This window comes from Bradyrhizobium sp. STM 3562 (assembly GCF_045571435.1).
GTDB lineage: Bacteria > Pseudomonadota > Alphaproteobacteria > Rhizobiales > Xanthobacteraceae > Bradyrhizobium.
On the sequence record NZ_CP120694.1, the window covers coordinates 4,856,620 to 4,913,814 of the forward strand.

The following is a 57,195-nucleotide window of genomic DNA, read 5'->3' on the forward strand; positions in this document are numbered from 1 at the left end:
AAGGACCGCGCCTTCCTGAAGGCCGGCGGCGTGTTCGACGACGACTTCATCGACGCCTATATCGAGCTGAAGATGACCGAGGTCGAGCGCTTCGAGATGACGCCGCACCCGGTCGAGTTCGACATGTATTATTCGGGCTGATCGACCCTACGCTTCAGTCGAAAAATGAAAGGCGCTCCCTCGCGGGGCGCCTTTTGCTTTCGCGGATGCCGCGGCGGCTCAACCTACGGCGCAATGAGATTAGGTTTAGTTGGTCGTCGCGGCGGTTCACCTCTCCCCATCCGGGTGATGGGCCGCAGCTCTCAACCGAGACCGTAAACCCTCACCCGGATCGCATCCATCGATGCGATCCGACCTCTCCCTCCGGGAGAGGTGAACCGAGTCCGCGGTTGATACCGATCCAACCGCAACTCATCGCACCTTTGGTCTCATCCTGCTCCATTTTGCACTCAGGTATGAGCGGCGACCTTCGCGCGCGCGGCGAGCGCTTGCCCGAACGCCTGGAACAGCTTCCGATTGATTGGATTGCGCTGCGGATCATATTCGGCGTGCCATTGCACACCGAGCGCGAAGGCGGGTGCATCGGCAATCCGGATCGCCTCGATCGTGCCATCCTCGGCGATGCCCTCCACCACGACGCGCTTGCCCGGCTCCAGAATGCCCTGCCCGTGCAGCGAATTGACGCGGATTTTCTCGCACCCTAGGATCTTTTCGAAGGCGCCGCCCGGCACGAGCGTTACCTCATGACGATCGGCGAAGATAACCTTGGGATCGGGATGGATTTCACCGTTCTCGAGCCGAGGCATGCGGTGGTTTATCCGGCCGGGCAATTCCCTGATCTCCGGATGCAAGGAGCCGCCGAAGGCGACGTTCATCTCCTGTAGGCCACGGCAGATACCGAACAGGGGAATCCCCCTGGTAACGCAGGCTTCCGCCACCGCCAGCGCCACCTCGTCGCGCAGGATGTCATAGGGCTCGTGCTTGGCGTGCGGTTCGGTATTGAAGCGGGTCGGATGAACATTGGCACGGGCGCCGGTCAGCACGATGCCGTCGACGAGGTCCAGCAAGGCTCCGATGTCAGTAATCTCCGGGCAGCCGGCGAACATCAGCGGCAAGGCGCCCGCCACCTCGGCTACGGCGCGAAGGTTGCGTTCGCCCACAGCCTGCACTGCAAACCTGTTCTCGATGCGGTGGGCGTTTCCGATTACGCCGACAACCGGCTTCCTCCTCATACCTCGTTCCGTTCTCCCGGCTGGCGAATGAGTGATCATGCCCGCCGGCCTGCGCCGGATCAACATCTCTGCCTGCGGAGCGGTGATGCGAATTTTGGATAAAAGCGCTGCCGCGTCCAACCGGCGCGCCCGCCCCGGCTTGATCCCGGCCAGGTTTGGCGAAAGAGTGCTTTTTGCAGTAGCGAGGATGCGGGGAGCAACGTGTCGGTATCCAATGACGAGCGCCTGCAGGCGCGCAAGGATCTAGCCTGGTCCATCACGATCGGCGGTATCGGCACGGTGCTGTTTGCCGCAGTGGTGGCATTCACCTGGTATTTCGCGGCCACGCTGTTCCTGATCTTCACAGGCACCCTGCTGGCCGTGGCGCTCAACGCGCTGACCACCAAGCTCGGCGAGTTCATCCGCCTGCCGCATGCGCTGCGGCTGGCCATCGTCTGCGTCGTGCTGGCGGTTCTGTTCGCCGGCGTGGTTTTCCTGGGCGGCGCCACCATCGCCCAACAGGCCACGGCGCTGAGCGATACCATCAAGTCACAGCTCGTGAACGTCAAAAGCTTCCTCGACCGGCATGGCATCGACACCAGCTATTTCGAACTTGGCGGCACCGGCGCGGGCGAAGCCGCAGGCGCGGGCGCAACTGCGCCGGCAACCTCCGGTCCCCGGCTGCCGAGCGCCGGCGCGCTTGCCTCCAGCGGCGGGGCCATCGTGAGCCAGACGTTCAAACTGCTGCTCGGCACCGTCAGCGCCGTCGGCAACTTCTTCATCGTCTTGTTTCTCGGACTTGCGTTTGCGGCGCAGCCCGGCATCTATCGCAGCGGGCTCTTGTTCATGGCGCCCGCGAAACAGCGCGCCCGCGCCACCGTAATCGTCGACCGCATCGGCGATACGCTGGAGCGTTGGCTGATCGCGCAGATCATCACGATGTTCGCGGTCTTCCTGGTCACCTGGATCGGGCTTGCCATCATCGGGATCCAGGGCGCGTTCATCCTGGGCATCCAGGCCGGCCTGCTGGCCTTCATCCCGACGGTCGGCGCCTTGATCGGCGGGCTGATCGTGGTGCTCGCCAGTCTCGCCTCGGGATGGATCGCGGCCTTGAGCGCCGCCATCCTGTTCCTCGGCGTGCACGCGATGGAAAGCTACATACTGACGCCACTGATCCAGCGTCAGGCGCTCGACATCCCGCCTGCCACGCTGTTCGCATTCCAGATCCTGCTTGGCGTGGTGTTCGGGATCTGGGGGCTGGCCTTGGCGCTGCCCTTGATCGCCGTCGCCAAGGTCATGATCAACTATTTCAAGTCGGACGAAGCCGCGGTCGAGCCGGCAGCCTGACGCGGGTTTCAGACCGCCGACGTCAGCACCGTCTCGGTATGCTCGACCTCGGGCGGGGCGGCAAAATACTGGCCGACCAGGCCGCGCCATTCGGTAAAATTCTCCGAGCCGCGGAAATCGACCGTATGGCTTTCCAGCGTTTCCCATTTGACCATCAAACGATAGCGCTGGGGTTTCTCGATCGATTTGTGCAGCTCGAACCCGTGAAAGCCCTTGGAGCGGCCGAAGGCGGCGCGCGCCTTGGCAACGGCGGCCTCGAAATCCTTCTCGCTGCCGGGCTTGACGTCGATTTGCGCAATTTCAGTGATCATGGGCGTTTGGCCTCCGGTTCTGGAGCACGATCAGAAAAGTAGGTACCGGTTTTCTGAACAGATCATGCTCAAATCGAAACACAAGAGCGCGATCACGTCTGGAAGAAAAGTCATCGCGCTGGGTGCGCGTATCTAGCTTACGAGGCGGAAAAGAAAAAGGGCACCCGAAAGGCGCCCTGCCCCACGCGCACTGCAGCGCTCGATGGACCGGCGCCGCTAGAAACATGATCCGGAAAGGTGTGAAGCGGTTTTCCGAAAAGATCATGCTCAAACAAGAATCTAAAGCGCGATAGCGATTCGACCTAATCCCATCGCGCTTTAGGCCACAGCCGGCCGCGACTTCGGCGGCGGAAGGCCCGCCGTCTTGCGCCGCCAATTCTCCAGCGACAGCGGCAACTCCTCCGCGGTTTCCACCCGGTTGCGACCGCTGCGCTTCGCCTGGTAGAGCGCGGTGTCGGCCGCAGCGAGCAGCACTTCGAGTTCGGTGCCCGCCGGCCCGCCGGCGACGCCGATGCTGACGGTGGTATCGACCGGGCCTTCCTCGACCACGATACCCGAGGTTTCGAACGCCTCGCGCACCCGCTCAGCCACGAGCACCGCCTCTTCCAGCGAGCACGGCAACAGCGCCGCGAATTCCTCGCCGCCGATCCGGCCCGACAAGTCGCTGATGCGCAGATTGTTCACCACGATCGTCGCGAACAGTTTGAGAATTTCGTCGCCGGCGGGGTGGCCGAAGCGGTCGTTGATGCCTTTGAAATGATCGATGTCGAAGATCAACGCGGTCACCGGACGGCCGGCTTCGGCTTCGCGCTCGATCACGCGCGCGCAGGCTTCGGCAAAACCGCGGCGGTTGAGCATGCCCGTCAGCGGGTCCATTGAGGCCGCGTTCTTATGTGCGGTGACCGTGCGTTCCGAGACCAGCATGAAGATGACGAACACCGTGCCGACCGCGTAGAGCACGAGTTCGATGGAAAAGACGGTGACCCAGATGCTCGAGGAAAACTGCTCGTCGGAGGACCGCAGCATGTCCCCGAGCACGATCGGCAGCATCAGCACGAAACCGTGCAGCACCGGCATCGCGACCGCCGGCCAACGCCGCTGCAAGGCCTTGCGCCGCTCCGACCACAATTCGGTGGCAGTCAAGGCCGCGTAGATCGCGACAATGGCCGCGCCGATGGTCATCCGCAAGGCGGCCGCATGCGGATCGAGGCTCGTCACCGCCGCGATCCAGCCAACCGCGCCGAGCAGCAGCCCCGGCACATTGGGCTTGCGACCGTGGAATACACGCGCGGCGTTCCAGACCATGCCGCAGGCGATGAATCCGACCGCATTCACCGCGAGCGAGAGCATATCGCCGAGGGCGTTGCCGGCTATCGTCCACAACGCCACGGATGCTGCGCCGAGCAGATAGGCGATCCCCCACCATTTCAACGCGGGATTCCGTTCCTGCCGGCCGAAGAACAGCAGCATGGCGCCGAGCAGCGCGGCGACCAGCGTGGCCATCAGATATAGCGTGATGCTGTCGAGCGACATCGCTCACTCCGAATGTTAGGCAGCGCATCCGGTTGGCCCCGGAAAAAGCGTTGCTCGCCCATTGCGGAGGACAAGCTAGAAGCGGCGCGTTCGAAATCGGTTTGCGTTCACACGCAAGTTTTCAGGAAAAACCGCGACAAGTTCGGCTCAATAAAGCAGCAAAAAGGCGCCCCGCGCTGCAAAACATGCGCCGCAAAAAACAGAGTGCGATCAGGTTTCTGATCGCACTCTGTTAGCCTTTGGGAATGCCGCATTCGCGGCAAATGCGAGCGAAGCGATTAGCGCTTCGAGAACTGGAACGACTTGCGCGCCTTGGCGCGGCCGTACTTCTTGCGCTCGACCACGCGCGAGTCGCGGGTCAGGAAGCCGCCCTTCTTCAACACGCTGCGCAGGTCCGGCTCGAAATTGGTCAGCGCCTTGGAGATGCCGTGACGCACCGCGCCGGCCTGGCCCGAAAGGCCGCCGCCGGCGACCGTGCAGATCACGTCGTACTGGCCATTGCGGGCGGCAGCGACCAGCGGCTGCTGGATCATCATGCGCAGCACCGGGCGTGCGAAATAGGACTCGACCTCGCGGGAATTGACCATGATCTTGCCGGCGCCGGGCTTGATCCAGACGCGAGCGACCGCGTCCTTGCGCTTGCCGGTGGCATAGGCGCGACCGAGCTTGTCGACCTTCTTCTCGTATTTCGGCGCTTCGGGAGCGGCCGGCTTCAACTGCGACAGTTGATCGAGGGACTGAATGCTCTCGGCCATCTTATGCGGCCCTCATGTTCTTGCGGTTCATCTTGGCGATATCGATCTTCTCCGGCTGCTGCGCCTCGTGCGGATGCTCCGCGCCCGGATAGACACGCAGATTGCCCATCTGCACGCGGCCAAGCGGCCCGCGCGGGATCATGCGCTCGATCGCCTTCTCCACCACGCGCTCGGGGAAGCGGCCCTCGAGGATCTGGCGGGCGGTACGTTCCTTGACGTGACCGACATAGCCCGTGTGCTTGTGGTAGACCTTCTGCTCGCGCTTGCGGCCCGTCAGCACCGCGTGCGCGGCGTTGATGATGATGACGTTGTCGCCGCAATCGACATGGGGCGTGTAGGTCGGGAGATGTTTGCCGCGCAGCCGCATGGCGACCAGCGAAGCGAGCCGGCCGACCACGATGCCCTTGGCATCGATCAGCACCCACTTCTTCGTCACCTCGGCAGGCTTTGCCGAATAGGTTTTCATCTGATGCAATCCGTGAAAGGGAAACGGCCGCACGAAAACGCGCGGCCGAACTGGGCGGATTTCTAGAGACTGAACCGGCGCGCGTCAACGCCCCCGATCAAAATTTAGATGAGCAAAAACAATCGCTTACAATTAAGGTGCGATATTACCATCAAATTCTCTATTTGTTTGGAATGGAATAGGTCGCGGTGACATGGGCGATCGGGTCGGAAGCGGCTCCCGATGTCAGGCTGACCTCCCCGACCGCCAGCCGCTTGCCAAGCTTGAGCAGCCGCGCGGCGGCCAGCACATCCTCGCCCTGCGCGCCCTTGCGCAGGAAATTGATGTTGAGGTTGGTCGTGACGGCAAGCCCTACGGGTCCGATCGCCGACAACACCACCACATACATCGCGCAGTCGGCCAGCGCCATCAATGTCGGCCCCGAGATCGTCCCGCCTGGGCGCAACATCTTCTCGCTATAGCGCTGGCGCAAGAGACAGGACTCGCCGTCGGCGTGTTCGATGGTGATGTCGCCCCCGGTGCTGAACGCCTGCGGAAACTCCTCGTGCAGGAATCTCTCCAGTTCCGGCACGCTCATTTTGGCAATCGCCATGTGCTTTCCTGCCCTCGATTTGGGCTGTCTGTTACATTAGATTGCAGATATCACCCAAATGGATTTTCAGATGCCCGAGCCAGCCCGCGCCCCAACACAAGATACCGAGATTCTGCTGCGCGAGACGATCGGTCCCATTGCCCTGCTCACGCTCAATCGCCCCGCTGCGCGCAACAGCCTGTCGGAAGCGATGATTGCGGAACTTCATGCCGCACTGAACCAGATCGGCGAAGACCGGAGCATCCGCGCGGTGGTGATCGCGGCAAACGGTCCGGCTTTTTCGGCCGGACACGATCTGAAGGAGTTGACCGCCCGCCGCAAAGACGCCGATCGCGGCCGCGCCTATTTCGCGCAAGTGATGAATGCCTGCAGTGCGATGATGCAGGCGATCGTGCATCTGCCGAAGCCTGTGGTTGCCGCGGTGCAAGGCATCGCGACCGCGGCGGGCTGCCAATTGGTCGCGAGCTGCGACCTCGCGGTCGCATCAGAAGCTGCGAGCTTCGCAACGCCCGGCGTCGATATCGGCCTGTTCTGCTCGACGCCGATGGTGGCGCTCTCGCGCAACGTGCCGCGCAAGCAGGCCATGGAGATGCTGCTCACCGGCGACCCCATTTCGGCCGCCACCGCCAAAGAGATTGGCCTGATCAACCGGGTGGTTCGTACTGGCAGCGAGCGCGAAGCCGCAATAGCGCTGGCGCAAAAGGTCGCGCTCAAATCCGCCCATACGATCAAGCTCGGCAAGACGGCTTTTTACCGCCAGGCGGAAATGAACCTTGCCGACGCCTACCGCTACGCGGCCGAGGTGATGACCGAGAACATGATGGCGCGCGACGCCGAAGAAGGCATTGGTGCCTTCATCGAGAAGCGGGAGCCGAAATGGCAGGACCGCTAATCGTGGTCTCCGTCATTCCGGGGCGGTCCGTCAGGACCGAACCCGGAATCTCGAGATTCCGGGTTCGATGCTTTCGCATCGCCCCGGAATGACGGCAGAGACGCTTGGCCCAAAATACGAACAACTCAAATGAACCACGACACCTACTCCGACGATTACATCAGAAGCATCCTCAACAGCGTCAAGACGATCGCGATGATCGGCGCTTCGCCGATCGACGTGCGGCCGAGCTATTTTGCGTTCAAATATCTGGTGCAGCGCGGCTACGACATGATCCCGATCAATCCCGGGCATGTCGGCAAGAGCCTGCTCGGCAGGCCTTTCGTCGCTTCGCTCAGCGCAATCGGCCGGCCCATCGATATGATCGACATCTTCAGGAGCTCCAAGCACATCATGCCGGTGGTGGACGAGGCGTTGAAGCTCGATCCGCTGCCGAAAGTGATCTGGATGCAGCTTGGGGCCCGCGACGACGAAGCGGCGGCCAAGGCCGAAGCCGCCGGCCTGAAGGTCGTGATGAACCGCTGCCCGAAGATTGAATATGGCAGGCTGTCCTCGGAGATTTCCTGGATGGGCGTCAATTCGCGCACGATCAGTGCCAAGCGCGCCCCTATACCGACGCAAGGCATGCGACTGTCTCTCAATCGCATGAGCGTCGGCGGCGGTGCCACCGCGGCTTCCGATCGGGCCGCGAAGAGCAGGGACGAACAGTCCTGACGCGGTTGCGAAACGATTGTTGCGGCGACATCGCGCCGGCCAGCATGATCATTGTGAATTCACTGCGGCGGATCACCGCGCCTTGACGGCGAACGCACGCGCGATAAGCATGCGCGCAATTTCAAGCGAAGAGCAGCAGGACCTCGCGAATGACCGATCGAATCCCCGGATTTTCGACCCTCGCCGTGCACGCCGGTGCGCAGCCCGATCCCACCACCGGCGCGCGGGCGACGCCGATCTATCAGACCACGTCATTCGTGTTCAACGATGCCGACCATGCGGCGTCGCTGTTCGGCCTGCAGGCATTCGGCAACATCTACACCCGGATCGGAAATCCCACCAACGCGGTGCTCGAAGAGCGCGTCGCCGCACTCGAGGGCGGCACCGCGGCGCTTGCGGTCGCCTCCGGCCATGCCGCGCAGGTGATCGTGCTGCAGCAGCTCCTGACGCCGGGCGACGAATTCATCGCTGCACGAAAACTCTACGGCGGCTCGATCAATCAGTTCACCCACGCCTTCAAGAGCTTTGGCTGGAACGTGGTGTGGGCCGATCCCGACGATATCACGACTTTCGAGCGCGCGGTGAGCCCGCGCACCAAGGCTATCTTCATCGAGTCGATCGCCAATCCCGGCGGCAGCATCACGGATATCGAGGCGATCGCGGCCATCGCGCGCTCGGCCGGCGTGCCGCTGATCGTCGACAACACGCTCGCGAGCCCTTATCTGATCCGCCCGATCGATCATGGCGCCGACATCGTCGTGCATTCGCTGACGAAGTTTCTCGGCGGCCATGGCAATTCGCTCGGCGGCATCATCGTCGATGCCGGCACCTTCGATTGGTCGAAGGACAACAAATATCCGATGCTGAACGAGCCGCGCCCCGAATATCACGGCATCCGGATCCAGGAGACTTTCGGCAATTTCGCCTTTGCCATTGCCTGCCGCGTGCTGGGTCTGCGCGACCTCGGGCCGGCGCTGTCGCCGTTCAACGCATTTCTCATTCTCACGGGCATCGAGACGCTGCCGCTCCGTATGCAAAAGCACTGCGACAACGCCAAAGCGGTGGCGGAATTCCTGGCCGGCCACCCGGCGGTGGCCTCGGTCAGCTATGCCGGGCTGCCGGGCGACAAGTACAACAATCTCGCCCGCAAATACGCGCCGAAGGGCGCCGGCGCGGTATTCACCTTCAATCTCAAGGGCGGCTACGAGGCCGGTGTCAATCTGGTCTCGAATCTGCAACTGTTCTCGCACCTCGCCAATGTCGGCGACACCCGCTCGCTGGTGATCCATCCGGCCTCGACTACCCACAGTCAGCTCGACGATGCCGCCAAGATCAAGGCCGGTGCCGGCCCCGACGTGGTGCGCCTGTCGATCGGCATCGAGGACAAGGAAGACTTGATCGCGGATCTGGACCAGGCATTGAAAGCTTGAGCGTTAACCTCGTTGGCGCCGTAGGCCTCCCGTTAACGGATGTTCCGGCATAGATTGGCTCGGAACATTCCCGGATTCGGAGCGGCCGATGCTGCGCTTGGCGACATTGATGTCTTTGGCGATGGCGGCGCTTAGCCCCGCCTTCGCCGCGGATCAGATCGTCACGCCGCAGGTCAAACGGCACGCCCGCGTGATCCTGCCGCCGGGGCTCCCTCGTGCGCACTACAGGTACCAGACGACGCTCGTCTACAAGGCCGCACCGCCCCCGCCGCCGGTGGTCGTCGTCGAACCCAATCCGGATGTGCTGATCACGTCGGGGCCGTCGACCCCGTTGCTTCCGGGCTCGACGACCCTGCCGGGCTATTACGGCCGGCCCTTCGACTATGATTACCAGGGGCCATATTACGGCGGCGGTCCGTATCCCAGCTATTTCTGGCGCCTGCCCTACGCCTGCGGCGTCTACGGCTATTGCTAGACTAACCAGCCTGCCCGAGCGGCGCGGCAACCTGGCGCGGCGCGCTTTCCAACTGACGGCTGGCGAGCCGCTCGGCCTGCATGACCGCCAGCGTCAGCACCAGGATCGCGACCGCCTGGTGCTCGAGCGCCAGTCCGATCGGAACCTGGTTGAGCAAGGTCAGGATGCCGAGCGTCGCCTGCAACGTGATCGCCGCGACCAGCCATAAAGCGCCGCCGATAGCGGCGGCACCGGCGCGCGAACGCATCGCGTCGAAGGCGTGCGCGATCGCCAGCGCAAACAGCGCATAGGCCGTCATCCGATGCTCGAACTGCACGGTCAGCGTATTGTCGAACAGATTGCGCCACCAGGGCGTATCGAACCATAGCCGCGCGGCCGAAGGTATGAACGCGCCGTCGATCTCGGGCCAGGTATTGTAGACGCGGCCCGCGCGCAGGCCGGCCACCAGCGCACCGAGATAGAGCTGCACGAAGGTGACGGCGAGCAGGACGAAGCCCGTCATTTTCAGCCGCACGGCCGCTCCGCTCGACTCCCGTTCCGTGAGCCGCCGCATCGTCCAGACGATCGCCGCATAGATCAGAAGGGCGAGCACCAGGTGCGTTGCCAGCCGGTAGTGCGAAACCTCGATCCGCTCCGACAGGCCCGAGGCGACCATCCACCACCCGACCGCGCCCTGCAGCGCGCCCAGGCCGAAGATCAGCCAGAGCCGCCGCTTCAATTCGGCGCTGAGCGCCCCGCGCCAGAGGAAATAGAGAAAGGGCAGCAGGTAGACCACGCCGATCACGCGACCGAGCAGGCGGTGGCTCCATTCCCACCAGAAGATGGTCTTGAAGTCCGACAGGCTCATTCCGGCGTTGAGCGCGTGATATTGCGGGATCTGCTTGTATCCCTCGAAGGCCTCTTGCCATTGCACGGCGCTGAGCGGCGGCAGCACGCCGGTGACTGGCTTCCACTCCACGATTGAGAGCCCCGACTCGGTCAGCCGTGTGGCGCCGCCGACCACGACCATCAATGCGATCAGCGCCGCGACCGAAAGGAGCCAGATGCGGACGGCGCGATGGGCCGAGGCTGGTTGGGCGGCAATCGTCATCACAGATGGGCGGAACACCGGCTTGAATGGATTGGCGTGCCCCTTATAGTCGCGGCCCTGCCGCGCGCAAGCCGCGGCCGTAACGCCCGGGCCAAACATTTCCGTCATGACGATCCGCACCCGCAAATTGCTTGGAACCATCGCCCTCCTGCTGCTGGCGCTGGTGTGGTCGCTGACCGGCATGGCGGTGGCGCAACTGCCGGTGCTGGCCAATTCCGGGCTGCTGCAGGCGATCTTCTATGTCGTGGCGGGCATGGGCTGGGTGCTGCCGGCGATGCCGATCGTAAGCTGGATGTCGCGGCCCGATTTCAAATCCTAAATGCTCCGCGTCGGCTGGACCGGCGCGAAGGCGACGCCGGACAGCAGGACGCGCATGGCGCGCAACGAGTGCCCTCGCCCATCCCAACCGACCCGCGGCAGCGCGTGCAAATTGGTGCGCCCTTCCGCCTCCACGATTCCGGGAATGGAAGAGACGGCGCTGGCAAACCCGGCTTGTTCCGTCATCAACACGTGGGCACGCCGCCATGACGCGCGATCCCCAAACGGATAGGCGAAATGCCTGATCTCGCGGCGGAGGGCGGTCTCCGCAACGGCCCTGCCCATCGTCATCTCGCGTAAGGCATCCGCGTCTTTCAGGTTCGACAGCACGGGATGGTTCACGGTCGCACTGCCTATGGTCACGTTGGGGTCGGCCGCAAGCCTCGCCAGATCGGTCCAGTCCATGAAAGCGTCGCGCGTGAGCCGCGCGAGGTCAACGGAATAGCGTCTGCAAAGATCGTTGATGGCCGCCGACAGCTCGGGTGGCGGCAGCGAGCGCATCCATCCCGAGAGGAACGCGTAGAGCTCGTGTTTTTCGCCGCTCGTCCTGATCGTGAAGTGCCGTTCGTCGCCCTCGACCACGAGGCTCAGCCGGCGCTCCCTGCCGATGATCTCCTCGAGCGCCAGCCACCATGGTTCGCCAACCCCGTCCACGCAGGCTGTCGGCACATAGACGATGAAGGGAACCCGACGCCGCGACAGCACGGGATAGGCGAAGGTGATGAGATCCTTGTAGGCGCCGTCGAAGCTGAGGCAGACGAAGCGCCGCGGCTGCGGCATGATGACGGCACGCCGGCACGCCTCGTCGAGGCCGACGATGTCGTAGTTCCAGCGTTGCAAGGCCCGAATGGTGCGATCGAGGAATCGGGGCGTGATTTCGTCGGCTCTGAGCGGCTGAAACGATCCGTGCCGGCGTGGGCGCACACGCTGGAAACGAAGAATTGCGCCGGCTCCGCCGCGCTCCTTCCCGCTCCACCACACGCGGCCGCTGAAATAGGCGAGCTCAAGCTTGAGGCTCGTCAGCCATCTGTTATCGGATGCCAATTGTCCCCGCCTTTTGACAAGCGGTTATCCCGCGCCCCATCACACTGTCATTACTCTTTGTTGACACTTCTTTGCAAAGCTCGCCTTGAGCTGGAAAAGCGCAAATATTTCCCGTCAATTCGGATCTGGCGATGACAATGGCTGCCGCGATCGAAAGCACGGCAGAAGCGCCGGCGCGGTCGAAACCAGGCCGCATCGCGCATATCGACCTGTTAAGCGATCTCGAATCCGCCGAAACCCTCTGGCGGAGCCTCGAGACACCCGAGCAGCTTTTCACGCCTTATCAGCGGCTTGATTTTCTCGCCTGCTGGCAGCGCGAGGTCGGCTCGCGCGACAATGCGACGCCGCTGGTCGTGATCGGCTATGATGCCGAGCACCGCCCGCTGCTGCTGCTGCCGCTCATCCTCAAGCAAAGCCATGGCGTTCGCGTCGCCTCCTTCATGGGCGGCAAGCATACAACCTTCAACATGGCGCTGTGGGATCGCGCCTTTGCCGCGGCGGCCCAACGCGCCGATCTCGATGCGGTCATCCACGAACTCCGCGAACGGTCCGCGGCCGACGTGCTCGCGCTGGCGCAGCAGCCGCTGCGCTGGCGCGATGTGCAGAACCCGTTTGCGCTGTTGCCGCATCAGCCCTCGGTCAATGATTGCCCGGTGTTGAACATGCAGCCGGGTGCTCCGTCTTCATCGCTGATCAGCAACTCCTTCCGCAAGCGGCTGCGGGCCAAGGAACGCAAGCTGGAGAAACTTCCCGGTTACCGTCATCACGTCGCGACGGAAGATGCGGAAATCGATCGCCTGCTCGACTGGTTCTTCCGCATCAAGCCGCTGCGCATGGCGCAGCAAGGGCTGCCGAACGTATTCGCCGATCCGGGCGTTGCGGATTTCGTCCGCAAGGCCTGCCTGACACGACGGCCCGGCGAGGGCCGCGTGATCGATATCCATGCGCTGCAGTGCGATGAGGAGATCATCGCGCTCTATGCCGGGGTTGCCGACGGCTATCGCTTCTCGATGATGTTCAACACCTACACGCTCTCGGATCACTCCCGCTATAGCCCGGGCCTGATCCTGCTGCGCAACATCGTCGATCATTATGCGGCACGCGGCTATCGTGCCCTCGATCTCGGCATCGGCTCGAACGACTACAAACATCTGTTCTGCAAGAGCGCGGAGCCGATCTTCGACAGTTTCATTCCGCTCAATGCCCGCGGCAGGCTTGCGGCGGCAGCGATGTCCGTCCTCGCTCGCGGCAAGCGTGCGGTGAAGCGCAACCCGGCGCTCCTTCGCCTGGCCCAAGGCGTTCGCAAAGCGCTCCGCTAAGACACGGCGCGCGAGGTCAGGCTGCGAACACGCGCGGCGCTGGATCCGGAGTATCCGACGGCTCAGCCGGCTTGCTCAGCATCGTCACGCTGCCGAAACCGACGGCCTTGAGCTGTTCGCATAAGAGAGTGCGGGCGTCCGCCTGCATCGCTGCATCCGGCACCACCACCGCTCGCGCATTGGCGGTGAGCAGTTCGGCCGGCAGATCGGAGGCCAGGCCAGCGTCGAGCAGCACGTGATCATACACACGAGACAGGGCGTCGATCGCGAGCATCAGCCGCGGCGACTGCAACAAGCCGCGGTCGAACCCGGGACGCCCGGCGCTGACCAGATGAACGCGCGAGAGCCGATCACGGGTGATGATTTGCGAGAACGAGGCCTCACCCTGCATCAGTTCGGCGATGCCTGGTGCGACCGGATCGACCGAGCTGGCGTGAAACATCGGCGAGGACGCCGCGAGGTCGACCAGGACCACCCGCGCGCTCCGGGCAAGCAGGCGCGCCAAGGTCAATGCCGTGAACGTAATGCCGTCACCGCTCGCGGTGCCGAGCACGGTGACCCTGCGGCCCGCCTCGCCGGCTCCGGCCAGCGCTTGCGCCAACTCTTCGATCTCGCCGAGAGCGGGCGCCGCTTCGGCAGGCGCTTGCGCGTCGATGTGCGTTTCCACCGCAGCAGGCGCAAGGGGCGGAGCAGGTTCGAACACAGGCTCTGTGGCGACGTGAACCGCAGGCTCAACCGCAGGTGCCTCCGGAAGTTGCGACGCGCCCGTGAAGGCCGCAACCGCGCGCGGCGCCGTGATGCGCAGGAGTTCGCCGGTCACGATCACGCCGGCACTCAGCATCAGCGTCGCCAGCGTCGCGATCAGGACGATCGGCAGCTTCTTCGGATAGGCGGGCGTATTGGAGACGATGGCGCGGGAGATGATGCGGCCATCCGACGGCGTGGCATCGATGGTCTCGCGCGTCGTGGCCTCGCGATATTTGGCAAGATAGGACTCGAGGAGATCGCGCTGGGCCTTGGCCTCCCGCTCCAGCGCGCGGAGCTGGACGTCCTGGCCGTTGGAGGACGAGGCTTGCTTTTTCAGTTGATCCAGGCTCGCACTCAAGCTCTCGACGCGCCCGCCGGCGATCCGCGCGTCATTTTCTAGCGATCGGGAGATCTTGGCGGCCTCGTCGCGAATCTGATGGTCGAGATCGGCAAGCTGCGCCTTCAGTTCCTTGATGCGCGGGTGATTATCGAGCAAGGTCGAGGACTGCTCGGCGAGCTGCGCGCGCAAGGTCACCCGCTGTTCGGTCAGGCGGCGCATCAGCTCGGAATTGAGCACTTCCGAAGCCTCGATCGGCTTGCCGCTCTGGAGCATTTCGCGGATCAGCCGCGCCTTGGTCTCGGCGTCCGATTTGAGCGCTCGCGCATTGTTCAATTGGGTATTGACCTCGCCCAACTGCTGGTTGGACAAAGTGGTGTTGTTGGTGCCGACGAACAGGCTCGACTTGGAACGGAAGTCCTCGACGCGCGCCTCGGCGTCGGCGACCCTCTGACGCAGACTGTCGATCTCGCCCGCCAGCCATTGGCTCGCCGCCTTGGCCTGCTGCTGCTTGGCATTCTGCTGCAGGACCAGGTAGCCGTCGGCGATCGAATTGGCGACGCGCGCCGCCAGCTCCGGATCCTGCGACTGAAACTCCACGACGATGACGCGCGATTTGTCGACGGCATAGGCCGTGAGACGCTCGAAATAGGAATCGAGCACACGCTCTTCCGGCGTCATCGAATAGGGATCCCGCCCGATCCCGAACAATGCCGCCAGCGATCTCAGCGGCGAGACACCGCGCAACACGGGATCGAACTCCGGCAGTTCGGCAAGCTTGTTCTTCTTGATCACCTCACGCGCCAGGTCGCGCGAGAGCACGAGCTGCACCTGGCTCGTCACCGCCTCGGGATCGAGCGCGGTACGCTCCTCGTTGCGCTCGCCATTTGGGCGCAAGAACACGTTTTCGCGCCCGTCGATCAGGATTCGCGCCTCGGATTTGTAGCGGGGCGTGATGACGTTGACGACGGCGACAGACAACACGGCCGCGAGCAAAGTCGGCACGATGATCCAGGTCCGCTTGCGCGCAAGCGCCTCGCCGAGCGCACGCAGATCGATATCGCCGGCCGCGACCGACATAACGGGTTTCAGTTCGGGAGCTGGCGCAGGCTTTTCGACGGCCTCTCGGGCCTCAGCCTTGTTCCCGTCCCCACGCCAGAACGCCCAACGCATCACACACCCCCGAAGAACACGACCCCACTTTACCTTCTCCGATTACACTCCATTAAGGTTGAGGCGGAGTTAATCCCGCGCGACGAAAGAGGCGCTGAAAACAGTCGCGCTTATGCTTTGTTAACCACCAAAGCCCTTAATCGGAATCGAGATTTCCCGAAGGTTGTGCCGTGCCAGGCGCGCGTGCCGTCGAGAGCCGTGTAATCGCCCGCGCGCGCCAGCATAGGCTGGTTCTGATCATGTCCCCGCCCCCCGACCGGCCGCTTCGCATCCTGCACGCCGTCCGCGCGCCCGTCGGCGGAATCTTCCGTCATATCCTCGACCTCGCCAATGGACAGGCCGATCGCGGCTATCAGGTCGGCATCCTCGCCGACAGCCTCACAGGCGGCGAGCGCGCGGACAAGGCGTTGGCCGCTATCGCGCCACGCCTCAAGCTCGGCGTTCATCGGCTCGCCATTCGCCGCGAACCGTCGGCGACGGATGGTTTGGTGTGGGCGCAGTTCATGCGCCTGATCCGTCGCTTGCGCCCGGACGTGCTGCACGGGCATGGCGCCAAAGCCGGCGCTTTCATTCGCTTAAGACCCCGCTCGAAATCGGCCATCCGCGTCTACACCCCGCATGGGGGCTCGCTGCACTACCCGCCTGAGACGTTCAAGGGCGCGTTCTACAGCCGCCTCGAGCGCGCACTGATGGACAGCACCGATCTGTTCCTGTTCGAAAGCGCATTCGCGCGCAACACCTATCAGCGCATCATCGGCACGCCGAAAAGCGTGGTGCGCTGCGTGTTCAACGGTGTGACCGCGGACGAGTTCGATCCTGTCCGCAAGGCGGATGATGCAACCGACCTCGTCTATGTCGGCGAGTTCCGGCACATCAAGGGCGCCGATCTCCTGATCGACGCGGTGGCGCGTCTGCATGCCGAGGGCAAGCCATTGACGCTGACGCTGGCCGGCGATGGCGAGGAAACGGCGGCGCTGAAGGCGCAAGTCGAAAGGCTGGCTTTGACCCATTCGGTGCGCTTCATTGGTCACGTCAAGGCGCGCGACGGCTTTACCGGGGGGCGGCTCCTGGTCGTCCCTTCACGCGGCGACTCCATGCCTTATGTCGTGATCGAGGCGGGCGCCGCGGGGATCCCGATGGTTGCCGCCAGGGTCGGCGGCATTCCGGAAATCTTCGGCCCCCACTGCGAGTCCCTGTTCGCCCCGAGCGACGTCGCGGCGATGGCCGATGCGATCAAGACTGCGCTCAATGATCCCGAAGCAATGCTGGCGCGCGCCAAGGCCCTGCGCGAGCGCATCTTCGCGGATTTCTCGCAGAAGGCGATGGTCGAGGGCGTACTGGCCGGTTACCGCGATGCATTCGCCACGCTCTCGAACGCCCGGAAATGATTCAGTAACCCTCGTTTACCAAGCTAACAGTTTCTTCCGAATTGTCCGCTAAGCCCCGTCCTGGGGGCATTCCGCATTGGCGCGCCAACACCTATTTGGCGCACGGCAACGGGACGTGGACGACAGTGGAACCGATCAACGCACGCTCGATGTTGGATGCCGCGGCTTTCGCCGCGACGGCGACAACGGACGGCCGCCCCCTGGTTGAAAGGCGACGCCGGCTTTCACCGGCCGCGCTCGCGGTGGCCGATCAGAAGGTCGGCCGCGCCTACTCGCCGATCGTGATCGCAGGCGTCGTGCGCCTCGCCGATTTTCTGCTCTTGAGCGCAGTCGGGCTTACGCTCTACTTCGGCTACGTGGTCCGGCTCGACGGTTTTCGCTGGGAATATGTCGCCGCCATCTTCGCGATGACGATCGCCACCGTGGTCTGCTTCCAGGCCGCGGACATCTACCAGGTGCAGGTGTTTCGCGGCCAGCTCCGGCAGATGACGCGAATGATCTCATCCTGGGCGTTCGTGTTCCTGCTGTTCATGGGTGCGTCCTTCCTTGCCAAGATGGGCGGCGCCGTGTCGCGGCTCTGGCTGTCCGCGTTCTTCTCCCTGGGCCTTGCGGCGTTGATCGCCGAACGGCTGATCCTGCGCACCCTGGTGCGGCGCTGGGCACGGCAGGGTCGGCTCGACCGTCGCACCGTCATTATCGGCGCCGACCAAAGCGGCGAACAACTGATACGGGCGCTGAAGGCGCAGCAGGATTCAGATATTTGCGTGCTCGGCGTGTTCGACGACCGCAATGATGATCGCGCGCTGGAGACCTGCGCCGGCGTTCCGAAACTGGGCAAGGTCGACGACATCGTCGAATTTGCCCGGCGCACCCGCGTCGACCTAGTGTTGTTCGCGCTGCCGATTTCGGCGGAGACGCGCATCCTGGAAATGTTGAAGAAGTTGTGGGTGCTGCCGGTCGACATCCGCCTTTCCGCGCACACCAACAAGCTGCGCTTCCGCCCCCGCTCCTACTCCTATCTCGGCAAGGTGCCCACGCTCGACGTGTTCGAGGCGCCCATCACCGATTGGGATCTGGTGATGAAATGGCTGTTCGATCGCGTCGTCGGCGGCATGATCCTTCTGGCCGCGCTGCCGGTCATGGCGCTGGTGGCGCTGGCGATCAAACTCGACAGTCCGGGCCCGGTGCTGTTCCGGCAGAAGCGCTTCGGCTTCAACAATGAGCGCATCGACGTCTTCAAGTTTCGCTCGCTCTACCATCACCAGGCCGACCCGACCGCCTCGAAGGTGGTGACCAAGGACGATCCGCGCGTCACCCGCGTCGGGCGCTTCATCCGCAAGACGAGCCTTGACGAGCTGCCGCAGCTCTTCAACGTCGTCTTCAAGGGCAATCTCTCGCTGATCGGCCCGCGCCCGCATGCCGTGCAGGGCAAGCTGCAGAGCCGCCTGTTCGACGAAGCGGTCGACGGCTATTTCGCACGCCATCGCGTCAAGCCAGGCATCACCGGTTGGGCCCAGATCAACGGCTGGCGCGGCGAGATCGACAACGAAGAGAAGATCCAGAAGCGCGTCGAGTTCGACCTCTACTACATCGAGAACTGGTCGGTGCTGTTGGACGCTTGCATTCTCTTGAAGACGCCGATCGCCCTGATGACCAAGAGCGAGAACGCGTATTGAGGTTTTATTTCGGTGTCATCGCCCGGCTCGACCGGGCGATCCCGTGATCCGAGGCGGCGAACATCACATCGGCTGCTCGGATGACTGGATCCCCTGCTTTCGCGGGGCATGACGCACCAGTGGTTGCCGTGTACGAGTTGCGTTGAGTACCGTGTGATGGGCTATGCAGCGACAACCGAGATCTCACCGCCCGTAGCAGCGCCGGGCGTGCTCGCCCTGCAGCGCACGCTGGTGTGGCTGGCCGGCGCGGCCAGCGCCATCGTCTTCATCGAGCCCAGCCCCTACGAGTTCGTGACGCTCTGCGCCGCCGTGCTGTTCTTCGCCACTGGCCTCAGGCTGCGAGTGGTGTTCATGCCGCTGCTCGCGCTCCTGGTCCTGGTGAATATCGGCTACAGCATCGGTGCGATCCCGCTATTTGGCGAATCCGACGTGTTGAACTGGATCATGACGTCCTGGTACATGGCCGTCACCGTGATCTTTTTCGCCCTTGTCATCGCCGAGGATACCCCGGCGCGGCTCGACATGCTGCGCCGCGGCCTCATTGTCGGCGGGATGATCGCTTCGCTTGCGGCGATCGCCGGCTATTTCGATCTCGTGCCCGGCGGCCACGATCTGTTGACACTCTATGAGCGCGCGCGCGGCACCTTTAAGGATCCGAACGTGCTCGGCGCCTACCTGATCCTTCCGGCCTTGTTTGCGCTCCAGAACGTCGTCTCGCAACGCTTCGCGAAAGCATCCCGCAACGCGATCGCCTTCGGCATCATAGCGCTGGCCATTCTACTGGCCTTTTCCCGCGCCGCCTGGGGCGGGCTCATCCTTACCGCCGCCTTCATGCTGGCGCTGATGGTGTTGACCAGCACCTCGCGCGCCGAGCGCTCGCGCATCGTGGTGATGGCAACCATCGCCGTCGTCCTCGGCGTAGTGCTGGTTGCCGTGCTCCTGTCGTTCGACTCCATCTCGGAGATGTTCCGCCAACGCGCGAGTCTCGAGCAGAGTTACGACGAAGGCCGGTTCGGACGTTTCGGCCGCCATATCCTCGGCGCCGAGATGGCGCTCGACCTGCCCTTCGGCATCGGCCCCCTGCAATTCCACCGCTACTTCCCTGAAGACACCCATAACTCCTATCTCAACGCCTTCATGTCGGGCGGCTGGCTGTCCGGTATCTGCTATCCTGCGCTGGTCTTTCTCACGGTCATGCTGGGATTCCGGCACGTTTTCGTCCGCGTGCCCTGGCGAGGCGCTTATCTTGTGATCTTCTCGGCCTTCCTCGGCACCGTCGGCGAAGGCTTTGTGATCGATACCGACCACTGGCGCCACTTCTGGCTGATGCTCGGCGCGATGTGGGGAATGATCGCCGCGGCGCAGCGTTACAAGGCGGCTGATGGGGCTGCCATAGCCGCACCGGAAACCCGCAGCTAAAGCAGCCCGCCTCCCAATCTCCGGCGTCATTGCGAGCGCAAGCGAAGCAATCCAGGCTTTCTCCGCAGATGCAGTCTCGATTGCTCCGTCGCTTTCGCTCCTCGCAATGACGGGCTTGGCTGACGGACATTGACAGGCCAAAACAAATAAAGAGCATCTGTCATGAGAGATGGAGGGATTATCGAGATGCGGTTCATCTTGGCTGCATTACTTGGGGTCGTGCTGGCGGCGCCGGCGCATGCTTCCTGCGAGTGCCGCTGCGTCGAGGGCGAGATGCAGGCCCTATGCAGCAGTTCGATCGACATCGCGCCGATCTGCCCTGCCACGGTTTGCGCAATTCCTCCGCCTTCGATCGCGCCAATCCAGCCGCCGCAGGTCGCCCCGCTTGGCACGTCCGAGTGCTCGCCGCGTCAGGTGCTCAATCCCGACACGCATCGCTACGAGTGGCGCAGGCTCTGCAATTGATTGAGATCAGGCGTCGAACCCACGGCGCTGCCGCTTGTTAGCTCATTGCCGGGCTCGCCCCTTCTTCTTCGGCGCCGCAGGCTTCTGCGTCTGCGTATCGACAAGCCCCTTGAGCACACCGGTCGCTTCCAACGACGCCTTGTAGCCTTGCTTGGCAAAGTTGAGCAGTAGCTGCAGTTCGGCGTCCGAATAGCCGCTCCAGAGCTTCTGCATCGCCTTCTGCAGCGGCACGTAGAGCTCTCCGATCCTGGCCGCAGCCTCCGGCACGATCGCAATGAAGACCTTGCGCCGATCCGTCTCGTCACGCTCGCGGCGCACGAACCCTGCTTTTTCCAGCCGGTCGATAACGCCCGTGATCGCGCCGGTGGTCAGTCCCGTGACCTCGGCGAGCCGGCCCGCCGTGACGCGTCCTTCCAGATTGAGCACATCCATGCAGTCGAGGTCCGAACCGGAGACGCCGGCGACATCGGCAACGGTCTGCCCGTAGAGCACGCCCTGTGCGGACGCCCGCCGCATCGCTTCCTCCAATTCCTGCAACAGTGCAGCCCGCACCTTCGGTCTTGACAACGGTCACCTCATTACTTAGAAGCTTAATGTCTTATACGCTAAGATAATTAGCCAATGACTATCTTACAACTGCCTCGCACCATGGAGCAAGAGATGACCCGAACTCCCCGCAAGGCCTTGATCATTGGTGGTGGCATCGCCGGCCCTGCCACCGCGATCTTTCTCAAGAGAGCCGGCATCGAGGCGGCCATCTATGAAGCTTGGCCCTATGCAACCGGCATCGGCGGCGGGCTGCAGATTGCGCCCAACGGCATGCATGTGCTGGCCGAACTCGGCCTTGCGGAACAGATGATCCGCCGCGGTGCGGTCACCGAATCCTTCGATTTCCACTCCCGTAATGGCACCAGGCTCGGCTCGATCAACCGCAATATGCGAGAGCGTTTCGGCCAGCCGGCGGTGAGCATGTCCCGCGCCGCCTTGAACGAGGAGCTGGTCGACATGGCCTGGTCGTCCTGTGTCGCGGTGCATTTCGAGAAGCGCCTTGCGTGCATCGAAGATCGCGCGGACCGACCGATCGTCGCCCATTTCACCGACGGATCCAGTGCCGAGGGCGACTTCCTGATCGGAGCCGACGGCGTGCATTCGGCGGTGCGCCAGCACGTCGTGCCGGACGGACCAAAGCCCTTCAACACCGGCCTGATCGGCTTCGGCGGCTTCGCGCCGCGCGCGGTGCTCGATGACGCGGCGATCGGGCCGCGCATCGAAGCGACGTTCGGGCAAAGCGGGTTTTTCGGCTATGGCTATTGCAGCCCTGATCCCGACCACGGCGTGATGTGGTGGAGCACGCAACCTTCGCAAGGCCTCGACGCCGCCACGTATCGCGCGATGAGCCAAGCAGCCCTGCGGCGGCATTTGCACGATTTCCATGCCGGCTGGCACGATCCGATCGCCCGCATCATTGATGCGGCCGACAATATCGGCGTCACCGACACGCTGGATGTAGCGAGCCTGCCGATCTGGTCGCGCGGCCGCACTCTCCTGATCGGCGATGCCGCTCATGCCACCAGCCCGCATGCCGGCCAGGGTGCCTCGCTTGCGCTCGAGGACGCACTGCGGCTGGCGCGGCTGATGCGGGAGCATGGTGAGTTGCGGGCCACGTTCGAGACGTTCGAGGCCGAACGCCGGCCGCGCGTCGAGCGGGTCGTGGCGCTTGCCCGGCGCAACGGCAGCAACAAGCGGGAGTTCAGCGCCACCGGCGCGTGGATTCGCGACCGGATGATGCAGCTTCTCATCCCCTTCGCTTCGAAGGGTATGGACTGGATGTACGCCTACAATCCCGCCGCGCTTACGTCTCCACGCGAAAGGTCAAACCTGCATTATCGACGAGCCGCTTGATCAACGCGTCACGCATCGCGGCGCCCGGGGTCCAGAATCCGGCGGGAACGTCGGGCGCGTCGCGCAGCAGGCAGATGGCGCATTCGGAGATCATCTTTGAGGTCGAGCCGTAGCCGGGGTCGCGGTCACCAGTGACGACAGCGCGGACTTGGCGTCCATCGGGCGCGATCGCGACATAGAGCAGATCGAAGCGGCCGCTCTCGCGCTCTTCTTTTGACGGTCCCTCGCCCGGCTTGGGTGCATTCGGGCCGGTCTTTTCGGCATTGGCGGCCATCACCTTCTTGGCATTCGCCGCGCCTTCCTCGCCGGGCCCCGTCAGCGCCATCTCGTCGTAGACGAAGTCCTTGCCGTAGGGAAAGCCCATCAGCATGTTGGAGCGATGGACATTGCGCGTGTTGATGGTCGCCATCATGAACGGTGCGGACCAGGATTGCAGGTCTTCTTCATAAACCGGCTTGCTGCCTGGCGGTTGTTTCGGACCCTCAAAGCCGGGGGTCAATGCAAACGGGTTCTTCAGGATCGCAACCAGACTGAGATCCTTGGCCACCGCATCAAAGGTCGCCTTTGCGCTCGCCGCCGTGCCGCCGGACAGCGTCCCGCGCATCTCGCGCACGCGACCCTTGACGCGGGGAGCGGGCGCGCCGAACACGCGCCGGGCTTCCTTCTGCACAAAATATGCGCCGAGCTCGAACGGCACCGAGTCGAACCCGCAGGAGAATACGATGCGCGCGCCGCTCGCTTTCGCGGCTGCCTCGTGCTTATCGATCATCTGCCGCATCCACACCGGCTCGCCGCAGAGATCGATATAGTCGGTGCCAGATGCCGCGCAGGCCGCCACCAGATCGGAGCCATAGAGCTGGTAGGGACCGACGGTCGAGATCACCAGTCCGGCTTGCGCGATCATCGCCTGCAGAGAAGCCGGATCGCTGGAGTCGGCAGCGATCAGGGGCGTGTCGGCCGCAGCGCCAATGGCGTCGCGCACTTTGGCCAGCTTCTCCAGGCTGCGCCCGGCCATCGCCCATTTCAGTTGCTTGTCATCGCGGTAATGCGTGGCGAGATATTCCGCCACGAGCTGGCCGGTGAAACCGGTCGCGCCATAAACGATGATGTCGAATTTCGACGAAGAGGTCATACTGAGTTCCTGAGTTTCCCGTCATTGCGATCCTCGGACCTTCTAGTCCCGGGAAGGCCCTGGAAGCAAATCGTCTGTCTTACCGGTGAGGCGATAGCCGATGAGGCCTATCCATTCGCGCATTGCCAGGTCGGTCAGCGCGAGTCCTTCGGCCGCGAGCGCGCTGAAGGCGATGAGATCCGCCGGTCCGCCGAGATGCCAGTCCACGGGATAAGGCTCGACCACAAAGCCCGCTTTTCGGAACAGCCCGATCGCGCGCGGCATATGATAGGCCGAGGTGACGAGCAGCCAGCGTTCGCCCGGTTTGGGCGCGGCAACGGCCTTTGAAAATTCCGCATTCTCGAACGTGTTGCGCGAGCGGCGCTCGAAGATCAGCCGCGACCTCTCGATGCCAAGGCTGTCGAAAACCATCGCCGCATAGTCGGCCTCGCGTGCGTCGTTCGAGATCAGGTTGGGGCTGCCGCCGGTGAAGACGATGCGTGCGTTGGGATATTTGCGGGCGAGCGCAGCGCCTGCGATGATGCGATCGGCCGCGCTTCGCACCACCGGCGCTGCGCGTGCGGCCGAGATATCGGAGTCGATCGGCCCGCCCAAAATGACGATCCCGTCGGGCGCGCCGCGCCTCGCATCCCAGGCCGGAAACCGACTCTCCAGCGGATAGAGCAAAACGTTGCCCAGCGGAGAGAAGCCGCAGAGCGCAAGCAACAAAATGGTCAGCACAACAAGCGCGCGACCGGCAGAGGCAAATCGGGTCAAGAGCAGAAGCAGGCCGAGAACGCCGATCCCGATCAGGAAATTCGTCGGCAGCAGCGCGATGCCGATGGTTTTGGAGAGAACGAAAAACAAGGAAATCTCTTTCGAATGAATTGCGCGGGCAAGCCTGGCGCCATGTCATACGCGGACTTGATCCGCCTATCCATCTGCCCGCATAAAAAGGGCGATCAAAAATGACGGCGTGCCGGGCGTACACCATCTGAAAAGAAGGCCTTCTCATGACCCATCATCATCTGGATTCGAGCCCGGAGACCTGCCACTGGGGTTTTTTCGAGGCCAAGCTGAAGCCCGTGCTCACCATCGACAGCGGCGATGACGTCACGATCGATACCATCAGCGGTGGACCGGACGTGGTCCCGGACCGCAGCCGATTTCACATTCCGCCCGAATTGTTCGAGGTGCACACCAGGAATGAACGGATGGTGCCGGGTCATATCCTGACCGGCCCGATCGCGGTTCGCGGCGCCGAGCCGGGCGACGTTCTCGAAATCGATATCCTCGAGGTCAAGCTCAGGCAGGATTGGGGCTACAACCTGATCCGCCCGCTCGCGGGCACCCTGCCCGACGATTTCACCGAGCCGCGGCTCCTGAACATTCCGCTCGATCTCACGCGCATGGTGGGCCGGTTGCCTTGGGGGCTCGATCTGCCGCTGAAGCCTTTCTTCGGCGTGATGGGCGTCGCGCCGCCGCCCGCCTGGGGACGCATCTCCTCGCTGATCCCGCGCGCGATGGGCGGCAATCTCGACAACAAGGAGCTGGGCGCCGGCGCCAAACTTTATCTGCCCGTATTCGTGCCGGGCGCACTGTTTTCGTGCGGCGACGGCCACGGCGTGCAGGGCGATGGCGAAGTCTGCGTCACAGCGATCGAGACCGCGCTGCAAGGCCGCTTCCGCCTGACGCTGCGCAAGGACCTGCACCTCGATTACCCGCGCGCCGAGACGGCGACACACTACATGACCATGGCCATGGATCCCGATCTCGACCAATGCGTGGTGCGCGCCCTGCGCGACATGATCGTGCTGCTCGGGGAGAAGCGGAATCTCTCGCAGGAGCACGCCTACACCCTCTGCAGCCTGGCTGCCGATTTGCGGGTGACGCAAACCGTGAACGGCAGCAAGGGCATCCATTGCATGATCGCCAAGGACATCGTGCACGGCTGAGGCGGCTTCTTCGGCAATAAGGCCTCGCCAAATTCCCTCATTCCGGCGCGGGGCGCTTCTCGTCCCCACGAATCTGCCCCGCCGCGCGCGGCGCGGCGGACGTCCTTTCGCACGTCAAAACGGCCCCTGAAACGCGGCCTCCGACGCTCGCGCAGGCGGCCGCCGCCGGCGATTCGAAAAACATCCAACCGATTCAATGGATTAGGCAGAGACTGTACAACGGTCCATTTTCTAAATAGAGTCCTAATCGTTACTTTTCTGTACCCGCGTTAGAGCTTAGTTTTTCGTATGGCCACCGAGAAAGCCGAGACTGACCGCATTCCCGTGACCTTGGCGCTTTCGACGATCGCTTATCTCGAGAAACTGGTGAGGCAGGGCACCCACGGCACGAGCGTCCCCGGTGTCGCCAGGACCTTGATCGAGGAAGGCATCCGGAACGCCATCAAGGACGGGCTGCTGTCCATTCGGGACAACGGCAAGCCTTAACCGGGGTGTTTGCGTGACGCGGGAGGTGCGGTCGGCGGGCCAAGAGGGATCGAAAAGAGATCAAGCTTGGAAGCACCAACATGTCCGCCATCCAGCCGACCTGGACCACAGAACGTATCGAATTGCTGAAGATCCATTTTGCGGCCGGGCTGACTTGCCGCGAGATTGCCGAGCGGATCGGCGTCAGCCGCAATGCGGTGATCGGCAAGATTTCCCGTCTCAATCTCATGCGCGACAAGGCCGGCCCTGCCCGGAAAGAGCGGTCCGGCGAGCCGCGGAAGCGAGCGGCCTCACGGCTGCGGCGCCAGATCTTGAGGGCCATCTCGGTCGAGGAAACACGGGCGGAGGAGGAGCCGATCGCCAACGGGCATCGCTGCTCGCTGTTCGAATTGAGCAAGCAAACCTGCCGCTGGCCGCTATCGACCCCGGGGGCGGCGGATTTCTGCTTCTGCGGCAACCCGCCGCTCGAAGGCCTGCCCTACTGCCCCCGTCACAGCCGCCTGGCGTACAGGATAAGCGTGCGATAGTCCCATCAGCCCAAGCGCCAGCCGACCTCCTCGGCAAAGCGCTTGAAGAACTCCGGCGTATAGGCATCTTCCGGGTTCTGCCGCACGCGCTCGTCTAGTCTGTGCGCGTCTTCGCCGACGAGAATGCGCCACCTCTCGGCCCTGACGCCATCGAGAATGATTTTCGCGGCTTGCGCCGCCGTGGTTGGCGCGTCCTCGAGGAAGACGCGGGCGCGCTCGGCGGCGAGCGATTGAATTTGCTCGTCCGACATTTGGTCCACGCCCTCGACGCCGTTGGTCTTGAGGCGCACGCGCGTCTGGGCGATCTCGTTCTCGCTCAAGCGCTCGCTGCCGCTCTGAACCTTTCGCGTGTTCGAGACGATGGCTGTGCCGATATGCCCCGGCATCACCACCGAGCACTTGATATGCGGCGCATTGAGGCGGAGATCGTTGATCAGGGCCTCTGTAAATCCCTTCACGGCGAATTTCGCGGCGCTATAGGCGGTGTGCGCCACACCCATGCCGACGGAAGCCCAAAAGCCGTTGACGCTCGAGGTGTTGACGATGTGAGCCTCGTCGGCCTTCATCAGCATCGGCAGGAAGGTTCGCACGCCGAGATAAACGCCGCCCCAGCAAATATTGAAGGTGCGCTCCCACTGCTCGCGCGTATTGGTGAACAGGCTGCCGCCGCCCCCGATGCCGGCATTGTTGAATAAGAGATGGATCTTGTCGGTCGCCTGCTGCTCCGCAAGCTCGTCGCGAAAGCGCTTGAGCTGATCCTCGATCGAGACGTCGGCAAGATGCGTGGTGACGCGCAGGCCTTGCGGTGTTGGCTCGATCTCGCAGAGCCGCTTGCTTTCGGCCATCGCCTCTGCCGAAACGTCGCACATCGCGACGTTGCATCCCTCCGCGACGAGCTGCCGCGCAAGCTCGCGGCCCATGCCCGTGCCGCCACCGGTGATGACGGCGATCTTTCCGGCGAAGTCCTTCATGCGACGCCCTTCCCTGTTTGCTCGTGTGTTTTTGGTGGCCGTCATGAGCTTCGCCCCGGGCCAGCGCCAATCTAGCATCTGAACACCGCCGGTAAAGCGCGGCTCGCCGGTGCCGCGCATGCGGCATCACAAGAGGACAGGATTATTCCTTCAGAGGGAAAGAAAGTGCGCGCCGTGCGTTAATGCACACGGAGCTAAAGCGAGCCATGACCGCAGGCAGATCTCAGCGCTTGAAGACACCGGCCGTTGCAATCGATCCCGCATGCAGCGGCCAGACCGCCACGCCTTTGGGTTGGCTGCTGCTCGCCGCCTGCTGCGTGCTGGCCGGGTCAGGCGCGCCCTTGCACGCCGCGCAGCTCAAGGCCGAGAACGTCAATGCGGCCCAATTCTCCGGCAAGCCGCCACCGGCCCATGAGGTCTCGCCGCTTGGCATTCGCCTGCAGGTCCTGCTTGCCCGCGCGCATTTTTCGTCAGGCGAGATCGACGGCAAATTCGGCGAGAACGCCAAAAAGGCGCTCCGCGCCTACGCCGAAGCGCAGCAACTGCCGAGCGGAGACAGGCTGACGCCCCAGGTCTGGCAAAAACTTGCCGCCGATGACGGCCCCGTGCTCACGACCTATCAAATCACCGCGAAGGATATCGCGGGCCCTTTCCTGTCAAGGCTGCCCCACAAGATGGAGGACATGAAACATCTGCACCGGCTCGATTACACGAACCCGCGTGAAGAGTTGGCGGAGACGTTTCACATGAGCCAGGAGCTATTGGCTGCGCTCAATCCGGGCCAACATTTTCGCAAAGCCGGCGCAACGATCGTTGTGACCGACACTGGATCCGGCGCGGACGTCCCGGCACAAGCAGACCGCGTCGAGGTCGACAAGATCAGGCAGACCGTTGAGGTCTTCGACTCCTCAAACCGGCTGATCGATTTCTTCCCGGCAACGGTCGGCAGCGAGGAAAAGCCCTCCCCGAGCGGGACGCTGCGGGTGACGCGTATCGACCACAATCCGATCTATCACTACAACCCCAAATACCACTTCAAAGGGGTGCACGCGAAATCGCCGTTCATCATCAGGCCGGGGCCGAACAATCCGGTCGGCACCGTCTGGATCAGCCTTTCCGCGGAAGGCTACGGCATTCATGGCACGCCGGACCCGGGCAAGGTCAGCAAAGCCGCCTCGCACGGCTGCGTTCGGCTGACCAATTGGGATGCCGAGCGATTGGCGACTGAGGTGAAGAAAAGCACACCCGTCGCATTCGTCGACAGTTCGAACTCGTAGACCGAAAACCGCGGTCGTCTGTGCCGAAGGCACCTAGCGTGTGTACCAGCGCGCCGCCTCGGCGGTCCGCTCGGGCGTGTCCCTCAGGCAGCGGCGCGCCGCTTCGATCTGCGCGTCGGTGGCGCCATGGCTGCGCGCCCACATTTCGGCGGTCGATTCGGAATATTTCGCCACGTAGAAGCGAACCACCGAGCAGGACATGCGCTGCATGATCCCATGCTGATTGCCCGCGACAGCGACGGACGAAACGGACGAAAGAGAAAAGGTCAGCGCGATCGCGCCGACTACACGCGTGAACATAAAGCCCCCTGTCATCTACCCTGTAATCACAGGACCAGACTCCTCTGCGTCGCGCAAATTAAACTTGCACGCGAAGCAGCTCTCACAGCTTATCCACTGCGGGACTGTTTCTCGCTTGCATCACTCGCGCCCGATTGCCGCGCGCCGGTGCGCAAAAAGGCATCAGCGCGCCTTGTCGCATCCTCATACGGAACCAATCGCCGGTTTGGGCCTTCTGCTTTTTTGAGGAGGATTGCATGAACATCCACGGCGACATCACGGACGAACTCAGCGGCGATGGGATGATCATCATCGACGGACGCGACGTCGCCTTGGTTCCCTACTCCCTGACGCTATCGCCAGAGGCCGGCCCCTTGATTGCGGAGGGTTCGATCTCCGGACCGGAGCCGCTGATGCGCCGTGTCAAACAGGCCGGCGCCGTCAAGCTCGCGCTCGAGGATGGCCCCGTCCTCACGATCCGCTGCGAGGGCGGCCGTAGCGGCACCCGCTGGGTAAAGGCGCTGAAGACGTGACTGTAGCTGGCCGATAGAACAGATACTCGGAGCGGCGAGATTTGAACTCGCGACCCCTAGCCCTCCCAGTCCCGGACTGAGCCTTGATATTGCTCACCATCTTGGAAACCACCGGATTTTACCTCCGTTGAGCCCATCCGCGGGCTTCCTGGACTCACTGAGAGGGTCTCTGGACATTGAAAGACTTCGGTAGCTACCGGACCAAACGTTGCCGCTCCTCTGAACTCAATTGATCCATCGCATCTTGATCGAGAGAGCCAGCGCCGATGATCTGGACCGGGCTGTCCGGGTTTTGTGAGCGGCATTGATTTGTGTCGCGGCCGCGACAGTCCTGCTCGTCCGGAGGGCTCCCGCCTCCGCCCCCATAGCCGAGCACCTCGACGATGATGACCGAGGGCTGGCCGCTACTGGGCTGTGTCGGCGCGGCGGCCTGCTGGGTCGCCGCGGTGGTGTTTGCGGAGAGCGAAAGCTGGCCGGTTGGCGCCGGAACGGTCGGCAGGCCAGTGGCGCTGCCTTGCACCTGGATGTTGGCGGCGTTGACGATCTGCAGTGCAGCGAGGTTGAGATTGCCGGAGACGCGGATGCCGGCCTCGCCCGCGTCGATGGTACCCAATGGCGCGATCAGGTCGACATTGCTCGGCGGTGTGCCCGGGATGGTCGCGAGCGCGGCGATGCCGGCGCCGCTCGACGGCGAGGCGGGCGACAGGCTGACATTGCCGTATTCGTCGTAGCTCAAGAGCGGCGGGGTAAAGATCGTGGTCGTCTTTGAGCCGCGGCCGGCGTTGATGTCACCGGTGGCCGACCAGGCGAGAATGTTGCCGCCGAAGGTCGTCATGATGCGGCTCTGGCCGAGCAGGATGCTGCCGAGCGAATAGACGTCGATGTCGCTGTTGCGTCCCTGTGTGATCAGGCCGGCGGCGGCGCCCGGCGTGACGCCTTCCACGCCGAGGATGGTCTGTCCGCCCGGATCGAGGATCTGGATGGCGCCACCGAACTGGGTGTGGATGCCGGCGTCGGCAAGATAAGGATTGCCGGAGGAATTCTTAGCAATGCCGCTGAACATGGTGAGGCCGCCCGAATAGGTGATCGGGTCGCCATGCGCGTCCTGATCCGGGAACAGCGTCGCGATCGCATCGCGGCCGCGCAGGTAGCTCTTGAAACGCGGGCTGTTGGTGTCGTTGTACTCGCGGCCGCCGAGGGTGAGTTCCTCATAGAAGACCTGACGCACGAACACGCCCTGCTGCTCGCTCGGCAAAGCAAGGAAATAGGCGAGCGCACCCGCCGCGCTTCCGGTGTAGCCGAGGCGCTGCTGCAGCCATATCAAAAGCTCCTGATCATAGGTCTTTACCACCTTGCCGCTGCCGGCGAGCGGGGTGCCGTCGCTCGGCAACTGGTTGGCCGGATCGAAATAGAGCCTGGCAAAATCGGCATAGTCCGGCCCCTTGGCGCCGACGCCCGTCAGCGTCGTGATGCCGGCGCCGCCCGCGCTGTTGGCGGGGTTGACCACATCGCCCACGCTGGTCAGCGAGCCGAAATAGCCTTGGTAAAGATTGCGGCCAGCCTGCATCTGCAGCAGCCCCGGACCCATGATGTCGACCGACTGGTAGATGATGTCGCGGCCGGCCTGCATCAGCGAAATGCTGTTGGCGCTGGTGTTCAGGAATACGTCCGCCACCGCACCCGTGCCGACGATGTCGCGACCGGCGATGACCTCGAACGGCTTGGCCGCGAGATACCAGGTGGCATGATTAGGCCTGAAGCCCAAGGCGTAACTGGCCGTCTGCGTCAGTTGCTGGCCAAGTGTGAGATCGTCGATATCGACGCCGGCGTAGACCAGCGCGGGCTGGGCATCCCCTTGATGCAGATTGGAGACGGGCGTGTCTTCGCCGAAGGCGATTGGGTTGGAAAGGTTGATGCGGTAGGCCGCGTCCGGTGGAGCGTTTGAGCCCGCTGTGGTATTCGATGCAGTTGAGAACACCGGATGGAGCGGCGTCGCCAACGTGCTCATATCCGCGCCCGACATCGCCACGACCTGGCTCGCGCCATAGATCGAGCCTGCCGCCAGCAATTCGAGCTGACCTGAGGTCGACGGGATCATCTCAAGAGGCAGGCCTGTCGAAGCCGCGCCGGGTTCGCCGAAACGGATATCGCCATTTGCGGCTGCCACGATCAGCGTGCCCGGATAGAAGCCATTGGCGTTCTGTAAGTTGTTGGAGGTCGCCCCGGTCAGCGGCGCCACATCCCCGCCTGCCGCGTAGAGGCTGATCGCGGTGGCGGAGGTCCACAGCGTGAAATTGGTAGTGCCGCCGCTCGCCGCAGTAATCCCTTTAGCCTGCGTGTAGGGACTGCCATTCACGTTGGTCGAAGCCGCCATGCCGGCATCGCTCGCGCCGCCGAGCACAAGGTCGCCGCGCGTCGCGATGTTGACCGTGCCGTCGCCCGGCGCGAAGGTCGGGCCGGGCGTCGCCATTGAGCCCTTGATCGTATTGACATCGAGCGTGCGCGGATCGACCGATGTCCAGGACGCCGCTCTGAAATTCTGCGCCAGCGTGCCGATCGACCCGGCATTGACAGCGATATCTCCGCGCAGATCGGTGACCGACCCGAAATAATCGGAAGGCAAGCTCGATCCAATCAAGGGATCCATGGAATTGAAGGTGCCCCCGACGCTCAGCGTCAGGTCGCCGCCGCCGGTCTGCAGCAGCGTACCGTCCGGCAACATCCGTCCGGTCGAGACGACCGCAAGATCGAGCCCGGTCGAGATATTTGTGTTGGCGCCATTGGTCGCGCCGGCATTGCGTCCGGCGATCACGGTCAGGTTGCCGCCGCCGAGGGTGCCGACGCCCTGGAAGCCGACGAGGGAATAAGCGGATGCATACTGCTGAGTCTTGGCCCAACTGCCGAAATTGACCCACCAAGCCGTCGGATCCGGCGACAGGCCGCCACCGCCTTGGCTTCCAAACCAATTGCCGATCCGGTCGGAATCCACCCAGCGGACGGAATTGTCCGCCATCTGGATATAGCCCATGACGTCCTGCTGCGCTGAGAGCAGCAGGTCGCCGCCATGCTCCGGATACCAGGCATGCGCCGCGCCGCCGGTCGTTTCTCCGATCAGATCGTAGGGATTGCTGCCGTCAGGGGACAGGATCGGCGCCGATTGCGTTCCGGCCGTGTAAACGCCGTAGGGCGTGGCTTCGCTGAAGCTTCCGCCGGCGAGCAATTCGAGGCTGCCGGTGCCAGTGCGGATTACGCCGAAGGAGCTGCCGTTCAGCGATGCGTTGTAAGCTGAATCGTTGAGCGTGAGATTGCCTTGACCGTTGAGAGCCTGCGTCGTCCGAAGCACGCGCTGATCGGCGGCCGCGAGATCAGCGCCTGCCACCACACGGATCGAAGCCGAGAGCGAACCGGCCGGCAGCATGGTAGCGGCCGGCGTGGTCGAGGCGGCCGCTGGAATTGCGGGCTTCGTCACAATGCCGACGGTAGGCATGTTGGACGCCTCGAACGCGAATCCGAAGCTGTTGCTGGCGCTCAGGATCGTGCCCGCGGGGATCGTATCTCCGGGATTGTAATAATTATTGTTGCTGTCGACGAGATTGCCCCAGTATTGAAACGTCCACCAATTATAGAAGTCATCATTTGGAATCGTCCAATCGTTCACGACATAGACGTCCGTATTGTCATCCTTCCAATAGGTGAAACCATTCCTTGTATTTTCGTAGAAATATGAGGAGTTCGTAACGTCGAAGATCGTATAGGTAGCCGGCACTGCCGGCGCGGACTTGAACCCATCGGAAATGCTTCCCGTGAGAGTCACGTTGCCGCCTGCGCGAATGACGAGGGCCATTGGCTCGCCAGCACCGTAGGTGGCGGAAGTCGGGTCGCGATCGGCCCCCTGCCCATAGCGATATTTCGCGAGGTCGAGATCGCCCGAGGTCATAAGGTCGCCGGTCGAGGTGATCTGGACGCCTGGCCGCAGGTGGAAGACGCTGCCGTAAGCGGCGAGGCCGGCGAGTTTCCCTTGCAGGCTGCTGTTCGCCAGCGCGGCATTGATGAAGGTCGTGCTGTCCAGGTCGACCTGATCGAGAAAGGCTTGATCGACGATCTGGGTGTTGGTGGTTGGATCATTGTTCTGGTACGGCGCATTGGCGTATGTCGCGAAGGCGTTCAGCGCAATGCTGCCCGCACCGTAAATCCTGACGCCCGCGGTCGCCGCGATGGCCACGTCATTGCCGCGTGCATTGGCCGGCGCATTCGTTCCGGCAGTGAGCGAGCCGTAGGTCGTGTCCACAATGGTTGCGCCACTTGTCGCGCTGACAGCGCCCACCGTATCGACGAGGCGCGGCGCGTTGAGCACGACGTCGCCATAATTGACGATCTGGTTGCGGGCTGTATCGAGGTTCCTGGGGTCGGTGATGCGCAGGTCCATGGTGGCGCGGTCGTCCAGCCGCAGCTCGCCCTGCGCTGTGGTCAACTCGATATGCGCGCGGTTCTTGGCCTCGATGGGGTAAGCCTGCTTTGAGTTGCTGTAGCCATCGACCTGCAGGACGGTGCCATGCGCATCAAGGTCGGCGATGGAGGTGAGTTCGAGATCGTCGCGCGCCGACAGCCGGATGGTGCCGGGCGCCGCGCCTGAGGCGTCGATGGTGCCATTGATCGTCAGACTACCGCCATCGATCGACACCGTCACCTGATGCGCCTTGACGCCATCGCCGATGGTGAGATCGCCGCTCTTGATGTCAAAGCTGCGGGCATCGAAGAAGCCGCCCTGGTTCAGGCTGGCATTGAGTCCGGCAAAATCGGCCAGCGTGCCGGCGCTGACGTTGAAGTCGCCGCTGGTGTTGCCGCCGGTCGCGCCGCCCACGAGGCTGCCACCGAGCGCCACGCTGCCGTTGCCCGCGCCGACGCTGATCGAGCCGGCATTGGCATTGGTTGCGGAGACGTCGATCACCGAGGCTGCCGCCTGCGTGAAGCCGCCCTGCGCGCTGTTGAAGATCGCGGTGCCGCCGAAGCCGTAGACGGTGGCGCGCTGGATCATCGAGGGCCGGCCCGAGAGATCGATGCGGCTGCCGGCATCAAGCGCGATATCGTTGGTCGCGTTCACCACCAGCTTGCCGCTCGGCAGCAGGATGGTGCTGGCGATGGCGACGCTGTCACCGGTCAGATCGATCTCAGCGCCGGAGACGGTCGAGGTCGCCGCACTCGGTGCGAGCCCCGCGGGTACGGTGACGCTCAGCGCCCCGCCGGCCGTATAGGCCATGATCGACTTCTGCACGCCGGTCAGGAGCGGCGTCGCCAGCGTCAGGTTGTCGCCGGTGCCGCTCTGGCCGAACACGGCGCCTGCCGCCGCACTCGGCGCCTGGTAGACGTAGAGCGAACTGTTGCCGGCGGAGACGATCTGCGAACTGGCGGTCAGGTTGACATTGCCGAAGCCGTAGATGACGCGGCTCGGAGTGGTCGTGTCCAACGAGACGAACTGGCCGAGATCGATCTCGTTCGCCTTGATGTCGAGCGTGCCTGTGCCGGTCCCGAGCCCACCGGCTCCAAGCGCCGGCGGCGTCGCGCCGGCAATGCCGTTCCAGGTGATCTTGCCGGCGGCGATGGTCGCGGTGTCGCCTGCGCTCCCATAGCCGTACATCGCGGGCGTGTTCAGCACGAGATCGATGCCGGTGCCGGTGGCATCGAGACCGGCCGAGCCGAACAGGTTAACGGAGTTCGCAGCGCTCAGCGTGATCTTCTCCAACGCGGGCGCGGCATGGGTGGGATCGCCGTTGACGAGCGTATTGAACAGAGCCTGATTGAACAGGAAGCCGGTCGGCGCGCCGGCCGCGGCGATCGTGGTGGCATCGCCGATATTGATGCTGCCGACCGCGAGCGTGATGTTGCGCGACCCGAAATGGGCGGATGGATCGATGCTCGAGGCACCGTTGGTGGCGAAGGCCAGCGTGCCCTCGGAATAGAGATGTGAGCCGGCCCCGACCGTGATCGTGCCGGAGCCGCCATTCGAACCGAGGAAATCCAGGTTGCCGTTGGACAGCGCCAGCACGGTGGTGCCGTAGCTCGTGGTGTAGCCCATGCCAAGCGACGTCGAATCGAACGGCGCAGGGCCCTGGCCGATCGTGCTGAGCGTGACGTTGTTGCCGATGGTGATGTTGCCGCCCACCAGGAACAATTCGCCGGCCTTCAGCGTAACGCCATCGCGGATGTAGAGGTCGCTGCCGCCCTGGAAGGTCACCACGCCATTGAGAATATTCTCATAGCCGTTGATGATCAGCCGTGGTGCACCGACAGCATCGAGATCGGCTGCGCGGATCGACACCCCGGCAAAATTGGGAGTCGGGGCATCGGCATAGATCTCCCCGACGCCCTGGACCGCCACCTGACCGGCAAATCCACCTTGGCCGGCTTGGAACAGCGCCGTGCCATCAAAGGACAGAGCACTATCGGTTGGCTGCGATGTGGAGGTAGACGGGGTCTCGAACTTCAGCACCAGCGTCTTGCCGTCCGCGGGCAGCAGCGATCGCGTGCCGCCGAACTGCGTCGCAGAGGCGATCATGAAGTCGCTGTAGCTCTCTTCGTCGTATTGCGAGTATTTGCGCACGGCCGTACCGGGCGTGATCAGCACCACCGACGGCAATGCGCTTCTGATGCCTGTGTTGGCGATGCTGGTGTAGGCAGCCGCCGCATAAGTGCCGTTGCCGATCGGGCCGATGCCGATCGGTGTTGTCTTGACGGCCCCGAGTTCGACGCGATAGGCCCCGGGTAGCAGCGCATAGTTCGACGGCAGCAATGTATAGGTGCCGGCGGGCAGGCCGGGCACGCCGGCGGGAACAGTGATCTGCTGGCCGATCGCCGGATCGCCGGCGCCATTTTCCGGTGCGACGGGCGCGTAGGCCGAGGCGTAGCCCGGCACGATCGCGTAGACCTTGTCGCTCGCCTTGCTCATCGGGGTGGTCGGATTGGCGTTGACGAGCGCTGTGGTGAGCACATTGACCGAGCCGCCGCGACCGGAGATGAAGCCGGCCCCGCTGAGCGTGCCGCCGCCCGACAGGTCCAGCGTCGCACTGTTGTGGACATCAACGTATTGCGCATCCAGCAGGACACCGGACTGCACCCCAGCAGGGCTATTGTTGAAGTTCGTCAGACCGTTCGGCCTAAGGCTCGACCCGCCGTAAGTATAGGTAACGCCGTCAATGGTACCGCCATAGGGGATGGTCAAACCCGCCATCGACACCGACGCCAAGCTGCCCGGCAGCAAGTCCACCCGTTGCGATATGAGGAGAGGATCGTATCCCCAGTGGTCGGAGCCAAACGCGATGCTGCCGAACGGCGCGCGCACAATGCCACCCTGCTCGACGATCGGCGCGGCGAGCGTGAGACTGCCGAACACGGACAGCGGCGTGTCCGGGATCGTGTCGGTGGTCCGGCCAATGGTCAGGGTCGCCGTGTAATAGTCGTTGTTCGCTGTTGGCGAATTGTTTCGTCCGGCCGCCACGGTGGCGACCACGCCTGTGGCAGGATAGATCTGCGCGGCATCGAGTTCGAGATTCCAAGAGGTCGCGAGCTGAGTTCCTTGCGGTGCGGTGGTCGCCAGGAAGCGGATATCACCCCGGCTGCGCAGTATTGTGTTGAAGAAGCCTGGCGCATCGATGTTGATCCACTCGAAGGTCGAGGAATCCTGGTAACGGTATGCGCGCGAGAAGACGATCGGCCCCTGAATGTCGATCTGATCGGCGTCCGCTTCGAAGGTCGCGGTGGTCGCCGCTGCGCTGGGAGCCGGGTTGCCAATGCTGCCGCTGTTGCCGTAACCGTCCTTGGCGATATTCGGCGGTTCGCTCAGCAGCATGTAAGGTGCGGACAGCCACACTTTGCCGGTGCCAGGCAGAGGCGTCACCGCGGCGGGACCGGAGGTGAAGGCGGCCGCGGTGAGCGTGAGGCTTTGGCCAAGCGCAAGCGATACATCGTGGGACGATTGGTTCCCGAACTGCATGTAGTCGCCCGAGCTCAGCGACAGGCTGCCGAAGCCCCCGTCCTTGATCATCTTGGCGCTGACCGTGGTCTGGCCGAACTCAAGATCCGAAGCATCGGTGCCCGGCGCGATGTCGGCCGGCAGTAGCGACGGCTGACGGTCCTGAACCACCGTCATCACGCTCGCAACTTGAACGTTCGCAGGCACTAACCGGAGAGGAAAAGTTAGAGGGTCAAAAAACGGCGTGATCAGCGAGATCGAGAGGCTACCCCCGGCTGCGCCGGGGCCGCCTGCGGCCGCGTGCATATCGCCGTCGAGATAGAGACCGCTCATGGAGCTCAGCGCGATCGACCCGCCATTGCTCGCGAGCGGCAGCGCGTTGCCTGACGCGGTCGGCGACATCCCGGCGGCCGAGTTGACGGTGATGCCGGCGCCGTCGGCATCGAGTTCGGCGCCGGGGCGGATGATCACGAAGGCCGTTCCGCCGCTGAGACTGATGCTGCCGCCATCGGTGACCGTGCCGTAGGTGCGGCCCATGATGTCGGACGCCGTGTAGGTCTCGCCGGAAACATCGAGCCTGCCAGTCGCGCCGATCCACACCGAGAGGCCGCGGCCGTTGCCCGCTGAATCAAAGTTGCGGAGCGCGTCCGCGCTGTTGTCGGTCTCGTTGATCAAACTGATGCTGCCGCCACGAGCGGTCAGGCTGCCATCGACGGTGATCTGACCGACGGCATCGAGCTTGATGCTCTGTCCGGGATCGACGCTGATCGAGCCACCATCCGCCACGACGATCGCGCCGCCACCGACGACGGCGCCGCCCGCGTCCTTGACCACGGAACGGAGCGTCACGCTGGCGCCGGCGCGCTGTGTCAGCGTCGCGTTCATCGGATTTTCCGTGAACAGCGGCGGCAGCCACAGCGACAACGCTAACGCGGGATCACTGCCGGACGGCGCCGTATAGCTTGCGGCGGTGAATTGATAGACGGGCATGGTGGGCGCGATGCTCGCGCCGGACGCGACGACCAAGCCGAGACCCGCGTTGATGTCGTAGTTGGAGAAGCCCGCGCTGAAGAACGAGGGAGCAAGTCCTGGCGCTGGCTCTACCGGCACGGTCTGCGGCAGCGCCGCACCCTGCGGCAGCACATAACCGACCGGATAGGTCATCGGCGTGGATTGAACCGACCCGGCTGCGTAAGTGACCTGATAACGGTTTACCGGAAGACCGTTCGGAAAGACGTTTGAGGGAACGATGGTCCGCGCAGGGATTATTTCGGTTCCCGCCCAGCCGGTGACGGTCGAGCCCGCAGGCAAAATATTCGACCCGCAGGGCCATCCACCGTAACAACCACTATTGTTATGAGTGTCTGTTGCCCACACAGTCAGTCCGGCCGGGACGGTCCAATCTGCGCCGGTCGGTCCGCTAGGCATTGTGTTGCTCAACGTAATGTCGACAGGCGTGGGCGTATCGAACACCATCGTGGTCTGAGTAAGCGTCAACGGTGCCGGCAGCGGCTGCCCGGCCGGAATCGTCAGCGCCTGCTTGAGCTTCAACGCGACCGGTGCCGGCGTGCCAGCCGCGAGCGTGCCGCCCGCGAATGACGCACTGTCCCCGACGACAAGAGCCCCCGGTGCGACCAGGTTGCCGGGCGAGGAAAGCGTGAGTGTGCCGCCGCCATTGACGCCATAGGCGCGGATGGCAGTCCCCAACGTCAGCGTTGCGCCGTCTGCGCCGCCGCCGCCGGCCGGATCAGCCGCGATCAGCGTGACATTGCCGCCCTTGCCGCCCTGCGTCTTGCCGTTGGCGAGAATGGCGCCGCCCGAGGAGACATCGATCGTGCTGCCCTCGGTCAGCGTCAGGTCCCCCGGGGAATCGAAGGTGACATTGCCGCCATTGAGGAAGGCAAGGTTCGACTGGCTGTCAGGATCAGTGAGCGCATTGACCCACAAGCCGCGGGCGTCGATGGTGACGCCGGCCTCCAGCGTCAACGCCGCGCGGCCAGTCAGGCTCGCCAGCAACACGGTGCTGTTGTTTGCACCCCTGAGGATGTTGCTGACGGTGATGCTGCCCGAGCGCGCGGTGATGTCGGCGGCGACATCGACGACCGGTGCGGTCAGCTTGACCTGCGCACCCGGCGCAAATTGCAGCGGCGCGTTGACGGCGATCTTGCTTGTCGTGCTGATGTTGAGGCCGCCGAGGCCGAAGCTGTCGAGCGTCGGCGCATCGAACCAGGCGGTGTTGATGCGATCGGCGGGAAGCGCGGTGATGGGATCGAGGCTCGCCGTGACCGGCGCGACATCGTCAAACTTCACGTCACTCGCATAGGCATTGGCAAGGCCATAGCCGTTGTACTGCCCGAGCACCAGCGTGCCCGGCAGCGGCACGGTGTTCTGCGTCAGCTTGTAGCCATCGGCGACGGCGGAAGGCCGCGCAGCAATCTGCTGCGCACCCGCGATGACATTGGCGACGATCGTACCCTCGAACAGCGACGTCGGGGTTGACAGATTGAGGCTGCCGGCATCGCGGCCCACGATGTAGCTGTTCTGCCAGATCGCGCTCTTGCCGCCGAGTGGGCTGAGATAGACTTCGGTCAAGTCCTTATCCAGCTTGCCATCGACGTAATGCAACACCGTGAAGCCGTTGGCGACCGCGATATAGGTCAGATCAGACGGCGCGTTATTGATGTTGTAGATATGCCCGTCGCTGCCGAGCAGCCTTGTCTGTTGCAGATAGCCGCCCTGGTACTGCACCGAGCCGCCGGAGATGTTGAAGGTCGAGCCCGTCTGCGCCACCACTTCCGGCGCCTGCAGCGTGATGCTGCCGCCAACCGCGGTCCACTCGCCGATGCTATGACCGGTGTTATTCAAATAGCCCGACACTTCGAGCAGGCCGCCGCCGGTGTAATAGCGGTCGCTGGCATAGCCGCCGGTGCCGGCCGGCACCAGGATCAGATCGCGCGCATCGACCCAGACATTGGCATTGAGGAGCGTGCCGCTGTCGCGGTTGGCCGGTGAATCACGCAACTCGTTGCCCTGGACGTTGACCGAGATGTCGTTGGCCGACATCGGCAACACCACGTTTTGCGAGCCGGAGACATCGATGGTCGCGCCGCTCTCGGCGAACACGCGCTGACCTGCGGAGACGGAGACCTGGCCGCCCTGCGCCATCGTCTGCGAACCGCTCCTAAAATCGACCAGCCCGCCGGTGACGATCTCGATGCGAGAGAGGTCCTTGCGGTCGACAAGTGTGGACAGATTGTCGAACTGACCGATGGCGAGGCCGTCGGGCCCTGACGCTGCGATCAGGCCGTCACGCTTGGTGTCGAGTGCAGTCGCGGCCGGATCGAGGCCGGACAGTACGGCTGCGGCATCGGCGGTCTCCGGCAAGATCGCGGTGAGGCTGTTGCCGGTCAGCGTCACTCTGCCGGTTGTATCAGAGGCTGAATTGAGCAGATGGATCGTGCCGCGCTGATTGACCGAGGTGGTCGAGAGCAGCACCCCGTCCTGAGCGATCGTGTGGCCGGCGAGCGTGATGTCGCCCTGCTGCGAGAACACGAGGCCGGTGTTGACGACGCTGCCGCTCAGGCTGCCGGCATGGATGACGGGCGCAATCTCGCTGCCCAGCGTGGTCGAGGACTGATTGGAGCCGGTGGTGCTGTAGCCCTGGCGCAAAGCAAAATCGTCGCCAGCGGCAAATTGCGCCTGCCCTTTCGGCGTGGTGATCGAGCCGGCATTGTCGACCTCGGTGCCCATCATCAGCACGAAGCCGCCGCCGGCCGTCACCGACGAAGGCGCGAGGGTCGAGATCTGCGCGCCCGGTTCGACGATGACCTTGCCGCCGGCCGCGGTGAAATTGGGTGTGTAGGTGATCGTGCTGCCGCTGCCGCCGGTGCTGGAGTAGATGCCGTTGGCCAGGAATTGTTGATCGATGATGTCGGCCGTCGATGCGATCAACGCTCCGACGTTGATCTGGCTCGCGCCGCCGAAGATGATGCCGTTCTGGTTGATGACCAGCACCTGGCCCTGCGCGTTGATGTTGCCGAGGATCTGGCTCGGACCGAGATTGCCGACGACGCGGTTCAGCGCCGTCCAGGTGCTGGCCTGCTGGTTGAAATTGACGCTCGTCTGGGCCCCGACGTTGAACGTGGTCCAGCTCAGGATCGCCTGCGGCGCGGTCTGCTGGATGTATACGTTAGTCTGGCCGCCGCTCGTGCTCTGGGTCGGTGCGTTGGCGCCGAGCCAAGTCGCCCCCGGCGCGACCTGAAGCCCGCCCGGCGTCAATCCGTTCGGCACGACCACCTGCGGCAAGGTCTGCGACGTCCCCCCCGCCTGGGCCGCAGCGCGGCCAGCGGCCTGCACCGCCTGGATCGCCTGCAGCGCGCGCGTCAAGCTGGTCTGCGTCTGCTTTGCCGCCGTGGCCGCCTGCTGGGCGGCGGCGGTGGCCGCATCGCTCGCAACCGTCGGCGCCGACATGACAGCGCTGTAATTGCCGAGCGAGCGCGCCAACGCACCGTGGCCGCCGGAGAGCACCAGCGCCATCACACTCGTGCCGGCCAGCAGCGCCCAAGCCATGTCTTGGCGGTACGACCGCCAAAGCGCGCGAGCGGTCACGGCGCAAGTGACGGGCGTGGCGGGCGCGAAGGCCTTTGTCACGGAGGGACATCGAATTTCCTCTTGAAACTTGGAGCGTCGAGTTAGCGGCGGGCCACGGCGCCGGCTGGCGCGCCCATCGCAGACTTGAGGTGTTGTGAATCGTCCGGCGGCGGATCGAGCCAGAGGCCAAGCTCGGGCAGATCGATCGCGAGCTTGTGGGTGTCGCTGTCGTAGCCGCTGATACCGAGCCGGCGCACGCCGGGCACGACCTGGATGTCGTGGATCTCGGTGCAGCCGCCGATGTAGCGCAGCGTGCCGATCACCTGCCCGCTCGCGATCTCGACCGCGACCAGGCCACAAATCAGCTCCCGTCCGATGCGCTCGACCGGCAGGCCCTCGAACGGCTTGCTGTCGCGCATCAAGGACAGTCCGATAAACAAATAACCCTCGTGGACCGCGAGCCCACGGGCAAAGCCGGGCAAGGTGACGATCGGACGCCGCGCGCCGCTGACGCGGTCGACCTCGAGCAGCGTGCCAGTGCCGGCTTCGATCATGTAGAGCCGCCCATCGACCAGCCGCGCCGAATGCGGCATGCACAGGCCATCCGCCAGCACACGCCCGCTCGGCACCTCGACCAGCACACCGCCATCAAGCCTGCGCTCGGTCCAGTCGCGCGGCACGTCCGTGGTGCCGAGCGCGGTGGCGTAACGAACCTCGCCGTTCTCCACTGCCATGCCGTTGAGGTGGCAGCGATCGCCGGGCCGGACCTCGCTGATCCACGGCGGCTGCCACACCGGGACAAAATTATGGATGCCGTCGATGCGGCAGATGCAGGAATAGGCGGTGTTGACCGCGAGAAGACCGCCGCTCGCATCGAACACCATGTCGTGTAGCGAACATTCGCCGGTCGTATAGTGGACCCGCGGCACGAAATAGCCGTCGAAGATACCCGGGAATTTCGGCAGGCTCGGCGCCAGCTTGCGGATGTTGGTCAGCACGATCACTTCGGACAAAGCCGCAACCGCGAGCCGGTCGCCCGCAAGCGCAAGCCCCATCGCAGCCTGAAAAGCAGCAAACATCTGCACCGGCCGACCGTCGCCGAGACTGGAGAAGGTCATCACCGTGCTCGACTGGTAATTCGTGATCACCAGCGAGCAGCCGAGCTTCTCGAGCAGCGCCACGAACGACGGCGTGACCTGGTAGTCGATCGCTTCGGCCTGATTGACGCGCCGACGCCCCGGCGCATTCGATGCGTGATTCATCAGCCCATTCATCGCGCGAGCCAGTCGCGTCCAGTCGAGCAGCGGGCGCAGCCAGTTCGAATGCGCGGACAGCGGAGCAGTCTGCCGCCCGCCGCAAGCCGGTTCACAAAAGCACCCATATGCGTCCCTCGTTATCGCCCCTTAAGACGGCTGGGCGCGCGGGGGACTGAACCAGCGTCACAAAAAATTCACGAAAAATAACGACTGGCGGAATTCGCGCGCAGCTTTCAGGAAAGAATGAGCACGCCGCCGGGAAGCGACGTGACCCGCGCGCCATACGCTTCGCGCACCAGAGCGATCAGATCGTCCACGTGATCGAGCGGGATCCGGGCTTCGACGCGCCGCTTCCCAAGCGCCTCGTTCATCAGGACGATGCGCCCGGACCGATATCGGTTGATCTCCTCGACGACCTCGGACAAGGGTGTCCCCCGAAACACGAGGTGCCCTTCGCGCCAAGCCATCACGACGGTCGCATCGATCATTCGTTCGGAGCCAAACCCGCCGTCCGCATAGGAGATCTGTCGTCCCTCGCCGAGCGAAACCGATTGCCCGGAATAGTCAATGCCGACCGAGCCGCGATGACAGGTCACCGTTGTTCGCGAGCCGTCGCAGCGAACGTCGAATTGGGCATCGCTGCCATGTATCAGGCCCCCTGCGGAGCTAACTGTCAGCCGCCGCGAAAGCGTCTGCGCGACCGTGATCGCGGCTTCCCCCGAGATGAGTTCGACGCGCTGCTCATCGCCCTGGTGCCGAACATTAAGGCTGGTGCGCGTATTCAGATCGATGGAGACACCGTTTTCAATGGCGATCCGCTGTCGTTCGCCGATCTTGGTGCGATAGTCGGCAGCAAGTTCATAAGCAGACGGCCACGCGTTCAAAGGCGGCCGCGCGACCAGATAGCCGGCCGCAACAATGGATGCAGCCATGCTCCCGCCCAGGAATGCACGGCGCCGCAATGCTGGCATACGCGCGCTTTTCGCTTGAGCAAGAGCGCTGGATTTCGCCATGCCCTGGGCAACCGGACCGAGCCCCTCCCACAACAGATTCGCTTCGGCGAAAGCCTGGGCGTGCGCCGAACTGCGGCTACACCAGCGCCTGAGCGCATCCGCATCGGCCGAGGTCGCACGTCCCGACGTCAGCCGGAGCAACCACTCCTGCGCTTCGCGCTCGAGCGTCCCGTTTCCGGGCTCCTCGGTCATGGTCTGGTCGTCTTCGTGCATCCTAGTCCTTAGACGGTTTCCGGGCTCCGGGACCGAACCTGCGGATCACCTTTCTGTTCAGGCGTTGCGAACAATGTTGCAACGCAAAGAGAAGCTCCTTTTCGACCATCCGCGGCGAAATGCCGAAACGATGCGCTATATCCTCATGTTTCATTTCCTTGACGCGGGCGAGCAGGAATATCTCCTTGCGAACGTCAGTTCATTCAACGCATCTTCCAGCGAGGCCATGTCGGCCCGCGCTTCTGCGATACGCTCAGGATCGAGCACGTCATCCATCATATGGCGCAGGGTCGCGATCTCTCCGTCGGTGAGCTTGCGCTTTTCGGCCTGCTTGCGATCAGCCGCAACGTTGAGCGCCATGCGAAACAGATAGGCCTCGGGCCGCTCGACCAGTCCGACATCGCCAATACGGCCAATCCGGAGCCAGGTTTCATGCAGCACTTCCATTGCGAAGGAATCGGAGCCGAGGCGTCGACGCAAACGCGCGAGGAAACTCTGATAGCCGGATTCAAGTATCCCACGCATGCGAGTCGTGGTTGTGTCGCTCATGGATGCGGACCGGACTGCTTTGCACAGCTCCGACCGGCCATCTTCTTCAAGATCACGGTGAACGGCTGGGGCAAGTCTTGCGGCGGGGCTACGAGGCTGGCATTTGTCAAATCGGCCGTGATTGCGGCGTCACGGGCTTCGTCACCTGTCGAGCCCAATAGATGTAACGCTTGAATGGTGCCGCGGTCTCCGATCCACATCTGAAAGGCGATGCGGTACGCTCCCGGTCGGATCTCGTCGTTTCGGCAGAGGATCCTCTCGAGTGCCCCCTGCAACTGCGAGAAATAGACGTCATCGTCGCTGTGCTGAGTCCCCAATTGCGCCATCTGGCGGGTGCTCTCCGGCGCGCGCACCAAAGTGAATGCACGATCCCCCGAATACCGGATCGAGAACCCGGTGCCAGCCAGGATGATGCGCAAGGCATCCGATGGTGACAAGCGTCCCCTGACAGCGGAGGATCGGAACGCGCTAACGAGTTGCTCATCGACCAAAATGGTCATTCCGCTTCTGTCCGCGAAGCTAATGAGAGCGCTCGCCAGGGGCTGGGAGGGAATGTCGAAGTCGATGCTCGCGGCCTGCGCATATCCTGGGCATGCGGTCAACATGGAGCAAAGGAGAAAGATCTGTGCACACGACGGCGGACAGGTCCAAATCGATCCGGCAATTTCCGCGGCCGATGTGAATATGCGCGCCACTTTCATTTTTACAAAAATGTCATGACTGGACCGCGGGACCTTAGATAGCCCCTGTGACACGCGGATGTCAGGCTTGCCGACACGTGGGGTGAGTACACATGCTAGAGGCAGATGAGGCACTCGCGACACTGTTTGTGGCGCTCCGCCGTCATCGCAATTGTGCATGTTCACTAATTCGCTGATCGAATGGTTTCGCTGGTGCGGACAAAGGTCCGATCCAGCGTCGCGAGATCAAGCTTTGCGATTTGAAGGCCCTTCGAGCTGCGAACCTCGGGGCCTTTTTACTGTTCGGGATAGTCCCGCTGCGACCGGAGCAACTCGAAAAATCTTCCGACTAGTGAATTGCTCGCTTCGTTCTCCGCTACATTGCCAGCTCCTCCCGCAGAATACGGAGCATCTCCCTTTGCACCGACCTGGTGTCGGCCCTCAGAACCACATTGCGGATGTCAGCAATAACCGTCGCGGCTTCGGGGTCTCCTTCGACCACAGCGATCCGCTCTAGCTGCGCGAGCTGTGACTCAAAATTCTCGACAACGAAGTTGGCGTGGGGGTCGGCGCCGGTCGTGGCGTTGTCCTGGTGGTTTAGTTGCTGGCAAAAGTTCTCGGCGTCGCCAGCATCGCGCCCGTGGATCGAGATGGGTGCGGCATTTACTGTTCGATGGGTCGGCGGGCCCTCGGAAATGCCGGAGCGCACGGCATGCGAACACGCGGGAGCGCCTCCGGTGGTCTGTGCAGCGACTTCGGGGATTCTGCCGTGTTCTGTTCGCTTTTTCGCCCTTCTTCCTCGATGGGAGGGATCGCGAAAAAGCTATCCAGCTCAAGGACTTTAGTTGGTCGGAGCGGCGAGATTTGAACTCGCGACCCCTAGTCTCCCAGACTAGTGCGCTAACCGGGCTGCGCCACGCTCCGCCGCCGTTCCCATAGCTGCGATCCCATCTTCGCGCAAGGCAAAGACACACGCACCTGGTTAACGCCGGCCGCCTGGCCGGATCACCCGTCCTTCAAGGCCTGGTCGAGCAACTGCCGGCAGTCGATCAGGTCCCGCAGCACGCCTTCGAGGCGCTCGCGGTCAAGGGCGCTGCGGTCCGGGTTCCGGCCCGGCGACGGAGCGCCCCGGAAGGTCGCCAGGATGTCCTCCTCGGTCTCGACGAAGCGGAAATCGATCCCCTCCTCCTCGTCGCCGCCCTCATACTCTTCCTCTTCAGCCTCGGTGCTGGGCTCGGCCTGATCCTCCTCCATGAGGCTCTGACCAATCGCCTCCTCGAGCGCTCCGAACGACACGGCAGCCGAACTATCGGCGAGGTTCTGCACGGACTTGACGCCGTGCTCCTTGAGGATGCGCTGCACCCCGCGAATGGTGTAGCCCTCGCCATAGAGCAGGCGACGGATACCCTTGAGCAGATCGACGTCGTCGGGACGGTAGTAGCGGCGGCCGCCGCTCCGCTTCATCGGCTTGATTTGAGCGAAGCGCGTCTCCCAGAAACGCAGGACGTGCTGCGGAATGTCGAGCTCTTGCGCGACCTCGCTGATAGTTCGGAATGCATCCGGCGCCTTGTCCAAAGGCTCGCTTCCCTTCCGACCTCAAGAATTAACTTAGGTTACTCGGACGCGCTCTCGCCGTTGATGCTGTTGTTGTTGCCGGCGTGACCGTTGTTGATCCGCTGCTTCAGGATAGCGGATGGCTTGAACACCATCACCCGTCGCGGCGAGATCGGGACCTCCATGCCGGTCTTGGGATTGCGGCCGATCCGCTGCCCCTTCTTCCTGACCATGAAGGAACCGAACGAAGACAATTTTACCGTCTCGCCCTTCTCCAGGCAGTCCGTAATTTCCTTCAAGACCAGTTCGACGAAGGCCGACGATTCGGTGCGAGACAACCCGACCTTCTGATAGACGGCTTCACAGAGATCAACACGTGTGACTGTTTTTCCGGTTCCGGACATCGCCTTGCCCCAACTCACGGCGAACAATTTGTACCTGAAATTAGGAGCTTAGGCCCCGACGGTCAACTCTGCTGTACGGACAATGGTATTCAAAAGCGGTGCAAAGCCGTCGAGAATCTCTCTCGCGATCACCAGCGCAGCAGTGCGGAACCCCAGGTGAAGCCGCCGCCCATCGCCTCTAACAGCACCAGATCGCCTTTCTTGATGCGGCCATCCTTCACGGCGACCGACAGGGCCAGCGGTATCGAAGCCGCCGAGGTATTGCCGTGCTGATCCACCGTCAGCACCACCTTCTGCGGTGCAATGTGGAGCTTGTGTGCCGACGCATCGATGATTCGCTTATTCGCTTGATGCGGGACGAACCAATCGAGATCATCCGCCGTCAGCCCGGTGGCGCTGAATGCGTCGACGATCACATCCGTGATCATGCCGACCGCATGCTTGAAAACCTCCCGGCCTTCCATGCGCAGGTGTCCGACCGTCTGCGTCGACGATGGACCGCCGTCGACATAGAGCTTCGACTTGTGGCGGCCGTCGGAGCGCAGGTGCGTCGTCAAAACGCCGCGGTCCGAGGATTTTCCAGGCTGCGTTTGCGCCTCCAGGACGATCGCACCCGCGCCGTCACCGAACAGCACGCAGGTGCCGCGGTCATTCCAATCGAGGATGCGCGAAAATGTCTCGGCTCCGATCACGAGCGCGCGCTTATACGCGCCCGTGCGCAGGAAATTGTCGGCGGTCGCAAGCGCGAAAATAAATCCTGAACAAACCGCCTGCAGGTCGAATGCCGCGCCGTGATGAATCTCCAGCCCGTTCTGGACGGCCACCGCTGTCGCCGGAAAGGTATTGTCGGGTGTCGACGTGGCCAGCACGATGAGATCGATGGACTGCGCATCGACCCCGGCATCGGCCAACGCCGCCCGCGCGGCATTGATCGCCAAATGCGAGGTGCACTCGCCTTCCGCCGCGATGTGGCGCTGCCGGATACCGGTGCGTTGCACGATCCATTCGTCGGAAGTGTCAACCCGCGTCGCCAGTTCGGCATTGGTCAAAATCCGCTGCGGCAGGTAGGAACCACAGCCGAGCACCACCGAACGAACAGTCACGAGATAGCCTCCTGCGCGGCCGGCGCTGACGCCAGCGCGCCGCCATCACGATTGAGCATTTGGTTGATCTTGGTCAGGAGATGGTAGTGGACCATCTCATAGCCGACATCAACGGCATAGGCAAAGCCCTCGGCATCCGCCCCGCCATGGCTCTTGACCACGACGCCCCTCAAGCCCAACAGCACGCCGCCATTGGACTTGCTGGGATCGAGCTTCTCCCGCAGCGCGCGGAACGCATTGCGGGCAAACAGATAGCCGATGCGCGAGCGCCAGCTCTGCGCCATGGCGCCACGAAGAAATTCGGAAATCTGCCGCGCGGTTCCCTCGGCCGCTTTCAGCGCGATGTTGCCGCTGAACCCTTCGGTCACGATCACGTCGGCGGCGCCGCGCCCGATGCCGTCGCCTTCGACAAAGCCGATATATTCGAGTTGCGGCAAGTTCATCGCGCGCAGGATTTCGGCGGCCTCCCGGATCTCCTCGTGGCCCTTGATCTCCTCAACCCCGATGTTGAGCAGACCTACGGTCGGTCGTTTTAAGTTGAACAGGACGCTCGCCATCGCGCTGCCCATCACCGCGAGCGCCACCAGATGGTGCGCGTCGCCACCGATCGTGGCGCCGAGGTCAAGCACGACGGAATCGCCACGGGTCGTCGGCCAAGTCGCCGCGATCGCGGGGCGGTCGATGCCGGGCAAGGTGTGCAGGTTGAGGCGGCCCATTGCCATCAATGCGCCGGTGTTGCCCGCGGACACCGCAACGTCGGCTTCGCCCTTTTTCACCGCATCGATCGCCAGCCACATCGACGAGTTTCTCCGCCCGCGACGCAATGCCTGACTGGGCTTCTCATGGCTGCTCACCGCAACATCGGTGTGGATCACGCGCGAAACGGCCTTGAGCCTGGGGTGTTTTGCAAGCTCCGGCTCGATCCGGGCGCGATCGCCGAACAGGAGAAATTCAGTGTCGGGCTGTCGGGACAGCGAGATCGCCGCGCCGGGAATAACGACCGATGCGCCGACATCGCCCCCCATGGCGTCAAGCGCGATTCGAACCTTTTGCGGCATGAACGTCCCGGAAACCACTGAAAGCCGCCGCTCGGATAGCGGCGAAACGGCCAAGCGAGAGGCGAGTTGCCGGGCCGGGCCGCCGCGACAATAGCGTGTTCAGGCCCCGACACAACCTCTTGACCTCCGCCTTTTCTGCTCAACGCAGCTTGCGACACGGAATCAGGCGTCGGCGATAAAGCAAGATTTTCAGGTGCTTATGTAGCCTTTCCAAAGCGATATGCAACCTTTCCTCGCGCGGCCCCGCCTCCCACTGAGCCCATGAGGCATGTTACCCGTCCTTCGAACCGCCGGATTTCGGCTTTTTCGCACCAGCTTTCAGCGTTTTCAGCGCGGCAAATGGATGATCCTCGGGATCGGCGGCGGTGATATGCGGCTCGAAGACCGCTCCCGGCTTACGCGGGTAGGGATCGATCGCCAGAAACAACACGTCGGTCGCAAGCCGGCCGAGATCGATGATGCCGTTCACGATGGGCTCCGGAGGCTCGGGGAGCTCACCCTCAGCACCCCTCGGATTCTCGCCAAGATCGTCAGCGACCGGCGTAATCTGCTCTTCGGGGGCAAAGATCAGGTCGATCGCCTCGTCGATGTCGTTCTCGATCGGTTCGAGCGTGACCACGCAGGTCTGCCCGATCCGCGCCGTGAGGCGGCCGGCGACATGAACACGGCCGCGGCTTCGCAGGCTCAGGTCGAACGAGGCACGCGCCGACGAAATCTCGCGCACGCCCGCAATCTCCGCTATCGTCGCGCGCACAGCCGGATTGGCCTCGATTTCGCGATGCAGGCCCGTATCGGGTATTTGCACCACATTGACAGTTGCGCGCCAGGGATCGGCCGGGTCTATGGCGTTGTTCATGGTTTGGCACTCCCTTGGGCTTGTCGGGGTGATGGAAATCGCCACGACGCCGCCAGCAGCGCGGCATCGTCGAGCTGACCAAGCTGCGCGATGGCGGCCTCAGTATAGGCAGCAAGACGTCGCGCATTCTCGCTTTGTCCCCCCTCCAAGATATTCCTGCAGAGCGCCAGCGCCAGCGCCTCGCTGCTATCGGTCAGCGCAAGGTCATAGGCCGCGCTGCGGCCATAGAACGCCTCCCCGAAAGCCTGCATGCGCTTGGGGACAGCGAGGTCGCCAACCCCCATCTCCCTCAAGTTCGCGTCCATATCGGCGCAGAAATGGTCGAACAGGGCTTGAGACAGCTCCGCACCCCCTGCCTCATTCTGCCGGAGCCGCCGCAAAACCATCCACAGGTGCAGCAAAAGCAGGTCAAAACGGCCGTTAACCGTATCCGGCACGCCAAAGCCTTGATAATCCAAGTCCTGATAAAACAAGGGTTCTCGCGCTTGCGTCACGATCATGCCATAGATGGCTTCAATGGTGCCGCGCGGGGCTAGCCGGGGTTTCCTGAAGTGATTGAACGGCCAAAGCATTGTGGGTTCCGCAAGCGAGCCCTGTTGCCTGTTAACGGCTCATCGATAAGAGGCTTGGGGTGGCCGGTTCTAAGGGGACCTGCCTGCGACCGCAATGACTGATACGGTTTGGAAAAGTCGAGGCGTGGCCGCGCCGCGCCGTCTCCTTGCGCGCTGGCGGCTCGCGGCCGCCGTGGCGCTGACGTGTGCCGCGCTGGCCGCCTGCACCGGCGAGCAATTCCAGAAGGGCTACATCCTGCCGCCCGGGGCGCTCGAGCAGATCCCGATCGGCGCGAGCCAGGACCAGGTCCTGATCGTGATGGGCACGCCCTCCACCGTCGCCACCCTCGACGGCGAGGTGTTCTATTACATCTCGCAGCGCGCCGAGCGGCCGATCGCTTTCATGAACCAGAAGATCACCGACCAGCGGGTGATTGCAGTCTATTTCGACAAGAATCGGCAGGTGCGACGCCTCGCCAATTACGGCCTGAAGGACGGCAAGATCTTCGACTTCATCAGCCGCACCACGGCGACATCAGGCCAGGAGCTGAGCTATCTGCAGCCGCTGTTCAAGCTGCTGAGCTTCAATTAGCGACCTTCCAGCCAGCCCGTAGCGTCGACTGCTGGATGCGGGCCATTTCTCGCCCGCATCTTCGTTCAGTCGTGCGCGCTAAAGTGCCCGTGCAGCGCGTTGGCATCGAGGCGCGCGAACTGCGCATGGCTAAGATGAAGCAGCGTCTCGTGGTCGCCGGCTTCTATATAAATCTCCGGCTGCGTCTGGATGCTGTCATCGACGATGACATCGAGCCCATAGCAGGCGCCGACGGCGGGAACGGCGCCATGTGCACAATCAGCAAACAGCCGATTGACCTCATGTTCGTTGGCCATGTCGATATCGCTACCGAGTTTGGCTCTCAGGTCTGAGATCTTCAGGTGATGCGATGCCGGCAGAACCGCGAGCATGTAGCCGCCATCGCGCCGCAGCACGATGGCCTTCGCGACGCAGTCGCCCGAGACGTGGCATGCCTCGGCCGTGCGGGAGGACGTCAAGGTGAGTTCGTGCGGAATCTCGTCGTAAGGGATGTTCTGGGCAGCCAGATACCTGCGGAGCGTGGGGGAAACGGACATGGCGTACCTCCGGTGCGACATGCAGCCACTCACCGTGAGCCCCCGCCGCACGGATGAGCGGCTGCCTGGTTGTTGATGCCTAGCATAGGTACTGTCTCAGGAAGTCGCAATTCGTCATTCTCTGACCTGAAGAGCCTCGCGATCGAAAGCCCTGACGGCACGTTCTGCCTCCGAGCGGAAGAAGGACAGACGATTGGATATCTCGACTTTCGAGGCTGAAGCGGACTAGATAGGGCGAACCGGAGATCGTCGCTTTCGATGCCAAGACGTCATCGACGCGATCATGTGCTCGCCGACGGGCGCACGACCGGCATCGAAAGTACCGACATCTAAGCAAGGAGTGTTCTCAGCTCAGACTACACATAAATCCAGGGAGGACAGACCATGGCTCGCATAAGTCGGCGTGAGCTTCTCAAGCTTTCCGGCGGTGGTGCAATCGCCGCAAGGACCGGGGGAATAGCGTCAGTTCTCGCTCTCAAACAGGCGCCAGCCTTTGCCCAGGCCACGACGCTCCACTGGCTGCGGTGGAATGATTTCGTCCCCGCCTCCGACGCCGTTCTCCTGAAGGAGATTGTGCCGGAATGCGAGAAGGCGCTCGGCATCAAGCTCAACATCGAGATGATCAATGGCAACGACATCCAGGCCCGCACCACGTCTGCAATCCAGTCGGGCTCCGGTCCAGACGTCATTTGTGCACTGAACAATTGGCCGCAGCTCTATCCTGAGAGCGTTATCGATGTCAGCGACGTTGCCGAGGAGATCGGCAACGCCCAAGGCGGCTTCTACGAGGAATCACGCGTCGTTGCGAACGACGGCAAGAAATGGATCGCGGTGCCGTGGTGCGTGCTCGGCGCACAATTGGCCTACCGCAAGTCCTGGTTCGCGGAGATCGGCTACGAGGCGCCGAAATTCCCGCAAACCTGGGAGGAATATCGCGAGGCCGGTAAGAAGCTCAAGGCGAAGGGCAGGCCCTTCGGTCAAGCGGTCAGCCACAGCTTCGGCGACCCGCCGACTTACGCCTATCCGTATCTTTGGTCATGGGGCGGCAAGGAGGTCGAGGCGGACGGCAAGACAGTGGTGTTGAACTCCAAGCCGACCGTCGATTCCGTCAACTTCGCCGTCGCCTTCTGGAAGGACGCTTATGATGAGGGAGGGCTCGCCTGGGACGACAGCAGCAATAACCGGGCCTTTCTCTCAGGCACGATCAGCAGCAGCTTGAACGGCGCCTCGATCTATCTTGAGGCCAAGCGCAAGCCCGACGTCTATCTTACCGAAAGCGGCGCTCCGCTCTTTCAGGACATCCTGCACGCGCCGCTGCCGAAGGGCGCCGCCGGCCAGTTCGGCTATCACCTGCCGATGTCCAACATGCTGATGAAGTATGTGAAGGATCCAAAGGCCGGCAAGGAGTTCCTGCGCTGGATCACATCGAAACCGGTCTATCAGGCGTGGTTCGACTCGCAGCAGGGCTATTCCGTCGGGGCGACCACAATTTGGGAGAAGGACAAGCTCTGGGACAAAGATCCGGTGATGCTGCCCTTCCGGACGGCGGCGCGGGCGGGGCGTTTTCCTGGCTATGCCGGACCGGCCGACCGCCACGCAGCCGAGGTGCTGAGCAAGTACATCATCGTCGACATGACCGCCAAGGCGATCCAAGGCATGCCGGCGCAAGACGCCGTGAAATGGGCGCATGAGGAGGTCGCGAGGATTCACGCCTAGAGCATGATGAGATGAGGTTCGGTTGGTTGAAGAGTTTCACCTCTCCCCAGCGGGGAGAGGTCGGATTGCGAAGCAATCCGGGTGAGGGGCCGCAGCGCTCAAGAGAGACGGGAATCCCTCACCCGGATCGCATCTTTCGATGCCGGCTCGCGCCGATGCTTTCGAACTCATGACGCTTCGAATCGTTGTGGGAGCATGATCCGGACATTGGCGTGAGCGGACAACAAAGGCGGCAGTAAAGCGAGCCACGGTCGAGAGGACCTGAGATGGCCGTCAGCGAGATCACGACTTCGGACACCTACAAGGGCGCCGTACGGCGGTGGCCGATCACGCGCCTCCTTGAAGACGAGCGCTGGCTCGCATTCGTGCTGCTGTTGCCGACGATGGTGTTGCTTGCCCTGTTCATCGCCTACCCGTTCGTCAAGGGTGTCGAGCTGGCGGTCACGGATGCCAAGGTCGGCGTACCCGGCAGGTTCGTCGGGATGCAGAATTTCCTTATGCTCCTGAACGACAGCATCTTCCGCATCGCGGTGTGGAACACCGTCGTCTACACGGCAGTGACGACCGTGTTCAAGCTCGCTCTCGGACTCTGGCTTGCGCTTCTTCTCAATCGAAACTTTAAGGGAAAGGCCCTCACCCGCGCCTTCATTCTGTTGCCGTTCATCATCCCCACCGTGCTCTCGACTTTCGCATGGAAGTGGATGTTCGACCCCACATTCAGCGTGATCAATTGGACGCTGTTCAGGCTCGGCCTCATCCATAGCCGGATCAATTGGCTGGGTGATCCGAGCCTGGCGCTAATCTCGGTGATCATCGTCAATATCTGGCGCGGCGTGCCGTTTTACGCGATCAGCCTCCTCGCGGGCCTGCAAACGATCAATCCGGAGCTGCAGGATGCCGCCGCAATCGACGGCGCAAGGCCCTGGCAACGCTTCTGGTACGTGACGTGGCCGCTGCTCCTGCCGGTCACCATGGTCGTGGTGCTGTTTTCGGTCATCCAGACCTTCGCCGATTTTCAGCTCGTCTACGTGCTGACCGGCGGTGGTCCCGCCAACGCGACCCAACTCTTCGCCACCTATGCCTACCAGGTCGGCGTCGGCACCGGGCTCTTGAGCGAGGGCGCGGCGATCTCGCTCGCCATGTTCCCGGTGCTGCTCGTCGTGGTGATCGTGCAGCTTCTTTACATCCGCCGGGTGGAGACCCTTTGAGTCATGATCGAAGGTGCAAAATGGCGGCGCTGGGTTTTCTTCTATGTCCCGCTCGGCGTCTTCGTCTTCGTGTTACTGTTTCCGTTCTACTGGATGATGGTCACCGCGGTACGGCCCGACAATGAGCTCTACCGGCCTTGGATGGCGCCGAACTACGCGCCGTTTTGGACCTTCCATCCGACGCTCGATCACATCAGATATCTGCTCCAGGAGACCCTGTTCAACACCTGGATGCTCAACACCCTCTTCATTTCGGTTGCTGCAACTTTGATCTCGCTGGCCTGCGGGCTCTTGGCCGGCTATGCGCTCTCGCGCTTGAAATTCCGCTTTGCCGGGACGCTCGGGACCGGCATTTTCATCACCTACCTCGTTCCGCAAACGCTGCTCTTCATTCCCCTGGCCGACATCGTCCGCAACTTTCGCCTCGGCGATACGCCATGGGCGCTGATCCTGACCTATCCCACGTTCCTGATCCCGTTCTGCACCTGGCTGCTGATGGGCTACTTCAAGGCCATTCCGCGAGAACTCGAGGAATGCGCTCGCATCGACGGCGCCACCCGCTGGCAGGCCATGGTGCACATCATCTTCCCGATCGCGGTGCCGGGAATCCTCTCGGCCGGGATCTTCGCCTTCACGCTGTCGTGGAATGAGTTCATCTACGCCCTGGTCTTCCTGTCTTCCCCTGCGCAAAAGACCGTTTCCGTCGGCGTCACCTCCGAGCTGATCCGCGGCGATGTATTCTACTGGGGCTCGCTGATGGCCGGCGCGCTTCTGGGGTCGATACCGGTCGCGTTCATCTACTCGTTCTTCGTCGAATATTACGTTGCTGGTCTCACCGGTGCGGTCAAAGGGTGAGCACCATGGCGCGGGTCGTCATACGCAACTTGAACAAGATGTTTGACGGGGTCCATGCCGTCAAGGATGTGAACCTCGAGATCAACGACAAGGAATTCGTCGTTCTTGTCGGTCCGTCCGGCTGCGGCAAGACCACGACGCTGCGCATGGTGGCCGGTCTTGAATCCATCAGCTCGGGCGAAATCCTGATCGGTGACAAGGTCGTCAATCAACTGCCGCCGATGGATCGCGACATCGCCATGGTGTTCCAGAACTATGCCCTCTATCCGCATATGAACGTCTACGACAACATGGCGTTCGGCTTGAAGATGCGGCGGTTCGGTCGGGCGGAAATCGAGGCGCGCGTGCAGGCGGCGGCCGAGATCCTTGGTATCCAGGAGCAGCTCCGGCGCAAGCCGCGGCAACTCTCCGGCGGCCAGCGCCAGCGCGTCGCCTTGGGCCGCGCCATCGTTCGCCATCCCAAGGTGTTCCTGTTCGACGAGCCGCTTTCGAACCTCGACGCCAAGCTGCGCGTCCAGATGCGCGTGGAGATCAAGAGAATCCACGCTCGTCTCGGCACCACCGCGATCTACGTGACCCACGATCAGGTCGAGGCGATGACGCTCGGCGACCGCGTCGTCGTCATGAAGGATGGCCTCGTTCAACAGGTCGGCGAACCGCTCGAGCTCTACAATGCGCCCGCCAATCGTTTCGTTGCAGGCTTCCTCGGCTCACCTGCAATGAACTTCGCGACGGTGACGATCGTCGCCGCT

51 protein-coding genes and 1 tRNA gene (2 of these 52 cut by a window edge) are annotated in these 57,195 nt (G+C 63.1%); 23 read left to right on the forward strand and 29 right to left on the reverse strand.

The features are described from left to right. Positions 1 to 141 carry the end of a type I glutamate--ammonia ligase gene (glnA, locus tag P6U23_RS22550; protein ID WP_024506807.1) on the forward strand. 1,269 nt of this gene lie to the left of the window's left edge, so only the last 141 of its 1,410 coding nucleotides appear in the window; its start codon lies beyond the left edge, outside the window; it ends in the stop codon at positions 139 to 141. A 308-nt stretch (positions 142 to 449) separates the two neighbouring features. Here glnA and P6U23_RS22555 read toward each other — a convergent pair whose 3' ends face one another. Next, positions 450 to 1,232 (reverse strand): gamma-glutamyl-gamma-aminobutyrate hydrolase family protein, encoded by a 783-nt coding sequence (locus P6U23_RS22555; protein ID WP_407181543.1) that lies wholly within the window; start codon positions 1,230 to 1,232, stop codon positions 450 to 452. Positions 1,233 to 1,433: 201 nt separating this feature from the next. Between P6U23_RS22555 and P6U23_RS22560 the strand changes: the two genes are divergently transcribed. Beyond that, complete coding sequence (locus P6U23_RS22560; protein WP_407174783.1) at positions 1,434 to 2,558, forward strand: AI-2E family transporter; 1,125 nt, start codon at positions 1,434 to 1,436, stop codon at positions 2,556 to 2,558. An 8-nt stretch (positions 2,559 to 2,566) separates the two neighbouring features. Here P6U23_RS22560 and P6U23_RS22565 read toward each other — a convergent pair whose 3' ends face one another. The 5 genes from P6U23_RS22565 to P6U23_RS22585 form a co-directional block, all read right to left on the reverse strand. Then, the gene (locus tag P6U23_RS22565) at positions 2,567 to 2,869 is read right to left on the reverse strand and encodes an antibiotic biosynthesis monooxygenase family protein (protein WP_407174784.1); all 303 of its coding nucleotides are present in this window, start codon (positions 2,867 to 2,869) and stop codon (positions 2,567 to 2,569) included. A gap of 318 nt (positions 2,870 to 3,187) precedes the next feature. Beyond that, positions 3,188 to 4,402 (reverse strand): diguanylate cyclase, encoded by a 1,215-nt coding sequence (locus P6U23_RS22570; RefSeq protein ID WP_407174785.1) that lies wholly within the window; start codon positions 4,400 to 4,402, stop codon positions 3,188 to 3,190. Positions 4,403 to 4,680: 278 nt separating this feature from the next. Beyond that, positions 4,681 to 5,157, reverse strand: a complete 477-nt coding sequence (gene rpsI, locus P6U23_RS22575; protein ID WP_024506802.1) for a 30S ribosomal protein S9 — start codon at positions 5,155 to 5,157, stop codon at positions 4,681 to 4,683. A gap of 1 nt (position 5,158) precedes the next feature. Then, a complete protein-coding gene (rplM, locus tag P6U23_RS22580) occupies positions 5,159 to 5,623 on the reverse strand; it encodes a 50S ribosomal protein L13 (protein ID WP_407174786.1) in 465 nt (154 codons plus the stop codon). A 160-nt stretch (positions 5,624 to 5,783) separates the two neighbouring features. Beyond that, complete coding sequence (locus P6U23_RS22585) at positions 5,784 to 6,215, reverse strand: PaaI family thioesterase (protein ID WP_407174787.1); 432 nt, start codon at positions 6,213 to 6,215, stop codon at positions 5,784 to 5,786. Between the two features lie 70 nt (positions 6,216 to 6,285). Here P6U23_RS22585 and P6U23_RS22590 point away from each other — a divergent pair, with 70 nt between their 5' ends. The 4 genes from P6U23_RS22590 (at position 6,286) to P6U23_RS22605 (ending at position 9,726) form a co-directional block, all read left to right on the forward strand. Next, entirely contained in the window at positions 6,286 to 7,107 is an 822-nt protein-coding gene (locus P6U23_RS22590) for an enoyl-CoA hydratase (protein ID WP_407174788.1), read from the forward strand. 129 nt (positions 7,108 to 7,236) lie between these two features. Continuing rightward, positions 7,237 to 7,821, forward strand: coding sequence for a CoA-binding protein (locus P6U23_RS22595; protein ID WP_407174789.1), 585 nt, complete (start codon positions 7,237 to 7,239; stop codon positions 7,819 to 7,821). A gap of 149 nt (positions 7,822 to 7,970) precedes the next feature. After that, the gene (locus tag P6U23_RS22600) at positions 7,971 to 9,251 is read left to right on the forward strand and encodes an O-acetylhomoserine aminocarboxypropyltransferase (RefSeq protein ID WP_407174790.1); all 1,281 of its coding nucleotides are present in this window, start codon (positions 7,971 to 7,973) and stop codon (positions 9,249 to 9,251) included. An 88-nt stretch (positions 9,252 to 9,339) separates the two neighbouring features. Beyond that, positions 9,340 to 9,726: a hypothetical protein gene (locus tag P6U23_RS22605; RefSeq protein ID WP_407174791.1), complete on the forward strand. Its 387-nt coding sequence runs from the start codon at positions 9,340 to 9,342 to the stop codon at positions 9,724 to 9,726. A gap of 1 nt (position 9,727) precedes the next feature. Here the strand turns inward: P6U23_RS22605 and P6U23_RS22610 are convergent, their stop codons facing one another. Then, positions 9,728 to 10,816 carry a COX15/CtaA family protein gene (locus P6U23_RS22610; RefSeq protein ID WP_407181544.1) on the reverse strand — a complete coding sequence of 363 codons (1,089 nt, stop codon included), beginning with the start codon at positions 10,814 to 10,816 and terminating at the stop codon, positions 9,728 to 9,730. A 106-nt stretch (positions 10,817 to 10,922) separates the two neighbouring features. Here P6U23_RS22610 and P6U23_RS22615 point away from each other — a divergent pair, with 106 nt between their 5' ends. Beyond that, positions 10,923 to 11,135 carry a DUF2842 domain-containing protein gene (locus tag P6U23_RS22615; protein WP_024506794.1) on the forward strand — a complete coding sequence of 71 codons (213 nt, stop codon included), beginning with the start codon at positions 10,923 to 10,925 and terminating at the stop codon, positions 11,133 to 11,135. Here P6U23_RS22615 and P6U23_RS22620 read toward each other — a convergent pair. Beyond that, the gene (locus P6U23_RS22620) at positions 11,132 to 12,178 is read right to left on the reverse strand and encodes a polysaccharide deacetylase family protein (protein WP_407174792.1); all 1,047 of its coding nucleotides are present in this window, start codon (positions 12,176 to 12,178) and stop codon (positions 11,132 to 11,134) included. The two genes, P6U23_RS22615 and P6U23_RS22620, sit on opposite strands and share 4 nt — an antisense overlap. A gap of 131 nt (positions 12,179 to 12,309) precedes the next feature. On the opposite strand from P6U23_RS22620, the gene P6U23_RS22625 reads away from it, so the two are divergent. After that, complete coding sequence (locus P6U23_RS22625; protein WP_407174793.1) at positions 12,310 to 13,497, forward strand: GNAT family N-acetyltransferase; 1,188 nt, start codon at positions 12,310 to 12,312, stop codon at positions 13,495 to 13,497. A 16-nt stretch (positions 13,498 to 13,513) separates the two neighbouring features. Here P6U23_RS22625 and P6U23_RS22630 read toward each other — a convergent pair whose 3' ends face one another. Further along, complete coding sequence (locus P6U23_RS22630; protein WP_407174794.1) at positions 13,514 to 15,754, reverse strand: GumC family protein; 2,241 nt, start codon at positions 15,752 to 15,754, stop codon at positions 13,514 to 13,516. Between the two features lie 239 nt (positions 15,755 to 15,993). Between P6U23_RS22630 and P6U23_RS22635 the strand changes: the two genes are divergently transcribed. The 4 genes from P6U23_RS22635 to P6U23_RS22650 all read left to right on the forward strand — a co-directional run bounded on the left by P6U23_RS22635 (position 15,994) and on the right by P6U23_RS22650 (position 20,702). Continuing rightward, the gene (locus P6U23_RS22635; RefSeq protein WP_407174795.1) at positions 15,994 to 17,142 is read left to right on the forward strand and encodes a glycosyltransferase family 4 protein; all 1,149 of its coding nucleotides are present in this window, start codon (positions 15,994 to 15,996) and stop codon (positions 17,140 to 17,142) included. 149 nt (positions 17,143 to 17,291) lie between these two features. Beyond that, positions 17,292 to 18,818, forward strand: coding sequence for an undecaprenyl-phosphate glucose phosphotransferase (locus tag P6U23_RS22640; protein WP_407181545.1), 1,527 nt, complete (start codon positions 17,292 to 17,294; stop codon positions 18,816 to 18,818). A gap of 156 nt (positions 18,819 to 18,974) precedes the next feature. Then, a complete protein-coding gene (locus P6U23_RS22645; RefSeq protein WP_407181546.1) occupies positions 18,975 to 20,237 on the forward strand; it encodes an O-antigen ligase family protein in 1,263 nt (420 codons plus the stop codon). Positions 20,238 to 20,423: 186 nt separating this feature from the next. Further along, positions 20,424 to 20,702, forward strand: coding sequence for a hypothetical protein (locus P6U23_RS22650; protein WP_407174796.1), 279 nt, complete (start codon positions 20,424 to 20,426; stop codon positions 20,700 to 20,702). Between the two features lie 42 nt (positions 20,703 to 20,744). Here P6U23_RS22650 and P6U23_RS22655 read toward each other — a convergent pair whose 3' ends face one another. After that, entirely contained in the window at positions 20,745 to 21,218 is a 474-nt protein-coding gene (locus P6U23_RS22655; protein WP_407181547.1) for a MarR family winged helix-turn-helix transcriptional regulator, read from the reverse strand. A gap of 144 nt (positions 21,219 to 21,362) precedes the next feature. Here P6U23_RS22655 and P6U23_RS22660 point away from each other — a divergent pair, with 144 nt between their 5' ends. Next, the gene (locus P6U23_RS22660; RefSeq protein ID WP_407174797.1) at positions 21,363 to 22,604 is read left to right on the forward strand and encodes an FAD-dependent monooxygenase; all 1,242 of its coding nucleotides are present in this window, start codon (positions 21,363 to 21,365) and stop codon (positions 22,602 to 22,604) included. Here P6U23_RS22660 and P6U23_RS22665 read toward each other — a convergent pair. Both P6U23_RS22665 and P6U23_RS22670 read right to left on the reverse strand, forming a co-directional pair. Next, a complete protein-coding gene (locus P6U23_RS22665; RefSeq protein ID WP_407174798.1) occupies positions 22,555 to 23,736 on the reverse strand; it encodes a saccharopine dehydrogenase family protein in 1,182 nt (393 codons plus the stop codon). The genes P6U23_RS22660 and P6U23_RS22665 overlap by 50 nt on opposite strands. Positions 23,737 to 23,778: 42 nt before the next feature. Then, on the reverse strand, positions 23,779 to 24,582 hold the full coding sequence (locus tag P6U23_RS22670) for a YdcF family protein (protein ID WP_407174799.1): 804 nt from the start codon (positions 24,580 to 24,582) through the stop codon (positions 23,779 to 23,781). A 146-nt stretch (positions 24,583 to 24,728) separates the two neighbouring features. Between P6U23_RS22670 and P6U23_RS22675 the strand changes: the two genes are divergently transcribed. The 3 genes from P6U23_RS22675 to P6U23_RS22685 all read left to right on the forward strand — a co-directional run bounded on the left by P6U23_RS22675 (position 24,729) and on the right by P6U23_RS22685 (position 26,683). After that, entirely contained in the window at positions 24,729 to 25,670 is a 942-nt protein-coding gene (locus P6U23_RS22675; protein ID WP_407174800.1) for an acetamidase/formamidase family protein, read from the forward strand. A gap of 288 nt (positions 25,671 to 25,958) precedes the next feature. Beyond that, a complete protein-coding gene (locus P6U23_RS22680; protein WP_024506781.1) occupies positions 25,959 to 26,156 on the forward strand; it encodes a hypothetical protein in 198 nt (65 codons plus the stop codon). A gap of 80 nt (positions 26,157 to 26,236) precedes the next feature. Continuing rightward, positions 26,237 to 26,683: a GcrA family cell cycle regulator gene (locus P6U23_RS22685; RefSeq protein WP_407174801.1), complete on the forward strand. Its 447-nt coding sequence runs from the start codon at positions 26,237 to 26,239 to the stop codon at positions 26,681 to 26,683. 5 nt (positions 26,684 to 26,688) lie between these two features. Here the strand turns inward: P6U23_RS22685 and P6U23_RS22690 are convergent, their stop codons facing one another. Further along, a complete protein-coding gene (locus P6U23_RS22690) occupies positions 26,689 to 27,654 on the reverse strand; it encodes an SDR family NAD(P)-dependent oxidoreductase (RefSeq protein ID WP_407174802.1) in 966 nt (321 codons plus the stop codon). Positions 27,655 to 27,860: 206 nt separating this feature from the next. On the opposite strand from P6U23_RS22690, the gene P6U23_RS22695 reads away from it, so the two are divergent. Next, positions 27,861 to 28,931 carry a L,D-transpeptidase family protein gene (locus P6U23_RS22695; protein WP_407174803.1) on the forward strand — a complete coding sequence of 357 codons (1,071 nt, stop codon included), beginning with the start codon at positions 27,861 to 27,863 and terminating at the stop codon, positions 28,929 to 28,931. 33 nt (positions 28,932 to 28,964) lie between these two features. On the opposite strand, the gene P6U23_RS22700 is transcribed toward P6U23_RS22695, so the two are convergent. Continuing rightward, positions 28,965 to 29,231, reverse strand: a complete 267-nt coding sequence (locus P6U23_RS22700; RefSeq protein WP_407174804.1) for a hypothetical protein — start codon at positions 29,229 to 29,231, stop codon at positions 28,965 to 28,967. Between the two features lie 236 nt (positions 29,232 to 29,467). Between P6U23_RS22700 and P6U23_RS22705 the strand changes: the two genes are divergently transcribed. Continuing rightward, positions 29,468 to 29,743 carry a hypothetical protein gene (locus tag P6U23_RS22705; RefSeq protein ID WP_407174805.1) on the forward strand — a complete coding sequence of 92 codons (276 nt, stop codon included), beginning with the start codon at positions 29,468 to 29,470 and terminating at the stop codon, positions 29,741 to 29,743. Between the two features lie 193 nt (positions 29,744 to 29,936). Here the strand turns inward: P6U23_RS22705 and P6U23_RS22710 are convergent, their stop codons facing one another. The 14 genes from P6U23_RS22710 to P6U23_RS22775 all read right to left on the reverse strand — a co-directional run bounded on the left by P6U23_RS22710 (position 29,937) and on the right by P6U23_RS22775 (position 51,557). After that, on the reverse strand, positions 29,937 to 42,359 hold the full coding sequence (locus P6U23_RS22710; protein WP_407174806.1) for a filamentous haemagglutinin family protein: 12,423 nt from the start codon (positions 42,357 to 42,359) through the stop codon (positions 29,937 to 29,939). A 41-nt stretch (positions 42,360 to 42,400) separates the two neighbouring features. Continuing rightward, positions 42,401 to 43,561, reverse strand: a complete 1,161-nt coding sequence (locus tag P6U23_RS22715) for a TIGR03032 family protein (RefSeq protein WP_407174807.1) — start codon at positions 43,559 to 43,561, stop codon at positions 42,401 to 42,403. Positions 43,562 to 43,788: 227 nt separating this feature from the next. After that, a complete protein-coding gene (locus P6U23_RS22720; RefSeq protein ID WP_407174808.1) occupies positions 43,789 to 44,781 on the reverse strand; it encodes a FecR family protein in 993 nt (330 codons plus the stop codon). A 1-nt stretch (position 44,782) separates the two neighbouring features. Further along, positions 44,783 to 44,935, reverse strand: a complete 153-nt coding sequence (locus P6U23_RS22725; RefSeq protein WP_407174809.1) for a hypothetical protein — start codon at positions 44,933 to 44,935, stop codon at positions 44,783 to 44,785. Continuing rightward, entirely contained in the window at positions 44,932 to 45,228 is a 297-nt protein-coding gene (locus P6U23_RS22730; protein ID WP_407174810.1) for a hypothetical protein, read from the reverse strand. Before P6U23_RS22730 ends, P6U23_RS22725 begins: the two co-directional genes overlap by 4 nt. A 98-nt stretch (positions 45,229 to 45,326) precedes the next feature. Continuing rightward, entirely contained in the window at positions 45,327 to 46,031 is a 705-nt protein-coding gene (locus P6U23_RS22735) for an STN domain-containing protein (protein ID WP_407174811.1), read from the reverse strand. A gap of 355 nt (positions 46,032 to 46,386) precedes the next feature. Then, on the reverse strand, positions 46,387 to 46,719 hold the full coding sequence (locus P6U23_RS22740) for a hypothetical protein (protein ID WP_407174812.1): 333 nt from the start codon (positions 46,717 to 46,719) through the stop codon (positions 46,387 to 46,389). Between the two features lie 137 nt (positions 46,720 to 46,856). After that, a tRNA-Pro gene (locus tag P6U23_RS22745) sits at positions 46,857 to 46,934 on the reverse strand. Between the two features lie 81 nt (positions 46,935 to 47,015). Then, a complete protein-coding gene (locus P6U23_RS22750; protein ID WP_407174813.1) occupies positions 47,016 to 47,585 on the reverse strand; it encodes a MerR family transcriptional regulator in 570 nt (189 codons plus the stop codon). 38 nt (positions 47,586 to 47,623) lie between these two features. Further along, on the reverse strand, positions 47,624 to 47,968 hold the full coding sequence (locus P6U23_RS22755; protein ID WP_024506774.1) for an integration host factor subunit alpha: 345 nt from the start codon (positions 47,966 to 47,968) through the stop codon (positions 47,624 to 47,626). A 128-nt stretch (positions 47,969 to 48,096) separates the two neighbouring features. Continuing rightward, positions 48,097 to 49,071: a beta-ketoacyl-ACP synthase III gene (locus tag P6U23_RS22760; protein ID WP_407174814.1), complete on the reverse strand. Its 975-nt coding sequence runs from the start codon at positions 49,069 to 49,071 to the stop codon at positions 48,097 to 48,099. Then, on the reverse strand, positions 49,068 to 50,129 hold the full coding sequence (plsX, locus tag P6U23_RS22765) for a phosphate acyltransferase PlsX (protein WP_407174815.1): 1,062 nt from the start codon (positions 50,127 to 50,129) through the stop codon (positions 49,068 to 49,070). The genes P6U23_RS22760 and plsX overlap by 4 nt, the downstream gene beginning before the upstream one ends. 271 nt (positions 50,130 to 50,400) lie before the next feature. After that, positions 50,401 to 50,985: a YceD family protein gene (locus P6U23_RS22770; protein ID WP_407174816.1), complete on the reverse strand. Its 585-nt coding sequence runs from the start codon at positions 50,983 to 50,985 to the stop codon at positions 50,401 to 50,403. Then, positions 50,982 to 51,557: a ubiquinol-cytochrome C chaperone family protein gene (locus P6U23_RS22775; protein WP_407174817.1), complete on the reverse strand. Its 576-nt coding sequence runs from the start codon at positions 51,555 to 51,557 to the stop codon at positions 50,982 to 50,984. The genes P6U23_RS22770 and P6U23_RS22775 overlap by 4 nt, the downstream gene beginning before the upstream one ends. A 94-nt stretch (positions 51,558 to 51,651) precedes the next feature. Between P6U23_RS22775 and P6U23_RS22780 the strand changes: the two genes are divergently transcribed. Then, a complete protein-coding gene (locus P6U23_RS22780) occupies positions 51,652 to 52,128 on the forward strand; it encodes an outer membrane protein assembly factor BamE (protein ID WP_407174818.1) in 477 nt (158 codons plus the stop codon). Positions 52,129 to 52,193: 65 nt separating this feature from the next. Here P6U23_RS22780 and P6U23_RS22785 read toward each other — a convergent pair whose 3' ends face one another. Next, positions 52,194 to 52,664 (reverse strand): aminoacyl-tRNA deacylase, encoded by a 471-nt coding sequence (locus P6U23_RS22785; protein ID WP_407174819.1) that lies wholly within the window; start codon positions 52,662 to 52,664, stop codon positions 52,194 to 52,196. Between the two features lie 384 nt (positions 52,665 to 53,048). Here P6U23_RS22785 and P6U23_RS22790 point away from each other — a divergent pair, with 384 nt between their 5' ends. The 4 genes from P6U23_RS22790 to P6U23_RS22805 form a co-directional block, all read left to right on the forward strand. After that, the gene (locus P6U23_RS22790; protein WP_407174820.1) at positions 53,049 to 54,380 is read left to right on the forward strand and encodes an ABC transporter substrate-binding protein; all 1,332 of its coding nucleotides are present in this window, start codon (positions 53,049 to 53,051) and stop codon (positions 54,378 to 54,380) included. A gap of 266 nt (positions 54,381 to 54,646) precedes the next feature. Further along, positions 54,647 to 55,588, forward strand: a complete 942-nt coding sequence (locus P6U23_RS22795; protein ID WP_407174821.1) for a carbohydrate ABC transporter permease — start codon at positions 54,647 to 54,649, stop codon at positions 55,586 to 55,588. 3 nt (positions 55,589 to 55,591) lie between these two features. After that, positions 55,592 to 56,443 carry a carbohydrate ABC transporter permease gene (locus tag P6U23_RS22800; RefSeq protein WP_407174822.1) on the forward strand — a complete coding sequence of 284 codons (852 nt, stop codon included), beginning with the start codon at positions 55,592 to 55,594 and terminating at the stop codon, positions 56,441 to 56,443. A gap of 5 nt (positions 56,444 to 56,448) precedes the next feature. Next, positions 56,449 to 57,195, forward strand: partial view of an ABC transporter ATP-binding protein gene (locus P6U23_RS22805; RefSeq protein ID WP_407174823.1) — the 5' portion only. Its footprint extends 348 nt past the window's final position; 747 of the gene's 1,095 nt are visible here — the first part of the coding sequence; it begins with the start codon at positions 56,449 to 56,451; its stop codon lies off the right edge, out of view.

Bases quoted from the DNA above. Each gene is read 5' to 3' on its own strand.
- P6U23_RS22555 (WP_407181543.1), bottom strand. From the start codon at position 1,232: ATGAGGAGGAAGCCGGTTGTCGGCGTAATCGGAAACGCCCACCGCATC.
- P6U23_RS22565 (WP_407174784.1), bottom strand. From the start codon at position 2,869: ATGATCACTGAAATTGCGCAAATCGACGTCAAGCCCGGCAGCGAGAAG.
- P6U23_RS22570 (WP_407174785.1), bottom strand. From the start codon at position 4,402: ATGTCGCTCGACAGCATCACGCTATATCTGATGGCCACGCTGGTCGCC.
- rpsI (WP_024506802.1), bottom strand. From the start codon at position 5,157: ATGGCCGAGAGCATTCAGTCCCTCGATCAACTGTCGCAGTTGAAGCCG.
- rplM (WP_407174786.1), bottom strand. From the start codon at position 5,623: ATGAAAACCTATTCGGCAAAGCCTGCCGAGGTGACGAAGAAGTGGGTG.
- P6U23_RS22585 (WP_407174787.1), bottom strand. From the start codon at position 6,215: ATGGCGATTGCCAAAATGAGCGTGCCGGAACTGGAGAGATTCCTGCAC.
- P6U23_RS22590 (WP_407174788.1), top strand. From the start codon at position 6,286: ATGCCCGAGCCAGCCCGCGCCCCAACACAAGATACCGAGATTCTGCTG.
- P6U23_RS22595 (WP_407174789.1), top strand. From the start codon at position 7,237: ATGAACCACGACACCTACTCCGACGATTACATCAGAAGCATCCTCAAC.
- P6U23_RS22600 (WP_407174790.1), top strand. From the start codon at position 7,971: ATGACCGATCGAATCCCCGGATTTTCGACCCTCGCCGTGCACGCCGGT.
- P6U23_RS22605 (WP_407174791.1), top strand. From the start codon at position 9,340: ATGCTGCGCTTGGCGACATTGATGTCTTTGGCGATGGCGGCGCTTAGC.
- P6U23_RS22610 (WP_407181544.1), bottom strand. From the start codon at position 10,816: ATGACGATTGCCGCCCAACCAGCCTCGGCCCATCGCGCCGTCCGCATC.
- P6U23_RS22615 (WP_024506794.1), top strand. From the start codon at position 10,923: ATGACGATCCGCACCCGCAAATTGCTTGGAACCATCGCCCTCCTGCTG.
- P6U23_RS22625 (WP_407174793.1), top strand. From the start codon at position 12,310: ATGACAATGGCTGCCGCGATCGAAAGCACGGCAGAAGCGCCGGCGCGG.
- P6U23_RS22630 (WP_407174794.1), bottom strand. From the start codon at position 15,754: ATGCGTTGGGCGTTCTGGCGTGGGGACGGGAACAAGGCTGAGGCCCGA.
- P6U23_RS22635 (WP_407174795.1), top strand. From the start codon at position 15,994: ATGTCCCCGCCCCCCGACCGGCCGCTTCGCATCCTGCACGCCGTCCGC.
- P6U23_RS22640 (WP_407181545.1), top strand. From the start codon at position 17,292: ATGTTGGATGCCGCGGCTTTCGCCGCGACGGCGACAACGGACGGCCGC.
- P6U23_RS22645 (WP_407181546.1), top strand. From the start codon at position 18,975: ATGGGCTATGCAGCGACAACCGAGATCTCACCGCCCGTAGCAGCGCCG.
- P6U23_RS22650 (WP_407174796.1), top strand. From the start codon at position 20,424: ATGCGGTTCATCTTGGCTGCATTACTTGGGGTCGTGCTGGCGGCGCCG.
- P6U23_RS22655 (WP_407181547.1), bottom strand. From the start codon at position 21,218: ATGCGGCGGGCGTCCGCACAGGGCGTGCTCTACGGGCAGACCGTTGCC.
- P6U23_RS22660 (WP_407174797.1), top strand. From the start codon at position 21,363: ATGACCCGAACTCCCCGCAAGGCCTTGATCATTGGTGGTGGCATCGCC.
- P6U23_RS22665 (WP_407174798.1), bottom strand. From the start codon at position 23,736: ATGACCTCTTCGTCGAAATTCGACATCATCGTTTATGGCGCGACCGGT.
- P6U23_RS22675 (WP_407174800.1), top strand. From the start codon at position 24,729: ATGACCCATCATCATCTGGATTCGAGCCCGGAGACCTGCCACTGGGGT.
- P6U23_RS22680 (WP_024506781.1), top strand. From the start codon at position 25,959: ATGGCCACCGAGAAAGCCGAGACTGACCGCATTCCCGTGACCTTGGCG.
- P6U23_RS22685 (WP_407174801.1), top strand. From the start codon at position 26,237: ATGTCCGCCATCCAGCCGACCTGGACCACAGAACGTATCGAATTGCTG.
- P6U23_RS22690 (WP_407174802.1), bottom strand. From the start codon at position 27,654: ATGAAGGACTTCGCCGGAAAGATCGCCGTCATCACCGGTGGCGGCACG.
- P6U23_RS22695 (WP_407174803.1), top strand. From the start codon at position 27,861: ATGACCGCAGGCAGATCTCAGCGCTTGAAGACACCGGCCGTTGCAATC.
- P6U23_RS22700 (WP_407174804.1), bottom strand. From the start codon at position 29,231: ATGTTCACGCGTGTAGTCGGCGCGATCGCGCTGACCTTTTCTCTTTCG.
- P6U23_RS22705 (WP_407174805.1), top strand. From the start codon at position 29,468: ATGAACATCCACGGCGACATCACGGACGAACTCAGCGGCGATGGGATG.
- P6U23_RS22715 (WP_407174807.1), bottom strand. From the start codon at position 43,561: ATGAATCACGCATCGAATGCGCCGGGGCGTCGGCGCGTCAATCAGGCC.
- P6U23_RS22720 (WP_407174808.1), bottom strand. From the start codon at position 44,781: ATGCACGAAGACGACCAGACCATGACCGAGGAGCCCGGAAACGGGACG.
- P6U23_RS22725 (WP_407174809.1), bottom strand. From the start codon at position 44,935: ATGAAACATGAGGATATAGCGCATCGTTTCGGCATTTCGCCGCGGATG.
- P6U23_RS22730 (WP_407174810.1), bottom strand. From the start codon at position 45,228: ATGGAAGTGCTGCATGAAACCTGGCTCCGGATTGGCCGTATTGGCGAT.
- P6U23_RS22735 (WP_407174811.1), bottom strand. From the start codon at position 46,031: ATGAAAGTGGCGCGCATATTCACATCGGCCGCGGAAATTGCCGGATCG.
- P6U23_RS22755 (WP_024506774.1), bottom strand. From the start codon at position 47,968: ATGTCCGGAACCGGAAAAACAGTCACACGTGTTGATCTCTGTGAAGCC.
- plsX (WP_407174815.1), bottom strand. From the start codon at position 50,129: ATGCCGCAAAAGGTTCGAATCGCGCTTGACGCCATGGGGGGCGATGTC.
- P6U23_RS22770 (WP_407174816.1), bottom strand. From the start codon at position 50,985: ATGAACAACGCCATAGACCCGGCCGATCCCTGGCGCGCAACTGTCAAT.
- P6U23_RS22775 (WP_407174817.1), bottom strand. From the start codon at position 51,557: ATGCTTTGGCCGTTCAATCACTTCAGGAAACCCCGGCTAGCCCCGCGC.
- P6U23_RS22780 (WP_407174818.1), top strand. From the start codon at position 51,652: ATGACTGATACGGTTTGGAAAAGTCGAGGCGTGGCCGCGCCGCGCCGT.
- P6U23_RS22785 (WP_407174819.1), bottom strand. From the start codon at position 52,664: ATGTCCGTTTCCCCCACGCTCCGCAGGTATCTGGCTGCCCAGAACATC.
- P6U23_RS22790 (WP_407174820.1), top strand. From the start codon at position 53,049: ATGGCTCGCATAAGTCGGCGTGAGCTTCTCAAGCTTTCCGGCGGTGGT.
- P6U23_RS22795 (WP_407174821.1), top strand. From the start codon at position 54,647: ATGGCCGTCAGCGAGATCACGACTTCGGACACCTACAAGGGCGCCGTA.
- P6U23_RS22800 (WP_407174822.1), top strand. From the start codon at position 55,592: ATGATCGAAGGTGCAAAATGGCGGCGCTGGGTTTTCTTCTATGTCCCG.